The organism is Streptomyces bluensis (assembly GCF_014650715.1).
GTDB lineage: Bacteria > Actinomycetota > Actinomycetes > Streptomycetales > Streptomycetaceae > Streptomyces > Streptomyces bluensis.
This window is the reverse complement of sequence record NZ_BMVM01000009.1, coordinates 284,093-341,763: the sequence shown is the minus strand read 5'-3', so window position 1 is coordinate 341,763 and position 57,671 is coordinate 284,093. Positions and strand designations below refer to the sequence as shown.

Annotated in this window: 42 protein-coding genes and 2 tRNA genes (2 of these 44 running past the window's edge); 27 read left to right on the top strand and 17 right to left on the bottom strand. The window is 71.6% G+C overall.

The features are described 5' to 3' along the window. Nucleotides 1–16,239: the final stretch of a lonely Cys domain-containing protein gene (locus IE262_RS23395; protein WP_229877417.1), read on the top strand. Its footprint begins 20,196 nt before the window's first position; 16,239 of the gene's 36,435 nt are visible here — the last part of the coding sequence; the start codon falls outside the window, past its left edge; the stop codon is at nt 16,237–16,239. A gap of 133 nt (nt 16,240–16,372) precedes the next feature. Beyond that, nucleotides 16,373–17,407, top strand: a complete 1,035-nt coding sequence (locus tag IE262_RS23390) for a type VII secretion system-associated protein (protein WP_189876214.1) — start codon at nt 16,373–16,375, stop codon at nt 17,405–17,407. 112 nt (nt 17,408–17,519) lie between these two features. Here IE262_RS23390 and IE262_RS39580 read toward each other — a convergent pair whose 3' ends face one another. Both IE262_RS39580 and IE262_RS23380 read right to left on the bottom strand, forming a co-directional pair. Then, a complete protein-coding gene (locus IE262_RS39580) occupies nt 17,520–19,064 on the bottom strand; it encodes a ricin-type beta-trefoil lectin domain protein (protein WP_229877412.1) in 1,545 nt (514 codons plus the stop codon). A 149-nt stretch (nt 19,065–19,213) separates the two neighbouring features. Beyond that, entirely contained in the window at nt 19,214–21,502 is a 2,289-nt protein-coding gene (locus IE262_RS23380) for an ATP-binding protein (RefSeq protein ID WP_229877411.1), read from the bottom strand. A 660-nt stretch (nt 21,503–22,162) separates the two neighbouring features. Here IE262_RS23380 and IE262_RS23375 point away from each other — a divergent pair. Then, nucleotides 22,163–22,837: a helix-turn-helix transcriptional regulator gene (locus tag IE262_RS23375; RefSeq protein ID WP_134035418.1), complete on the top strand. Its 675-nt coding sequence runs from the start codon at nt 22,163–22,165 to the stop codon at nt 22,835–22,837. Between the two features lie 73 nt (nt 22,838–22,910). On the opposite strand, the gene IE262_RS23370 is transcribed toward IE262_RS23375, so the two are convergent. Continuing rightward, a tRNA-Cys gene (locus IE262_RS23370) sits at nt 22,911–22,985 on the bottom strand. Nucleotides 22,986–23,176: 191 nt separating this feature from the next. Here IE262_RS23370 and IE262_RS23365 point away from each other — a divergent pair. The 5 genes from IE262_RS23365 (at nt 23,177) to IE262_RS23345 (ending at nt 28,208) form a co-directional block, all read left to right on the top strand. Continuing rightward, nucleotides 23,177–24,649 (top strand): MFS transporter, encoded by a 1,473-nt coding sequence (locus tag IE262_RS23365; RefSeq protein WP_189876212.1) that lies wholly within the window; start codon nt 23,177–23,179, stop codon nt 24,647–24,649. Between the two features lie 52 nt (nt 24,650–24,701). Next, nucleotides 24,702–24,899, top strand: coding sequence for an Arc family DNA-binding protein (locus tag IE262_RS23360; RefSeq protein WP_067445450.1), 198 nt, complete (start codon nt 24,702–24,704; stop codon nt 24,897–24,899). Continuing rightward, complete coding sequence (locus IE262_RS23355; RefSeq protein ID WP_189876210.1) at nt 24,900–25,283, top strand: type II toxin-antitoxin system death-on-curing family toxin; 384 nt, start codon at nt 24,900–24,902, stop codon at nt 25,281–25,283. Nucleotides 25,284–25,430: 147 nt separating this feature from the next. After that, nucleotides 25,431–27,239, top strand: coding sequence for a DEAD/DEAH box helicase (locus IE262_RS23350; protein WP_134035427.1), 1,809 nt, complete (start codon nt 25,431–25,433; stop codon nt 27,237–27,239). A 327-nt stretch (nt 27,240–27,566) separates the two neighbouring features. Next, nucleotides 27,567–28,208: an IclR family transcriptional regulator gene (locus tag IE262_RS23345; protein WP_134035430.1), complete on the top strand. Its 642-nt coding sequence runs from the start codon at nt 27,567–27,569 to the stop codon at nt 28,206–28,208. Between the two features lie 44 nt (nt 28,209–28,252). On the opposite strand, the gene IE262_RS23340 is transcribed toward IE262_RS23345, so the two are convergent. Then, nucleotides 28,253–29,080, bottom strand: coding sequence for an alpha/beta fold hydrolase (locus IE262_RS23340; protein ID WP_189876208.1), 828 nt, complete (start codon nt 29,078–29,080; stop codon nt 28,253–28,255). 147 nt (nt 29,081–29,227) lie between these two features. Between IE262_RS23340 and IE262_RS23335 the strand changes: the two genes are divergently transcribed. Then, entirely contained in the window at nt 29,228–29,665 is a 438-nt protein-coding gene (locus IE262_RS23335; RefSeq protein WP_229877416.1) for a MarR family winged helix-turn-helix transcriptional regulator, read from the top strand. 112 nt (nt 29,666–29,777) lie between these two features. Then, nucleotides 29,778–30,578, top strand: a complete 801-nt coding sequence (locus IE262_RS23330) for a S16 family serine protease (RefSeq protein WP_189876203.1) — start codon at nt 29,778–29,780, stop codon at nt 30,576–30,578. Between the two features lie 70 nt (nt 30,579–30,648). Here IE262_RS23330 and IE262_RS23325 read toward each other — a convergent pair whose 3' ends face one another. Then, nucleotides 30,649–31,122 (bottom strand): Lrp/AsnC family transcriptional regulator, encoded by a 474-nt coding sequence (locus IE262_RS23325; protein WP_189876201.1) that lies wholly within the window; start codon nt 31,120–31,122, stop codon nt 30,649–30,651. A gap of 122 nt (nt 31,123–31,244) precedes the next feature. On the opposite strand from IE262_RS23325, the gene hppD reads away from it, so the two are divergent. Beyond that, complete coding sequence (hppD, locus tag IE262_RS23320; RefSeq protein WP_189876199.1) at nt 31,245–32,390, top strand: 4-hydroxyphenylpyruvate dioxygenase; 1,146 nt, start codon at nt 31,245–31,247, stop codon at nt 32,388–32,390. Nucleotides 32,391–32,450: 60 nt separating this feature from the next. On the opposite strand, the gene IE262_RS23315 is transcribed toward hppD, so the two are convergent. Then, a complete protein-coding gene (locus tag IE262_RS23315; protein WP_229877410.1) occupies nt 32,451–33,929 on the bottom strand; it encodes a tetratricopeptide repeat protein in 1,479 nt (492 codons plus the stop codon). A gap of 93 nt (nt 33,930–34,022) precedes the next feature. Here IE262_RS23315 and IE262_RS23310 point away from each other — a divergent pair, with 93 nt between their 5' ends. From IE262_RS23310 to IE262_RS23300, 3 genes are all read left to right on the top strand, one after another. Continuing rightward, nucleotides 34,023–35,498, top strand: a complete 1,476-nt coding sequence (locus IE262_RS23310) for an FAD-binding oxidoreductase (protein WP_373305106.1) — start codon at nt 34,023–34,025, stop codon at nt 35,496–35,498. A 310-nt stretch (nt 35,499–35,808) separates the two neighbouring features. Next, a complete protein-coding gene (locus tag IE262_RS23305; protein WP_189876197.1) occupies nt 35,809–37,374 on the top strand; it encodes an RDD family protein in 1,566 nt (521 codons plus the stop codon). Nucleotides 37,375–37,496: 122 nt separating this feature from the next. Next, nucleotides 37,497–38,129 carry an RDD family protein gene (locus tag IE262_RS23300; protein ID WP_134035455.1) on the top strand — a complete coding sequence of 211 codons (633 nt, stop codon included), beginning with the start codon at nt 37,497–37,499 and terminating at the stop codon, nt 38,127–38,129. Between the two features lie 33 nt (nt 38,130–38,162). On the opposite strand, the gene IE262_RS23295 is transcribed toward IE262_RS23300, so the two are convergent. Beyond that, a complete protein-coding gene (locus IE262_RS23295; protein WP_229877408.1) occupies nt 38,163–38,432 on the bottom strand; it encodes a hypothetical protein in 270 nt (89 codons plus the stop codon). A gap of 455 nt (nt 38,433–38,887) precedes the next feature. On the opposite strand from IE262_RS23295, the gene IE262_RS23290 reads away from it, so the two are divergent. Together IE262_RS23290 and IE262_RS23285 are read left to right on the top strand one after the other, a co-directional pair. Next, nucleotides 38,888–41,245 (top strand): immune inhibitor A domain-containing protein, encoded by a 2,358-nt coding sequence (locus tag IE262_RS23290; protein ID WP_189876194.1) that lies wholly within the window; start codon nt 38,888–38,890, stop codon nt 41,243–41,245. A gap of 121 nt (nt 41,246–41,366) precedes the next feature. Continuing rightward, nucleotides 41,367–41,717, top strand: a complete 351-nt coding sequence (locus IE262_RS23285; RefSeq protein ID WP_134035461.1) for a hypothetical protein — start codon at nt 41,367–41,369, stop codon at nt 41,715–41,717. A gap of 39 nt (nt 41,718–41,756) precedes the next feature. On the opposite strand, the gene IE262_RS23280 is transcribed toward IE262_RS23285, so the two are convergent. Beyond that, a complete protein-coding gene (locus IE262_RS23280) occupies nt 41,757–42,341 on the bottom strand; it encodes a nicotinamidase (protein ID WP_134035464.1) in 585 nt (194 codons plus the stop codon). Between the two features lie 278 nt (nt 42,342–42,619). After that, nucleotides 42,620–44,008 (bottom strand): nicotinate phosphoribosyltransferase, encoded by a 1,389-nt coding sequence (locus IE262_RS23275; protein WP_373305105.1) that lies wholly within the window; start codon nt 44,006–44,008, stop codon nt 42,620–42,622. A gap of 227 nt (nt 44,009–44,235) precedes the next feature. Here IE262_RS23275 and clpS point away from each other — a divergent pair, with 227 nt between their 5' ends. The 7 genes from clpS (at nt 44,236) to IE262_RS23245 (ending at nt 49,190) form a co-directional block, all read left to right on the top strand. Continuing rightward, complete coding sequence (clpS, locus tag IE262_RS23270; protein ID WP_010986563.1) at nt 44,236–44,553, top strand: ATP-dependent Clp protease adapter ClpS; 318 nt, start codon at nt 44,236–44,238, stop codon at nt 44,551–44,553. An 89-nt stretch (nt 44,554–44,642) separates the two neighbouring features. Beyond that, nucleotides 44,643–45,248, top strand: coding sequence for a DUF2017 domain-containing protein (locus tag IE262_RS23265; protein ID WP_189876192.1), 606 nt, complete (start codon nt 44,643–44,645; stop codon nt 45,246–45,248). A 339-nt stretch (nt 45,249–45,587) separates the two neighbouring features. Continuing rightward, the gene (locus tag IE262_RS23260) at nt 45,588–47,120 is read left to right on the top strand and encodes an alanine/glycine:cation symporter family protein (protein WP_189876190.1); all 1,533 of its coding nucleotides are present in this window, start codon (nt 45,588–45,590) and stop codon (nt 47,118–47,120) included. Between the two features lie 87 nt (nt 47,121–47,207). Further along, entirely contained in the window at nt 47,208–47,630 is a 423-nt protein-coding gene (locus IE262_RS23255; protein ID WP_134035473.1) for a M67 family metallopeptidase, read from the top strand. Nucleotides 47,631–47,718: 88 nt separating this feature from the next. Then, a complete protein-coding gene (locus IE262_RS40570; protein WP_350954403.1) occupies nt 47,719–47,814 on the top strand; it encodes a putative leader peptide in 96 nt (31 codons plus the stop codon). 120 nt (nt 47,815–47,934) lie between these two features. Next, on the top strand, nt 47,935–48,222 hold the full coding sequence (locus tag IE262_RS23250) for a MoaD/ThiS family protein (RefSeq protein ID WP_134035476.1): 288 nt from the start codon (nt 47,935–47,937) through the stop codon (nt 48,220–48,222). A gap of 17 nt (nt 48,223–48,239) precedes the next feature. Next, complete coding sequence (locus IE262_RS23245; RefSeq protein WP_134035479.1) at nt 48,240–49,190, top strand: PLP-dependent cysteine synthase family protein; 951 nt, start codon at nt 48,240–48,242, stop codon at nt 49,188–49,190. Nucleotides 49,191–49,237: 47 nt separating this feature from the next. Here IE262_RS23245 and rdgB read toward each other — a convergent pair whose 3' ends face one another. The 4 genes from rdgB to IE262_RS23225 all read right to left on the bottom strand — a co-directional run bounded on the left by rdgB (nt 49,238) and on the right by IE262_RS23225 (nt 52,237). Beyond that, nucleotides 49,238–49,852 (bottom strand): RdgB/HAM1 family non-canonical purine NTP pyrophosphatase, encoded by a 615-nt coding sequence (gene rdgB, locus IE262_RS23240; RefSeq protein ID WP_134035482.1) that lies wholly within the window; start codon nt 49,850–49,852, stop codon nt 49,238–49,240. Nucleotides 49,853–50,033: 181 nt separating this feature from the next. Further along, a complete protein-coding gene (locus IE262_RS23235; RefSeq protein WP_189876188.1) occupies nt 50,034–50,432 on the bottom strand; it encodes a hypothetical protein in 399 nt (132 codons plus the stop codon). A gap of 129 nt (nt 50,433–50,561) precedes the next feature. Next, entirely contained in the window at nt 50,562–51,299 is a 738-nt protein-coding gene (gene rph / locus IE262_RS23230) for a ribonuclease PH (protein ID WP_134035488.1), read from the bottom strand. A gap of 185 nt (nt 51,300–51,484) precedes the next feature. Next, nucleotides 51,485–52,237, bottom strand: coding sequence for an MBL fold metallo-hydrolase (locus tag IE262_RS23225; protein ID WP_134035492.1), 753 nt, complete (start codon nt 52,235–52,237; stop codon nt 51,485–51,487). A 246-nt stretch (nt 52,238–52,483) separates the two neighbouring features. On the opposite strand from IE262_RS23225, the gene IE262_RS23220 reads away from it, so the two are divergent. Continuing rightward, nucleotides 52,484–52,975: a type II toxin-antitoxin system PemK/MazF family toxin gene (locus tag IE262_RS23220; protein WP_189876186.1), complete on the top strand. Its 492-nt coding sequence runs from the start codon at nt 52,484–52,486 to the stop codon at nt 52,973–52,975. Between the two features lie 189 nt (nt 52,976–53,164). Beyond that, nucleotides 53,165–54,004, top strand: coding sequence for a patatin-like phospholipase family protein (locus IE262_RS23215; RefSeq protein ID WP_134035499.1), 840 nt, complete (start codon nt 53,165–53,167; stop codon nt 54,002–54,004). A 77-nt stretch (nt 54,005–54,081) separates the two neighbouring features. Here IE262_RS23215 and IE262_RS23210 read toward each other — a convergent pair whose 3' ends face one another. The 3 genes from IE262_RS23210 to bcp form a co-directional block, all read right to left on the bottom strand. Continuing rightward, the gene (locus IE262_RS23210) at nt 54,082–55,632 is read right to left on the bottom strand and encodes a N,N-dimethylformamidase beta subunit family domain-containing protein (RefSeq protein ID WP_189876184.1); all 1,551 of its coding nucleotides are present in this window, start codon (nt 55,630–55,632) and stop codon (nt 54,082–54,084) included. A 121-nt stretch (nt 55,633–55,753) separates the two neighbouring features. Then, nucleotides 55,754–55,836: transfer RNA gene (locus tag IE262_RS23205), tRNA-Leu, on the bottom strand. A 145-nt stretch (nt 55,837–55,981) separates the two neighbouring features. Continuing rightward, nucleotides 55,982–56,449, bottom strand: coding sequence for a thioredoxin-dependent thiol peroxidase (bcp, locus tag IE262_RS23200; protein WP_134035505.1), 468 nt, complete (start codon nt 56,447–56,449; stop codon nt 55,982–55,984). A gap of 179 nt (nt 56,450–56,628) precedes the next feature. Here bcp and IE262_RS23195 point away from each other — a divergent pair, with 179 nt between their 5' ends. Together IE262_RS23195 and IE262_RS23190 are read left to right on the top strand one after the other, a co-directional pair. Then, on the top strand, nt 56,629–56,958 hold the full coding sequence (locus IE262_RS23195; RefSeq protein ID WP_189876181.1) for a DUF3618 domain-containing protein: 330 nt from the start codon (nt 56,629–56,631) through the stop codon (nt 56,956–56,958). A gap of 79 nt (nt 56,959–57,037) precedes the next feature. Beyond that, a complete protein-coding gene (locus tag IE262_RS23190; RefSeq protein ID WP_189876179.1) occupies nt 57,038–57,379 on the top strand; it encodes a GroES family chaperonin in 342 nt (113 codons plus the stop codon). Nucleotides 57,380–57,514: 135 nt separating this feature from the next. Here the strand turns inward: IE262_RS23190 and IE262_RS23185 are convergent, their stop codons facing one another. Continuing rightward, nucleotides 57,515–57,671 carry the end of a transglycosylase domain-containing protein gene (locus tag IE262_RS23185; RefSeq protein WP_373305111.1) on the bottom strand. It continues 2,213 nt past the right edge of the window, so only the last 157 of its 2,370 coding nucleotides appear in the window; its start codon lies beyond the right edge, outside the window — the gene reads right to left on this strand; its stop codon occupies nt 57,515–57,517.

The following is a 57,671-nucleotide window of genomic DNA, read 5'->3' as shown; positions in this document are numbered from 1 at the left end:
ACCGGCCGTCCGGTGCTGCACGTGCCCCACCTGCCCCGCCCGGTCCCGGTGGCTCCCGAGGAGCTGCGGGCGCTGCTGTCCCTCGCCCCGCTCGTGCGTGAGAGCGCGGTCACCGTTCCGATGGTCTTCCTGGCCACCGGCCCCGCTCCCCTCGGACCCCGGGCCCCGCAGGCGTTCTCCCAGTCGACCGGGCGGGACAGCCTGCGCGTGCTCACCCTCCCCGACCCGGGCACCGGAGGGCAGGGCACCTGGGAGACGGCGGTGTGGCAGTCGCCCCTCGCGCTCCCCGCGTCGTCGGGAGGTTTCTTCACAGGCCCCGCCCCCACCGCCTCGACGACGGCCACGGACCCGCTGCTGTCCCCGGACACCCTGCCCACGGTGGACCGTACGTGGACGGCGCTGGACGGGACCACGTTCCGCGACAGCGACGTCACCACCCAGCCCCTCAAGTCCCGCGCCCCTGAGCGGTTCGGCCGGACCCATGCCAGGAAGGGCCTGCGGGCGCGTGCGGCGCTGCTGCGGAACCACGGCCACCGGCGCACCCTGCTGCACATGGTGTCCTCGGGCGGCACCGAGGCGGAGAGCGGCGCCGAAGCCACCCCCGCGCACAGCCGCGCGGTCTACGTCCCCCTCGGCCACCCCGGCGGGGTGGAACTGGAGTTGCGTGACGGCCGGACGGTGTGGCTGTCCGCCGAGGACGGCGGACGGTACCTCGGCGGGCTGCCCGAGGTGACCGAACTGCCGCCGGACCACCGGATCAGCCTGGAGGTCCGCCACAGCTCCCCGGCCGACGACCCGAACCGTACGCAGCCGGACCACGATCCGGTGCCCCCGGTGGACGATCCCCTCCAGGACGTGCCCCTCGCCCAGCACATCGCGAACACCAGCCGCCGGGACACCGAGGGCTCCGTGTCCACGGGCGGGCCGACCGAGGACGGCTACGGCTCCGACCTGTACGGCACTCCGGGTGGCGTACCGGGACGCAAGGCGTGGCACCGTCCGGAGCCGCTGCCCGAGGAACTGGACCAGCTGGCCCTGGACGCGGGCCTGAACCCCGCCCTGTACCAGGACCGGGCCGCGTTGCGGGAGGCGACGCTCCGTCTGGTCCGGGCCCTGCGCCAGCGCTTCGGCAACGCCGTCGAGGACGACCGCGGGGTGCCCGGCGGTACGTACGAGCGGGTCCTCCAGGGCATCGGCGCCCTGGAGACCCTGCGCGCGGGCGACCCCGTACTCGGCGCGCTCACCCCGTTCCGCATGGACCTGTGGAGCTTCCTCGCCCGCCGGGCCGCCGGCACCACCTCGGACCAGGACGCCTACCGTCAGGTGCTGGACGCGGCCCGGGAAGGGCTCGCCCGGCGCCCCGGAGCCCGCCTAGGCACCGAGTTCGGCGACCCCGCCCTGGACTACGTCCTCGACGAGTTCACGGCGGACCGAACGGGCGCCGTACGCGACATCCTGGGCCTGGCGGACACGGACCCGGTCAGCCCTCAGCACGTCGCCCGCGCCTTCTGGGCCGCGGCGGCCACCGCCCAGCGGCTGAGCCGGCTCACCCCGGCCGAGCTGGAACGCAAGGGCCGCAAGATCCTGCATCTGTCCGACACCGACCCATGGACCGCGCAGTCGGCGCGGGACCTGGGCCGGCTGGTGGCGCGGGCCCGCGCGGAGGGCCTGGACACCGCCGACGACCATGTGACGGCCGCGTACCACCTCAAGCTCTCCGGCGCCTTCGACCCCGCCACCCACCTGTCCCACCCCTCCCATGTGCGGGGCTACAACTGGAGCGGCACGCCCGCCCCGAACGGCCTGGACGGCGGCCAGGTGCACGCGGTGCGGCGACGGGGCGACGGCAGCACCCGCGTCCTGTCCTTCGCGGCACCGTGGAAGACCACGGGCCGGCCGGCCCGGGTCATCCCGATCTGGACCGACACGGCCGAGGGCGGTGCGCTCCTGCACCTGCCGGGGCTGCGCCGCCCGGTGCGGGTGCCCGACGCGGAACTGCTGGCGCTGCTGGGCCTCGACCCGTACCTGGCCACGCGCAGCCCGAGCCTGCCCGCGCTCTTCGTGATGCCCGGCGCCGAGGGCGCCACGGCACTGGTGCCGCAGCAGTTCTCCGACCGCACCGGCCGGCCGGCCTGGACGTACGACGGCCCGTACGGCGTCACCGAGGTCACCGCGTCCGACCCGCTCCGCCTCACCGTCGACCGCGCCCGGGGAGCGGGCCAGTGGCGCCGGAGCGCCTGGCGGCGGCGGTCCGGGCCGGGCGGCCGCACCACCGGGACCACCAGGACCACCGGGACCACCGGTACCACAGGGACAAAGACGGGCCGCCGGGCCCTCAGGACCGCCTACAGGACGGCCCCCAGGGCCTCCACGGCCCCCACGGCGGCATTGGCCGGCCCGGCGCCGGTTCAGACACCCCAGGCTGATCCCCTGTTCGCTCCCGAGACCCTGCTGAGGATCGCCGACGGCACCCCGCGGGGCCGCAACTGGACGGGCGTGGCCGGGGTCCGGCGGCTCCGGGTCGACCGGGTGGTGGTGTTCGAGGACCGTCCGGGCAAGCCCCGCACGCGGCTGCCGGACCAGTCCGCACCATGGGGCAAGGACGCCTACCTCGTCACCGGCAAGCTCGTCGTCGGCGGCGTCGAGACTCCCGACGGACAGGTGCTGAACTATGTGGAGTACGCCGAGAAGCTCGCCCGGGACCCCGAACTTTCGGCCCTGCCCGACACCTATGACCTGATCCTGGCCATCCCGTACGGCGGCGCCGGGTACCTCATCCTGCTGCGCGTCGTGGCCGACCGCCTCGGGCGCCGCGTCTGGGCGCCCAGCGACATGGGCGGCCTGGAGTACGACGCCGACCTGGACGCCCACGTCCCGGCACTGATCGACACCGACGCCGACGACGTGAACAAGACGGCCGGCGACTGGGTTCCCCTCGACCCGCCCCCGGCGCCCCTGCCCATTCAGGACCGCCCGTGGAAGGCGCGGGACGGGAGGGACTTCCGGGACAGCGACGTCAACACCCGCCCCCTGGTCTTCGACCGCACCTACCGGTTCGGCCGGTTCGCGGTCGACGACACGGTGCGCCCTCGGCTCGAAGACCTGCGGACCTACTTCTTCAAGAACCAGTCGGTACGCCATGTCCCGCTGGCCGGCGGGATCGGGCACTTCGACCTGCAGCCGATCACGCCGCCGAGCCGCGGGATCTATCTCTACGCGGCCCACGGGCTGGCGGGCGTGCTGGGGATGCCCCTGACCGACGGCACGACGGTGTGGCTCGGCGCCGAGGACGGCGGCCGGTACATCGCGGGCCTGCCCGAGGTCATCGAGCTGCCGAAGGACTACAGGATGGTCCTGATGGTCTGCTTCGGCGCCTCGGCGGACGACTTCGGGCGCTTCCAGGCCGTTCATCTGCCGCCGCCCGTCGTGGACGATCCCCTGGAGTCCATGCCGCTCGGCCAGTACGTCGCGAACTTCAGCAGGAGGGAGACGGACGCGTACGAACACTCAAGGTCCCTGAGCCCGACCGCGCTCGGCTACTACGACCCGCCGAGCTGGGCGGCAAAGGGCGTGCAGGGGAAGGTGATCACCTTCGTTCCGGAGCCGACGGACAGCGAGACGGCCCAACTGGCCCGGGACGCGGGGCTGCACAGCGGCGCGGGCCCGGTGTCGTTCTACGACATGTGGCGCACCACCAGGCTGGTGCGGGCGCTGCGGCAGATACTCGGCCACGGCATCGAAGCCGACAAGGGAGTGCAGGGCGGACGGTACGAGCGGGCGCTGAGCGGCCTGGGCGCGCTGGAGCGCCTGCGCGCCAACGACACGGGCATGGGCGGCTTCACACCGTTCCGGAAGGAACTGTGGCAGTCCCTGGCCGCGGGGCTGCCCAAGCAGTCCTGGGACCCGGGCGGTTACCTCCAGGTCCTCGACCTGGCCCGGCAGCAGATCACCCTGGACCCGAAGGCCCAGCTCAGCGCGGTGGTCCCCAGCCAGCCCCTGACGTACGCCCTGAACGAGCTCTCGGCGCAGAACGACCAGCTGGTGCGGGACGTGCTTCAGCTGCCCGCCACCGAGCCGGTGGGCCTGCTGGGGTACGCGAGGACCTTCTGGGCACTGGCCCGCGTCTCCCACCAGATCGGCAACACGCCGCCCGCGGACCTGGAGAGGGTCGGACGGAGCGTCCTCCACCTGGCGCCCGGCACCCCCTGGACGCAGGACCGGCAGAAGGACCTTGTCCTGCTGATCGCGCGGGTCGTCGCCGACGGCATGAACTCCTTTGACCAGAATGTGCTGGGCGCCTACGACCTGATGGCCAAGGGCGCCTTCGACTGGTCCGTGGAACTCCACGACAGCGGGGCCCTGCGCGGCTACGACTGGAGCGGCACCCCGGCGCCCCACGGCGTGGACACCACCCGGATCGGCACGGAGGTCCCGGGGCCGAACGGGCCCGTCGTCCAGTGGCACAAGGCACCCTGGCTGCCCGCGGCCGGCACCGCCACCGGAGGCACCGCCACCGGAGGCACCGGCACTGGCACCGGAGGCACCGGCACTGGCACCGGAGGCACCGGCACCGGCACCGGAGGCGCCACCGCTACGGACGACTACCTGGTGATCGCCACCGATGTCGCCGTGAACGGCGATCCGGTTCTGCACCTGCCCGGCGCGTCCGGGATTCAGGTGCCCCCCGGCCAGCTCCTCGCGTTGGCGGACATGGCCCCGCTGGTGAGGTTCAGTCCCGTCGCCACGAAGGTGGTCTTCGCCACCTCCGGCCTGGGTACCGCCCAGGCGGACTGGCCGCAGAAGTTCAGCAACTGGACCGGCCGGAAGGCCCTGAGCTACACGGGGCCGCTCGAACTGCGGCCGGCCCCGCCCGCACAGAGCGGTCCGAACTCCGGCAGCCCGGCCCAGGGCGGCCCTTCGCAGGGCGGGACGAACCCGTTCAACGCGTCCGGTCCGCTGAGTCTCGTCGCCCGGGTCGAGCCGGCGCACGGTCTGCCGGGCGACTGGATGGAGACGTTCTTCGGCGGCCAGGCCGTCGTCGTACCCACACCTCCACCCGCGCTTCCGGCCCCGGCACCGGCACCGGTACAGCCCTCTGCACCGGCACCGGCACCCACGTACGTCCCGCCGTCCGCCACCCCGGCCTCCGACCCGATGCTGTCCCCGGCGACCCTGATCCGGGACGCCTCCGGCAGGGTGCGGGGCCGCAACTGGTCGGGCGAGCAGGCCGGTTCGCTGACGGCCGACAAGATCCGGGTCTACGACACCTCGGGCGCCGTGCCGGCGCTGGTCTCGGAACGGGACGCGCCCTGGAGCGCCGACGCCTACGTGGTGGGTGCCGACGACGCCGACGACGGCACCGTATGGGCCGACGGGCAGGAGCTGACCTACGAGGAGTTCGCCGAAAAGCTCGCGAGGGACCCGGAGCTGGCGAAGCTGCCGCCCCACGCCGAGATCGTGCTGGCGGTCCCGTACGCGGGCGACCAGTACCTGGAGCTGATGCGGGCGGTGGCCCGGCGGCTCGGGCGCCGCGTCTGGGCGCCCAGCGGCGACGGGCGCCTGCACCACGACGACACCCTGAACGCCCACGTTCCCGCGCTGCTCGACGCCGACCCCGACGACGAGAGCACGCCGGTCGGCGACTGGGTGCCGTTCGACCCGCCGGCCACGGAGGCCCCGTACGAGGACCGTGAGTGGACGGCGCTGGACGGGACGAAGTTCCGCGACAGCGACGTCGACACCCGGCCCATCGTCACCGACCGGCACGAGCGGATCGGCCGTTCGTCGATCGAGGACGACATGCGGGTCCGGGAAGAGCTGCTGCGCTCGTACTTCGACAAGCAGCACCTCGTGCACACGGTGTCCACGAGTGACGGCGAGGACGCGGACGTCACCACCGAGGCCGCCCCGGCGCCGAACCGTGCGGTCTACCTCTACTACGGGCACGGGCTGCCGGGCGGGGTGGCACTGCGCCTGCGCAGCGGGAAGACCGTGTGGCTGAGCGCGGAGGACGGCGGGCGGTACATCGGCGGGCAGCGCGAGGTCAGGGAGCTGCCGCCGGGCCACACGATCGGACTGGAGGTCTGCTACGGGTCGTCGGCCGGCGATCCGCGCAGGAAACAGCAGGACCATGCTCCAGCGCCCGCCGTCGACGACCCGCTGGACGAGGTGTCGCTCGCCCAGCACGTCGCGAACGTCTCCCGGAGGGCCACCAAGGGGTCCTCCGTGAAGAGCGCGCTGAGCCCGGACAGCTTCATCCTCTACGACACGCCCGGCGGGGTGCGGGGACGCAGTGACACCGCCCTGCCGGAGCCGCTGCCCGAGGAACTGGACCGGCTGGCCCGGATCGCGGGCCTGAACCACGGCCTGTACCAGAACCAGGCCGAGGTGCGGAAGGTGACGCTCCGTCTGGCCCGCGCTCTGCGGGAGGCGTTCGGCACCGACGTCGAGAAGGACCGCTGGGTGCCCGGCGGCACCTACGAGCGGGCGCTGACGGGCATCGGCGCCCTGGAAACCATGCGCGCCAACGACCCGGCCCTGCGCTGGCGCACGCCGTTCCGCCTGGACCTGTGGGCCTTCCTGGCGCGCAAGGCCGCGGGCGGCGCCCCGAACGAAGCCGCCTACCTCCAGGTGCTCGACCTCGCCCGGGACGCGGTCGCGCAGCGGCCCGGCGCCGCCCTCAGCGCGGAGATCAACGACAACGCGCTGGGCCACGCCGTGAACCAGTTCGCGGGCGGCGGCAACGCCACCCTGGTGCGCACCACCCTGGGCCTGCCCGCCACCACCCCGGTGGGCCGCCCGGAGATCGCCCGCGCCTTCTGGGCGACGGCCGCCGCCGCCCAGATCCTCGCCGAGCTGTCCCCCGGCGACCGGGAGCGGCTGGGCCGCAGGGTCCTGCACCTGTCGTCCACGGACCCGTGGGACCAGCACAGGGAGCTGGAACTCGCCGACCTGATGGCACAGGCCCGCGCGGCCCGACTGGACATCACCGACGAGCATGTGCTGGCCGCGTTCCACTGGCAGTCGCTCGGCGCGTTCAAGGCGCCCCACCTGCTCAGCGACGGCCAGTTGCTCCAGGGCTACAACTGGAGCGGTGAGCAGGCTCCCCACGGTGTGGACACGGACCGTGTGTACGCGCGGATACGGCAGGGCGGCAAGCTGCTCACCACCGAGACGACCGCGCCCTGGAAGGGCAAGGACAAGAAGCGGCGGACGCTGCTGATCTGGACCGGCTCGGACAGCCAGGGCCGCGTGGTGATGAACCTGCCCGGACGGCCCCCGACGCCGATACCCGACGAGGAACTCCAGGCCCTGCTCGACCTCAGCACGGTCCTGGCCCAGATGCCCCTCACCCTCTCGGTGGCCTTCCTGACCTCCGGTTCCCCCTTCGACGGACGCCGCCTGACCCAGCCCTTCTCCCACCGCACCGGCCGCGACGCCTTCAGCTACAGCGGCCCCCTCGCCCTGGAGGAGGAGTCCCCGGGCGCCCCGCTGCGCATCACCGCCAACCGTGCCAGGAAGCTGGGGATGTGGCGGCGGACCCAGTGGAAGGCCCCGTCGGCCGGGCAGCAGTCCACCACCGCGTCGAACGCCCCCTCGAACCGCCCGCCGAACGCTCCGGCCAACGCCCTGACGGCCACCCGCCTCTCGACGGCGCCCGTCACCGGCCCCGCCCAGCCGGCCCCGGACCCGCTGCTGCACCCGTCGACCCTGGCCACGGATGCCGCCGGTGCGGTGCGCGGGCGCAACCTGTCGAGCGAGGTGGTCGAGCGGCTGCTGCCCGGCAAGATCCGGGTCTACGACACCTCGGACCCCGATCCGAAGCTGGTGTCGGAGCGGGACGCGCCCTGGGACGACAACGCGTACGTGGTCGACGGCGACGCGATACCGGGCGGCGTACGCACCTACGACGGGCAGGAGCTGACCTACGAGGAGTTCGCCGAAAGGCTCGCGAGGGACCCGGAGCTGGCGAAGCTGCCGCCCCACGCCGCGATCGTGCTGGCGGTCCCGTACGCGGGCGCCCAGTACCTGGACCTGATGCGGGCGGTGGCCCGGCGGCTGCGGCGGCGTGTCTGGGCGCCCAGCGGCGACGGGCGTCTGGTGCGCGACGACACCCTGAACGCCCACGTTCCCGCGCTGCTCGACGCCGACCCCGAGGACAAGAGCACGCCGGTCGGCGACTGGGTGCCGTTCGACCCGCCGGCCACGGAGGCCCCGTACGAGGACCGTGAGTGGACGGCGGCGGACGGGACGAGGTTCCGTGACAGCGACGTCGACACCCGGCCCATCGTCAGCGACGGGCACCAGCGGTTCGGCCGTATGTCGATCGGGGACTCCAGGCGTCTGCGGGAACGTCTGCTGCGTTCGTACTTCACCAAGCGGCAGGTCGAGCACTCGGTGGCCACGGCCGAGGGCGATGTGGACCTCAGCAGCGAGACCGTGCCGGCGCCGGCCCCGGCGGTCTACACCTACTACGCCCATGGCATCCCGGGCGGGCTGGCACTGCGCCTGCGCAACGGCAGGGCCGTGGTGCTGAGCGCGGAGGACGGCGCGCGGTACATCGGCGGGCTGCGCGAGGTCAGGGAGCTGCCGAAGGACCACAGGATGAGCCTGGAGGTCTGCTACAGCTCCTCGGCGGGCGACCCGAAGCGCCGGCAGGAGGCCCATGCCGCGCCGCCCCCCGTGGACGATCCTCTGGAGGACGTCCCGCTCGCTCAGCACCTGGCGAACCTCACCCGCCGGGACGTCGAAGGGTCCGTCCTCGCCAACGCGCTGACCGACGACAGCTTCACGCTGATGGACACGCCCGGAGGCCTGCCCGGAGCCAAGGCGTGGCACCGTCCCGAGCCGCTGCCGGAGGAACTGGACCAGCTGGCCCTGGACGCGGGCCTGAACCCCGCCCTGTACCAGGACCGGGCCGAGGTACGGGAGGTGACGCTCCGTCTGGTCCGCGCCCTGCGGAAGGCGTTCGGCACCGGTGTCGAGGACGACCGTGGGGTGCCCGGCGGCAGGTACGAGCGGGTCCTCAAGGGCATCGGCGCCCTGGAGACCCTGCGGGCGGGCGACCCGGCCCTGCGCCGGCTCACCCCGTTCCGCATGGACCTGTGGACCATCCTGGCCCAGGACTCCCCCGGCACACCTCCGGACGACGCGGCCTATCTGAGGGTGCTGGACGTGGCCGAGGCGCAGCTGGCCCAGCAACCCGGTGCCCACCTCAGCACGGTTGCGGGTGACGCCGGTCTCGACTACGCCCTGAACACGTTCGCCGGGGACCACCTCTTCCTGGTGCGCACCATGCTGGACCTGCGGGACACGGACCCGGTGAGCCCTCGGGACGTCGCCCGCGTCTTCTGGGCGACGGTCGCCGCCGCCCAGGTGTCGGCCGAGCTCTCACCGGCCGAGATGGAGCTCGTGGGCCGAGGAGCCCTCCATCTGCCCTCCACCGCCCCGTGGAACGACCAGATGGAACTGATCCTGGGCACCTTGATGATCAAGGCTCACGCGGCGGGGCTGGACATCACCGACGGGTATGCCCTGGCCGCCTTCCACTGGAAGACCCTCGGCGCCTTCGATCCGCCCAGCCGGCTCACCGACGGTCACGAGTTCCAGGGCTACAACTGGAGCGGCGAGCCGGCTCCCCACGGTGTGGACACCGACCACGTGTACGCGCGGGTACCCGGCGGGAACGGGACCGCCGTCACGTCGTCACCGGCGCCCTGGAAAGACACGAACAAGCCGCAGGGCACCAACACGGCGAACGTCAGGGACAAGCGGCCCTGGGTGATCTGGACCGACACCGACGACCAGGGCCACGTGGTGATGCACGTGCCCGGCTGGCCCCCTACGGCGATACCCGACGGGGAACTGCGGGCACTGCTCGACCTCAGTCCGCACCTGACCCAGGGCTCCGTCTTCCGTCCCCTGATCTTCCCGATGTCCGGATTCGGGACCGGAGGGCACCCGCGTACGCAGCTGTTCTCCACCTACACCGGCCGGAGGGCATGGAGTTACAACGGCCCCGTCGAGATGGAGGAGCACTCCCCGAACGCCCCGCTGCGCATCACCGCCGACCGGACCCAGCAGCAGGGGAGGTGGCGCCTGACGAGGTGGCTGCCTCGGGCCACCCCGCAGCAGCCCGCCCAGGCTCCCGCTCCCTCCCAGGCTCCCGCTCCGACCACGGCGCACCTCACCACGTCCGCCGCCGGCTCCCCCCAGCCTGCCGTGGACACGCTGCTCACGCCCGAGACCCTGATGCGGGACGCCTCCGGCGCGGTGCGGGGCCGCAACTGGTCGAGCGAGCCGGTCCGGCGGATCCTGCCCGGCAGGATCCGCGTCCAGGACTCGGCTGCGCGGCCGACGACTCTGGACGAACAGGACGCGCCCTGGGGCGACGCCTATGTGGTGGACGCCGACCTCGCCCGGGACGGCCGGGTACGGACCCGCGACGGGGAGGAACTCACCTACGAGGAGTTCGCCGAGAAGCTGGCGAGCGACCCGGAGCTGGCGGCACTGCCCCCGAGCACCGCGGTGGTCCTGGCGATCCCGTACGCCGCCACCCAGTACCTGGACCTGATGCGGGCCGTCGGCCGCCGGCTCGGGCGCCCCGTCTGGGCCCCCAGCGGCGACGGGCGCCTGCACTACGACGACACCCTGGACGCCCACGTTCCCGTGCTCGTCGACCACGGCGACCGGCGCATCGGCGACTGGGTGCCCTTCGACCCGGCCACCGTCAACCCGGCCGCCGCCGACACCCCGTACGAGGACCGGGAGTGGACGGCGGTGGACGGGACGACGTTCCGCGACAGCGACGTCGACACCTGGCCACTGATCTCCCGCGGCCATGAACGGTTCGGCCGGATGTCCCTTCCGCGCGAGGACAGGCGGAAGGCGGAGCCGAAGATGCGCACCCGCCCCGAGGCGCGGTTCCTCGCCCATCTGGTCCGGGCCGGCGGCTCCTTCCGTCCGGTCGGCTATGAGCCGGTCAACCCGTCCAACGCGGTCTACGTCTTCGCCGGCCACGGCAGGCCCGGTGGGCTGGCGCTCGCCCTGCGCGACGGACGGACGGTGTGGCTGAGCGCCGAGGACGGCGCACGGTATGTCGGCGGGCTCCCTGAAGTGAGGGAGCTGCCCGACGGCTACGGCATCGAGGCGGAGGTGTGCTGGAGCGCGTCGGTCGGTGATCCGCGGCGCCCCTCCACCTTGAACGAATCCGCGCCCGTGGCCGACGATCCGCTGGAGGACGTTCCGTTCGGACAGCATCTCGCCAATGTCAGCCGGCGCTCGACCACCGCCGTCACCCGGCCTTCGGGAGTCGACAACGGGGTCCTGACACAGATGAGCACCCCCGGTGGCGAGCGCGGACGCAGGGTCACCTACCTCCCCGAGCCGCTGGACAGCGAACTGGACACGCTGGCGGTGACGGCAGGGCTGCACGACGGCAACGGACCGGCGTCACCGGAGGTACGGAAGACCACACTGAAACTGGTGCGCGCGCTGCGGTCCGTGTTCGGCAACGAGATCGAGGCCGACCGCGGCGTGAAGGGCGGCCGCTACGAGCGCGTCCTGGCGGGGATCGGCGCGCTGGAGTCCAGGCGCGCGAACGACCCGGCGCTGCGCGCGATCACACCGTTCCGCCTGGGCATGTGGACCTTCCTCGCCCGCCAGCGGACCGGCGGCGCCACCGACCCGCCCCTGGGCGCCTACCTGGCCGTACTCGACCACGCCCGCGCCCACCGCGACGAGCCCGTGCTCCGCCCGGACGCCCCGCTGCCGGCCCTCCAGTTCGCCGTCGGCCAGATGGCGGCACCGAACAGCGATGCCACGGTCAGGTCCGTACTGGACCTGGACGCCTCCGCGCCGGTGGGCGAGCGGCAGCGCGGCAAGGCCTTCTGGGCGTACGCCGGTGCCGCCTGGTGGCTCGGCCAGAAGTCCCCGTCGGACCGGGAACGGCTCGGCCGCAAGGTGCTGCACCTGGGCCCCACCGCCCCGTGGACCCTGCAACACACCACAGATCTGTGGCTGCTGGTGGCGCGGGGCATGGCGACCGGTGCCGGTGTCGGCGACGCCGTGCTCGGCGCCCTGCACCTGAAGCAGGGCGGCGCCTTCGACCCGTCCACGGAACTGCCCAGCGGGCAGGGCGTGGTGGGCTACAACTGGGGTGGCAAGCCCGCCCCGCACGGGGTGAACTGGTCGGCCGTGCACAGGGTGCGGCAGGGGCAGCGACCGCAGTCGTTCGTACCGTCCTGGGCGGGCGCCGGACGCGCGGTACCGGCCCTGGTGTGGACGGACAGCGACCCGTCCGGCGGCCATGTGCTGCACCTGCCCCGCCTCGGCGCGGTTCCCGTCCCCGACGACGAACTCCTGGCGCTGCTGGCCATGGCACCCCACCTGACCAAGGACGCCACCTTCCCCGTGCTCTTCCTCGGATCGGGCACGGCCGCCCCCGGTCGGCAGCTGACGCAGAAGTACTCCGACCTCAGCGGTCGGCAGAGCTGGGGCTACGAAGGCAGGCTTCAGGTGGCCGAGATCCACCCTGACCGGCCCCTGCAGATCCTCACCCTGCCCGACGGAACCACACAGGGCGCCGGACCGTGGGTCGAGACCGCCTGGCGGGCCCCGGCCACCCCCGGCCTCATCGCCCCGCCCGCCGCCCCCTCCAAGCCCACCGACGTACCGGATGCCGCCGCGCCGACCGTGTTCGGCCCCGACACCCCCGGCCCCGCCGCCCTCCAGGGCCCGCAGTGGCCGGACCCGCTGCTGGCACCGCAGACCCTGATGCGGGACGCCACCGGCGCCGTACGAGGCCGCAACTGGACGGGCCTGCCGATCGGCACACTGCTGGCCGACCGGGCGGTGGTGTACGAGGTCCCGCCGAAAGCGCCCCGCAAGCGGGTGCGGGACGCGAACGCGCCCTGGGGCACGAACGCGTACCTGATCGGGGCGAAGCACACCGGAGACCGGGTGCGGACCCACGACGGACAGGAGCTGACGTACGAGGAGTTCGCCGACAAGCTCGCGAACGACCCGGAACTGTCCCGGCTGCCCAAGGACGCCCCGGTGGTCCTGGCCCTGTCCTACGCGGGCGCCCAGTACCTGGACCTGCTGCGGGTCGTGGCCGCACGGCTCGGCCGCACCGTGTGGGCGCCCAGCGACGAGGGCGGCCTGGTGTACGACAGCGACCTGGACGCGTATGTACCGGCACTGGTCGACAGCGATCCCGGCAACCCCGAGAAAACCGCCGGTGACTGGATCCCGTTCGCCCCGCCGACCGTCAACGCGCCCGCCTTCGACCGCGAGTGGACGGCGCTCGACGGAAGGAAGTTCCGCGACAGCGACGTCGACACCCGGGCCCTGGTCTCCGAGACCCATGAGCGCTTCGGCCGGATGTCGGCCGACGGAGCTCGCGATCGCCTGCGCCATCTGCGGACGTATCTCACCAAGCAGAAACTGGAGCACTGGGTCCAGACGGCCGACGGATACCACCAGCGCTCCTCGGCGGCGAAACCCCCGACCAGCGCCGTGTACGTCTACGCGGCCCATGGGCTGCCGGGCGTCCTGGTGCTGCACCTGCGCGACGGCAGTACGGTGAAGCTGTCCGCCGAGGACGGCGCGGAGTACATCGCCGGACTGCGCGAGGTGGCCGAACTGCCGCCCGGCTACGGCATGGAGCTGGAAGTCTGTTTCGGCGCCACGGCGGCCGACCGGCAGGGCCACGCGGCCAATCTGCCGCCGCGCCTCGTCAACGACCCGCTGGAGTTCGTGTCGCTCAGCCAGGCCGTCGCGACGCGAACCAGGCGGAACGTGACCGGCTCCTCCCTGGTGGCCGCGCTGGACGAGACCGGCTACCTGCTGTACGACCTGCCGAGCGGAATGCAGGGGAAGACCGTCACGCACCATCCCGAGCCTGTGGGCCCCGAGCTGGACGAGCTGGCCAGGATGGCCGAACTGCACCAGGGCCCCGGCCCCGCGCCGGCCGCGGAGCGCATCACCGCGCTGCGCATGGCGCGGGCGCTGCGGAACGTGTTCGGCACGAACATCGAGAAGGACCGCGGTGTGCCGGGCGGCAGGTACGAGTGGGCCATGAAGGGCATGGGCGCGGTGGAGCGGCTGCGCCGCAACGACCCGGACATGCTCCGGTTCACGCCGCTCCGGATGGAGCTGTGGCGCGGTCTCGTCAAGGACAACGGCGGCAACCTGCAGTCCGTCAACGACCACTGGCAGGCGCTGGCGAGGGCGCAGCAGCTGACAGCCCAGCAGCCGGACGCCAAGTTCAGCGAGGTGAGCAAGGATCCGCACCTGCGCTACGCCCTGGACAGGTTCAGGAGCCAGGGTGACGACCTGGCGCGGCGCGTCCTGAACCTCGGCTCCTCCCAGCCGGTACGCACCAAGGAGTTCGGGCGGGCCCTGTGGGCGCTGGCGCGTGCCCATGAATGGGTCGCCTCGATGTCGGGCGCGGACCTGGAGACACACGGCCGCAAGGTCCTCCACATGGCTGCGGGCGACCCGTGGAACGAGGCGACGGAGTGGGAGTTCACCCTGCTGATCGCGCAGGTGGTCTACGAGGGGCTGCCCGGGATCACCCCCGAACTGCTGGCCGCTTGGCATCTTCGGACGAAGGGCGCCTTCGAACCGGCCGTCGAGCTTCGGCACGGCGGAAAGGCCGAGGGCTACAACTGGAGCGGCACACCGGCGCCGCACGGGGTGGACATCTCGCAACTCGGCATGGAACAGCCGGGACCGTCCGGGCCGGTCGTCCGGTGGGTCCGGCCGCCCTGGCTGATCGACCAGGGCACCGGCGAGCACACACTGATCGCCACCGACACCGGTCCGAACGGCGAGCCGGTCCTGCATCTGCCCCGACTGTCGGGGGTCCAGGTGACGCCCGCCGAGCTGTTGGCGCTGGTGAACCTCGCTCCCCTGGTGTTCTACAGCAAGCTCAAGACGCCCGTGACGTTCCTGAGTTCGGGCCTGGGCGCCGGGTCGGCGAACACGCCGCAGCGTTACTCCAACCACACCGGCCGGAACAGCCTCAGCTACACCGGCCCCCTCACGCTGGTCCCGGCCTCAGCGTTCCCGTCCGCCACGACCCCGGCGGCCCCCTCCGGTCCGCTGCGGATCGTCGCCCGGCTCGACCCGGCCACCGGGCAGCCGGGGAACTGGATGCAGACGGGCTGGCGCAGGCCGGCGACCCTCGTATCCCTGTCCTCGAACGTGCCCGCGCCCGCGTCCCAGCCGCCGGCGGGCTCGGCTGCGCCGTCGGCGCCGGGGGCTCCGGCGACGTTCACGGCGGAAGCTTTCGGTCCTGCGGCGCTCGACGCCGAGCCGCCGTACGACGTCGTGTCACGACGCATCACCGACCTCACGGATGTCACCGACGTCACCGATGTCCCTGACAGCGTGAGTGAGGCGGACGTCACGGATGTCACGGACGACACGGATGTCGCCGATCTCGCCGATCTCGCTGATCTCGCCGATCTGACCGATCTCGCGGACGTCAAGGATGTCGTGGACGGTGCGGACGGTGCGGGCCCGGTGGACCCCGTGGACCCCGCGGGCGCCACCGGACCCGAGCGCACCGCAGAGCCGGAGGGCTATCTGCGGACCGGAGCGGACACCGCGGCACTCGACGGCACGGCCTTCACGCTGCACGAGGCGCCGACGGACGGCGATCCCCTCGCCGACCCCCTCGCCGACGCCCTCCTGACCGCCGCCCGCGACGCGAACCCGGGAGCGCTGGACGGCTCGGGCGCCGACACCTCCGAGGCCTTCCGCGTCTGGCTGGCGCAGCAGGTCACCGACGACGGCGTCGGCGAGGAGGCGCTGCCCCCGCTGGACCGCAACCGGAGTGTCCCGCAGGCCCTGCTGGAGGCGATCGGTGTGCGGTTGAGCGCCGTGCAGCAGATGCAGGCGACCTTGCTCGGCGGTGAACTGCCGATTCTGGAAGCCGAGCTGACACCCGCTCAGCGCCTGCGGCTGCTGCTGCGGGACCCCTCGTACGGGCTCCAGGGCGACACGGCGCCGGGCGCCGTGCTGCTGGCGACCGCCGCGCGCGTCCTCGGCTTCGAGGTGGCCGTGGTGGCGCCGGACGGACAGGTGACCCGCTACGGCCTGCCCGGGGGCGTCGCCGCCACCGCGCCCGTCCCGCTCGTCCTCCTCGTCCTCGACGGGGACCGTTACGTCGTCGGCCTGCCGCCCCGGCCCGTCGGCTCGGCCGACCTGACCCCACCTGCCCTGACCTGACCCGCCCTGACCCGCACCGGCCCGCACCGGCCCGACTCGAACTGCCCGACCGCCCGACAGACTGCCCGAACGCACCGCCCGCCCGTCCCCCCGGCGGTTTCCCGCACACGACAGAACGATGGAGTATGGCCCCATGAGTACGAGTTCCCCCGGAAGCACGGGCGACGAGCCCGAAGACACCACCGGCGCCGAGCGCGAGCAGCCCGAGGGCCGGGCCGACGGTGCGGGCACCGCGGGCACTGCGGGCACTGCGGGCGCGGAAGGCCGCGATGTGCAGGGCGGCCCGAACGCGGTCCTCAGGGGCGAGCCGGGATTCAGGGAGCCCCCCGAGGACTACATCGCGGCGGCCAGGGTCGCCCCCAACCACTGGCTGTCCATCATCGACCGGCACTGGCACGGCGCCGAGGGCGAGCCCCCGCCCTCCTGGGCGTCGCTCGGCCGCTGGCGCAGCGACGAGAACGGCGAGATCGTCGAGTGGGAGGAGAACAGCGAGTACCGGCCCTCGCCCGACGCCTACGGCTGGGCCCGCCCCGTCAGCCCGGCGGACGCCGCCGTGCAGCTCGTCGCCACCGGCTACGGCTCCGAGGAACTGTTCGCCCTGGTGCTCGCGGACGCCGAGGTGGCCGTGTGCGTCGAGGACGGCGGTGAACTCGCCGTCACCGACGCGCCCGACGGCACCCGCGCGGTTCCCGTCTTCTCCCACTCGCCGGAGCTGGAAGATGACAAGCTTCCCGCCCACGAGATCATGACCATGCCCGACCTGCTCGACCGGCTGCCCGACGGCCGCGAGGTGCTGTTCCTCAGCTCCTCCGCCCCGGTGGCACAGCTCGTCGCGCCGAGCGCGCTGCGGGCGGGCATCGCCGATCTGGAGCGGTACGAGGCGGAGGCCGCCGAGGAGTGGCCCGAGCCGGACCCGTCCGCCGAGTGGCCCGCACCCCAGCCGCCGGCCGGCGGTCTCCCGCCCCTCACCAGGGATCTGCCGGACATCTCGTCGATCGAGGAACCGCCGGGCCCGATAGCGGCTGCGGAGCGCCCGGTGACCGAGACCGCGGGGGACGCACCGCGGAAGCGGACGGGGAGAGAGACGACGAGCGGCAAGCCGTCGCAGCAGGAAGGTTCCGGGTCCGCGTCCGAGTCCGGGCCCGGCGCGGACGACGAAGGCGCCTGACACGGACGGGGCGGCCCCCTGGCGCAGTGCGGGGGGCCGCCCCGTCGGCGTCTGACGGGAGCGCGGGCGGCCACGTCATGTGGCCGCGTCCGCGCGGGCGTTCACGGGGGACTCACTTGCGCGTGAAGATCCACTCGTGGTTGTTCTGGTTCTCCGGCGTGCAGTGCCAGATGATCAGGTTGCGGTTCTCGCTGTCCGTCTCGTACGAGTCCAGGCACATGTTGTTGCTGGCGAAGTTGCGAATCCAGTACTTGCCGTCGGACTGCCGGTCCAGCCACCAGAGCTGGTTGTCGGCCTTCGTGCCGTTGCACGGGAACTCCGTCACCTTGGTGGCGGGTCCGGCGCCCCCGTAGCCAGGCAGGTCGAAGCACATGCGGTCCATGACGTTACGGATCTGGAAGAGCGGGGCCCCACCCGGACCCGCGCTCTCGTACCGCTTCTCCAGGTCCCAGAGCTGGTTGTCGTCCGTGTTGCTGTTGCACGTCGACTGATGGACCGGTCCGTCGGGGGGCCCGCTGCTGAAGCCGGGGATATCGGCGCAGGTCCCGTTGGTGTTGTTCTTGATCAACACCCGGGTCAGAACCGAGGGCAGGTTGCTGGCGGCCTTCTTGCGCGCGGTCGAGGTCTTCTTCTCGGTCGCCGGGCTGGGCGCCGCCGCGGACGCGGGGGGCGCCGCCGGTGCCTTGGCGGGCTCCTTCGCCTCCTTCTCCTTCTTCTCCTCGCTCTTCGTCTTCGTGGGCGAGGGAGACTCGGGTATGAACGCGCCGGCCTTGCCGTCGTTCTCGTCGTCCAGCACGGTGTCGGCCGAACTCGACGCGGCCGCGTTCTTCTTGGCGCCCTCGTCGTCGTCCGAGCCGATCGCCATGATCAGCAGGGGTACGGCGATCAGCACCGCCCCGGCCATGGCGGCCCCGGCCAGCGCGGGCTTCTTGGGCCGGCCCGGAGCACCGTTGTCTCCTTCGGGGCCCTTCCGGTCGCCGTTCGCCGCGGTGGCCGCGGCGGCGGTGACGCCCCTGCGCACGCCCGGAGCGGCGACGGTCGCCGCGACCGCGGTCGCTCCGGCCCCGGCGCTCTGTTGCCCGGTGGCGGGCTTCTCCGCGGACTGCTCGTCGCCGGAGGCGGCGGTGCGGCCCCGGAAGAGGCCGCGGCCGAGGCGGGGTGAGACGGGGCGTGCGCCGGGGGTCGTGCCGACGGTGTCCGGCTGCCCATCGGATGCCGATGCCGATGCCGATGCCGATGCCGATGCCGACGCCGGCGTCTGGCCGGCGGACGGCGCCTCGGTGGCATCCGGCTGCGCGGTGGCCGCTGAGCCGCTCGCCTGCGGCGTGCCGGCGGGCGTACCCGCCGCCACCGCCGCGGCTGCTCCGGCGGCCTTCGAACCACCGTCGGCCGCCGCCTTCTTGGCGGTACCCGCCGCCTTGCCGCCGGGCTTGCCGGGGCCCTTGGCACCGGCACCGGAATCGTCGGCGGAATCGTCGGCGGGTGTCCCGCCGGTGAGGTGTTCCTCGACGCTCGCCGCGCTGAGGCTGGTGCCGGGCGCACTGCCGGAGGCGCCCGGGGTGCGGCGCGGCGGGGGCGACGTGGACTTCTCCGGGGCGTCCCCCGGGGACGGGCCGTCCGGCGTCTTCGCGCCGTCGGCCCGGTGCTGGTCTGTCATCGGTTTCTCCTCCTGGCCACCGGCACGGGTCCGGTGGCGGTGGACGGGGGAATGGGCGGGGGCGGACAGGAGAGCGGGGGAGCCGCTCAGCCCGACAGCCGGCGCGCGGGTCCGGCTCCACAGCGCCTGCGCGACGCTCGGCGCCCTCGCTAGGGTTCCGGGCGGTCCGCGTGCTCCGGCTGCTCGGGTACGCGTTCGGGAACCGCCGCCGGAGCCAGGGGGCCCGCCGCCCGTAGGTGCCGGGCCAGCCGGGCGGGCTCGGCGCCGGGCCGGCCGCTCAACTCGCGGGCGAGCGCGGCATGCAGCAGCTGCCGTGCGGACGGGGTGAGTGTACTCAGCACGACCTCGCGCGCCAGTTCGGGGAACCGGTAGCCCCCCGCGCAGTGCTCGCCCGAGTCGGCCTCCCAGACCAGTACGCGGGCGGTGACCGCCGCGTCGAGCTGGGGCAGCAACAGGTCCGCCGACGTGCCCTGGACATCGGCGAGCAGCCCGATGTCCAGCCAGGCCCTGTCGGTACCGACAACCGCCTGCGTACCGGCAGTCGCGTGGGCATCGGCTTCGGCAACGGTGGCGGCACCGGCACCGGCACCGGCACCGGTACCGGCAACCGCGTCGGCGGAGGCGTAGGCGACCGTCGTACGGACCGGCGCGTCGAGTTCGGCCAGCCGGGCGCGCAGCACGCTGCTGACCGCCGCCGGCACCCGCGCCGCCGGGCCGAGGCGTTGGTGCGCCGGGAGTTTGAGCAGTTCGCCGAGGAAGAAGGGATTGCCTTCCGCACGCCGGTGCAGCGCCGCCGCGTCCTTGAGCGGGACGGGCTCGCCCAAGGCGGCGAGCAGTTCGGTCACATCGGTGACGGACAGCGGTTCCAGATGCAGCCGGGTGGCACCGAGGCGGGCCAGCTCGGCGAGGAGCCCGCTGGTCGCCGGATCGTCGGCGTCGCGCGTGGCGCAGACGACGGCGACCGGCGCCTCCCGCAGCAGGGTCGCGAGCTGGCTCAGCAGACGGTGGAAGTCCGACGGCACCCAGTGCAGGTCGTCGATGAGGCACAGGAGGGGGCGTTCGGTGTGGAGGAGGGCCCGTACGACCTCAGCGGACGCGCCCTCCCGGCCGAGCGGCTCCTCATCGGGCCCATTCCCCCGGGCCGGGTGGGACCGGGCGCCGGCCCGCTGCGGCCGTAGCGCGTCGAGGAGTTGGGTGGTGGGGTGGAGCAGGGAGACGCCGTCGCTCTCGCTCAGCGCCTGCCCTCCGCTGGCGCGGACGACGGTGAAACCGCCGGCCACGGCCTGGCCGGCCAGCTCCTCCAGCAGCCGGGTCTTGCCCGAGCCCGGCTCCCCGGCGAGCACGGCCCACTGGGCGCGTCCGGCCGCCGCCGCGCGCAGCAGCGCGGTGAGCCGCCCGGTCTCCTCGGACCTGCCCACCAGCGGCACGGCACCGGACCCGGTACTGGGCGACGGAGCGGGGCCGGATGACGGAGCGATGCCGGATAACGGAGCGGGGCCAGAGGACGGAGTGGCGTCGGGGGAGGGCGGCAGGTGCTGGGCGGCCGGGTCGTGCCCCGGCGAGGCGTCAAGCCCCGGAGCCGGGCGGTCCTCTGTCGGCGCGGCCCCCACCCCGGGCGCATCCCCCGGCACGGTGGTGGCGCGCGGGGGCCGTGGCTCGCCCAGGATCCCGGTGTCGTGCCGCAGGATCGCGGTGTGCAGTTCGCGCATACGGGGACTGGGGTCGAGGCCCAGTTCCTCGGCGAGCATCGTGCGGAACCGCTCGTACGCCTGAAGCGCCTCCACGGAGCGTCCCACCCCGTACAGGGCCTGCATCAGCAGGGCCCATGACGCCTCACGCAGCGGCGCGGTGAGGGTCAGACCCTCGGCGGCCCCGATCGCGCCCTCCAGATCGCCCTGTCTGATGAGGAGCGTGGACCGGAGTTCCTCGGCGTCCTGGCGGGCGGTGTTGAGCCGGGCTGCTTCCTGTACGGCGAAGGCGTGTTCGGCGGCGTCGCCGAGGGCGCCGCCGCGCCACAGGCCCAGAGCCTCGTCGACGGCATCCCGGGCCGGGCCGAGCTGCCCGCGGCCCAGCAGGTTCCGGGCCTGGGACACCAATTCCTCGAAGCGGGCCGTGTCCCGGGCCGCGCGGGGCACCTTCAGGGCGTAACCGCCCTGCTCGCTGACCAGGACGGTGGACTGCCCGCGTCCGGGGCGGACGGGATCGAGCACCGAACGCAGTCTGCTGATGTGGGCGCGGAGCGAGGAGACGGCACCGCTCGGCGGGGCGTCCGGCCACAGGTCCCGGCACAGCCGCCCCACGGACACGGGCCGACCGTCCTCGATGAGCAGTCTGGTGAGCAGGACGCGGCGCTGCCTCGGGCCCAGAGCCAGCGACGTGCCGTCGCGTATGACTTCCACCGGGCCCAGCAGGCCGTACCACGTGAGCTGGTCGTGCACGGCGCTCCTTCCCTGTCGGCACACCATAGTTCGTCCCACTGTCCGGGCCGCACGGAGCGTCGAAGAGCGCCGACCGGGCGGCGAGCAGTCACCTGAGTCGACATACAAGAGGCGTGTCTCCGGTGGGCGGTTCATCGCGGCGCCGCGGGTGACGGTCCCGGACGAACGGACAGACGGACGGACAGTCGGAGAGCCGACCGGTGATCCAGACAACCGGACCAAGACGCTACTGAGGCTTTCGACCGCTCCTCCAGGGACCCCCGGGCAGATTTCCTTGCCCCTGGGGGCAGTCGGGTCGATGCCTGCGCAGTGGCCGAGCCCTCACCGCCCGTATCCGACGTGCCCAACCTGGCCGTCCGAGCGATTTCCGAGCAGTTCCCCGAGCGCATTAACGGGCACCCGTCGCGTGGTTTTCGGGTGTTTTCCGTGACCGAATTCTGCCCGTTCTACGCGAGTAACCGCCCGCGATACCGAATGAGTAAAGAGAATATTTCGAAAACGCGCCTATCAAGCCGGGCTGCCGTACGATCGCAGTTTGACGGTCTCTGATCAGCCTCACGCTCGGCCAGAGGAAGAACATTGCAGGTCACTTTCCCCCACGGTCACACCCACACGCCCATATCTTCCGCATATGCCGCACCCTCCGCGGCACACACATCGGTGCCGCCGGCGCACAGCTCTCCGCATCCGGCGACACCCGCGGAATCCGAGAAGAGGATTTCCGTCGCGGTCCACGCACGGGATCCGCTCTCCCGGGAAGGCGCGCTCAGCCAACTGCGGCACCGCCACGCGATCCAACTCATCGACGGGACCGAGGCACAGGCCGGAGACGTGGCCGTACTGATCACCGAAACCCTCGACGAGTCCGCGCACACCTGCCTGCGTCAACTCGTCCGCGCCCAAGGACTGCGGGTCGTCCTGGTCGTGAACACGATGCGCGAGTCCGAACTGCTCGACGTCATCACCTACGGCGTCGGCGCCATCGTCTGGCGGCACGAGGCGACCGCGAGCCAACTGCTCCAAGCGGTGCGCGCGGCCTCCCGCGGTCACGGCGCTCTGCCCTCCGAACTGATCGGCCGACTGATCAACGAGGTCAGAACACTGCGTCAGGGCGCCACCGGCCACCCGGGCGCCTCCGAACGGGACCTGACGCAGCGGGAGATCGATGTCCTGCGGCTGATCGCCGACGGATGGGACACCGGCGAGATCGCCGCCAAGCTGGCGTATTCGGAACGCACCGTGAAGAACATCATCCACGGCCTGACGTCCCGACGGGAACTGCGCAACCGCGCACACGCGGTGGCACACGCCCTGCGGGAGGGCTACATATCCTGAGCCCGGCGCACCCCGCGCGAGCCACCGGAGGGCAACCGGCGCCGCGACTACGCGCCGCTCCCTAGGGCTGTTTTGGAGGCCGTGGCGGGAATCGAACCCACGTAACTCGCTTTGCAGGCGAGTCCCTGAACCACTCGGGCACACGGCCATGTCGGGACAAAGTGCGCGTTCCGAACTCGGTGCATCGACCGTAGGCCGTGCAGGTTCGCGTGCTCAAGGGCATGGGACGGGCTGCAATGGGACTGCCATACGCCGTTCACAGTCGTACGACCAAGGTCCCAGGCAGTCGCCGACTTCGGACAGGGGCCGATGTCGGCGATGCCCCTTACGCTGGCGACCATGACCAGCCTGGAACCGAGGGACACGGACGTCGGCGACACCACACCCTCGCTCTCGAAAGCCGACGGCGCCGACGGCGCCGGCGTGCTGCGCAGGCCCTACCGTGCCCTCAGTATTGGCATCGTCTCCGTCGTGCTGCTGATCGCCTTCGAGGCGATGGCCGTGGGGACGGCGATGCCGGTGGCGGCGCGGGAGCTGGACGGGGTCTCGGTGTACGCGTTCGCGTTCTCGGGGTACTTCACGACGAGCCTGTTCGGCATGGTGCTCGCCGGACAGTGGTCGGACCGGAGCGGCCCCCTGGGATCGCTGACCACGGGCATCGCCGCCTTCGCGGCCGGACTGCTGCTGTCCGGGACGGCGGCGACGATGTGGCTGTTCATCCTCGGCCGGGCCGTGCAGGGACTCGGTGGCGGGCTGGTGATCGTCGCGCTGTACGTGGTCGTGGGGCGGGCCTACCCGGAGCGGCTGCGGCCGGCGATCATGGCGGCGTTCGCGGCGAGCTGGGTGCTGCCGTCCGTGGTGGGCCCGCTGGCCGCGGGTGCCGTGACCGAACACCTCGGCTGGCGCTGGGTGTTCGTCGGTATCCCGGTGCTGGTCGTGTTCCCGCTGGCGCTCGCGCTTCCGCAGATACGGCGGCTGGCGGCCGGTCCGGCGAAGGGGACCGAACGGGCGCCGTTCGACCGCCGCCGCATCCGTCTGGCCTTCGGGATCTCGCTCGGCGCGGGCCTGCTGCAATACGCGGCGCAGGCTGTGTCGGATCAGGATGCGCGGTGGCTGGCGGCGATACCCGCCGTGGCGGGCGTCGCGCTGCTGGTCCCGGCCGTGCTCGGGCTGTTGCCGCGCGGCACGTACCGGGCGGCGCGCGGGCTGCCGTCCGTGGTGCTGTTGCGCGGGGTCGCGGCCGGGTCGTTCGTCTCCGCCGAGTCCTTCGTGCCGTTGATGCTGGTCACCCAGCGAGGGCTGTCGCCGACGCTCGCCGGTTTCTCGCTGGCGGCGGGCGGGGCCACGTGGGCGCTGGGGTCGTGGGTGCAGTCGCGGCCGCGCCTGGAGCCGTACCGGGAACGGCTGATGACGGCCGGCATGCTCCTGACCGCCGCTTCGATCGCGGCCGCGCCGAGCGTGCTGATCGAGACGGTGCCGGTGTGGAGCGTGGCGGTGGCCTGGGCGTTCGGCTGCTTCGGCATGGGGCTCGTGATCTCCTCCACCAGCGTCCTGCTGCTCCAGCTCTCCGCCCCCGAGGAGGCCGGCGCCAACTCGGCCTCTCTCCAGATCTCCGACGGTCTCTCCAACGTCGTCCTCCTCGCCGCGGGCGGCGCCGCCTTCGCGGCCCTGGGCGGCGGCACGGTCACCCACACCGCCACGGAGGCCTCCGGGGCGGCTTCGCATCCGGCGGCGTTCGCGGCGGTGTTCCTGCCGATGGCGGCGGTGGCGTTGCTCGGGGCTTGGGCGACGACTCGGGTGCGGGCTGCGTGATGGGCGAGTGGTACCACAGTGGCCCCATGGCCGGTACCATAATGGTATGGCTATGAACCTTCGTCTGCGTGACGACCAGCAGGAAGCGCTCAAGCTGCGCGCCGAGGAGGAGGGGCGCAGCATGCACGCCATCGTGCTTCAGGCGATCGACCGGTATCTGGAGCAGGAGGCGGACCGAACCACGGTTCGTCGCCTGGGGGCCAAGTACGCGGCGGGACACGCCGACCTGCTGCGGCGGCTGGGGGAGTAGGTGAAGTACCTCACGGTCCAGGAGGCCCTGGACCTGGCGGAGTTGGCCTGCGGGGGGCAGGAAGTCGCCGTGCGCGATCTGGGTCTGCTCAGCTCGGCCGTTCACCGTCCCCAGTCCCAGATGTTCGGCGTCGAGGCGTACACGGGCCTCTTCGAGAAGGCTGCGGCACTGCTTCAGTCGCTTGCCGCGAACCATCCTCTGGTGGACGGCAACAAGCGCATGGCCTGGATGTGCACGGTTGTGTTTCTCGACTTCAACGGCACCGAGATGCTCGAAGTCGACCAGGAGGAGGCGTACAAGCTCGTCATGGAGGTAGCGGGTGGCGACCTTGAGGATGTAGGGCTGATCGCTCGGCGCTTGAGGGTGTTGCACGAGGCGATGTGAGCTGAGTCCCATCCGCCGCAGACCCGGCGCGGTCCCCGCGTTCACCCGACCGGGCCACCGATAAGGTGGCCCGGTCGTCATTCGTGGCCCAGTCACACCATCAACCACACGGATGCAGCCGAGCCGCCCTACCCACCAACGGAGACCGTGAGTACCACCGCCGCCAGCACCAGCTCCGCCTCGCACTCGCATCACCTCTCGCCCGCGTTCCCCGGTCGTGCCCCGTGGGGCACCGCCAGCAAGCTGCGTGCCTGGCAGCAGGGGGCGATGGAGAAGTACGTCCAGGAGCAGCCACGTGACTTCCTGGCCGTGGCCACCCCGGGCGCCGGGAAGACGACCTTCGCACTGACGCTCGCCTCCTGGCTGCTGCACCACCACGTCGTGCAGCAGGTGACCGTGGTCGCGCCCACCGAGCACCTGAAGAAGCAGTGGGCGGAGGCGGCGGCGCGGATCGGCATCAAGCTGGACCCCGAGTACAGCGCGGGACCGCTCGGCAAGGAGTACGACGGGGTCGCGGTCACGTACGCCGGTGTCGGGGTGCGGCCCATGCTGCACCGCAACCGTGTCGAGCAGCGCAAGACCCTCGTCATCCTCGACGAGATTCACCACGCGGGTGACAGCAAGTCCTGGGGCGAGGCCTGTCTGGAGGCGTTCGAGCCCGCGACGCGGCGGCTCGCGCTCACCGGTACGCCCTTCCGGTCCGACACGAACCCCATCCCCTTCGTCACGTACGAGGAAGGGAACGACGGAATCCGGCGGTCCGCCGCCGACTACACGTACGGATACGGCAACGCGCTCGCCGATCACGTCGTCCGGCCCGTCATCTTCCTCTCCTACAGCGGCAACATGCGGTGGCGGACGAAGGCGGGGGACGAGATCGCCGCCCGGCTCGGTGAGCCCATGACCAAGGACGCCGTCAGCCAGGCCTGGCGCACCGCCCTCGACCCGCGCGGTGAGTGGATGCCCAGCGTGCTGCGCGCCGCCGACCAGCGGCTGACCGAGGTCCGCAAGGCCATCCCGGACGCCGGCGCCCTCGTCATCGCCACCGACCAGGACTCGGCGCGCGCGTACGCCAAGCTCATCAGGGAGATCACCGGTCACTCGGCGACCCTCGTCCTCTCCGACGACGCCGGAGCATCGGACCGTATCGACGAGTTCAGCAACAACACCGACCGGTGGATGGTCGCCGTCCGCATGGTGTCCGAGGGCGTCGACGTGCCCCGGCTCGCCGTCGGCGTGTACGCCACCACCATCTCCACCCCGCTGTTCTTCGCCCAGGCCGTCGGCCGTTTCGTACGGTCCCGGAGGCGTGGCGAGACCGCCTCCGTGTTCCTGCCGACGGTTCCCGACCTGCTCTCCTTCGCCAACGAGATGGAGGTCGAGCGCGACCACGTCCTCGACAAGCCGAAGAAGGGGGGCGAGGAGGACCCGTACGCCGAGGAGGAGAAGCTCCTCCAGGAGGCCGAGAAGCAGCAGGACGAGGACACCGGCGAGCAGGACATGCTGCCCTTCGAGGCGCTGGAGTCCGACGCCGTGTTCGACCGGGTGACGTACAACGGCGCCGACTTCGGCATGCAGGCCCACCCGGGCAGCGAGGAAGAACAGGACTACCTGGGCATTCCGGGCCTGTTGGAGCCTGACCAGGTGGAGCTCCTCCTCCAGAAGCGGCAGGCCCGGCAGATCGCCCACAGCCGCAAGAAGCCCGACGCGGAGGCCGACCTCCTGGAACTGCCGGCCGACCGGCGGCCCGTCGTCACCCACAAGGAACTGCTGGAACTGCGCAAGCAGCTCAACAGCTTGGTCGGCGCGTACTCCCACCAGAGCGGCAAGCCGCACGGCGTGATCCACACCGAGGTGCGCCGGGTGTGCGGCGGCCCGCCGAGCGCGGAGGCCACGGCGGGGCAGCTGCGCCAGCGGATCGCCAAGGTGCAGGAGTGGGCCACGCGCATGCGCTGAGCGGGAATGCGTGGTGCGCGCGCCGGTGCGGGGGCTGTGTGCGCCGGGCGGCGCGCGCCGTCGTATTCCGGGGCAAAGCGGAGTGGTCCGTACCGGTGAGTGACCGGATTCTGGACGGAGGCTTCCGCTCAGCGAACCGGCTCGCTACTGTCCCCACACGCATACGCCCCGTGGCAGTGCCGCCGCGGAGCGCAGCCGTGAAGCGACTCCACCCGGAGCATCTCCGGGTCCAGCCGACCGGCGGCCACTGAAGCGCGTCGCCGACGGGACCGGCGACGCACCCGCCGCGGAAGGGGCCGCCGCCCTCACCACGAAGGAGTGGGCGTCGTGACCGCGGAGACCTCCCAGACGCTCGACCGGGGACTGCGTGTCCTCAAGCTGCTCGCCGACACGGACCACGGGCTGACCGTCACCGAGCTCTCGCACAAGCTGGGCGTGAACCGGACCGTTGTGTACCGGTTGCTCGCCACGCTGGAGCAGCACGCCCTTGTACGCCGTGACCTGGGAGGCCGGGCCCGTGTCGGCCTCGGCGTGCTCCGTCTGGGCCGCCAGGTGCATCCTCTGGTCCGTGAGGCCGCCCTGCCCGCGCTGCGCTCGCTCGCGGAGGACATCGGCGCCACGGCCCATCTGACCCTCGTCGACGGTGCGGAGGCGCTGGCCGTCGCGGTCGTCGAGCCGACGTGGACGGACTACCACGTGGCGTACCGGGCCGGGTTCCGGCATCCCCTGGACCGGGGTGCCGCGGGGCGCGCCATCCTCGCGGCCCGGCAACAGCCGGTCGACGGGCCCGGGTACACCCTCACGCACGGAGAGCTGGAGGCCGGCGCGAGCGGCGCCGCGGCACCGCTACTGGGGGTGACCGGCGTCGAGGGCAGCGTGGGCGTCGTGATGCTCGCGGACGCGGTGCCGGAGCGCGTGGGCCCGCGGGTCCTCGACGCCGCACGGGAAGTCGCCGAGGCGCTGCGCTGAGCTGAGCCGATCGCGGCGGCACGGTGTCAACCAGGTCAACCAGGTCAACCAGAGATGTCGCCGAGCCACTCCAGCAGGATCTTGGTGAAGGTGTCCGGCCGTTCCATGGGGACGTAGTGGGCGGCGTCCTCGATCGCCGTCGTGCGGCTGTCGCCCGCGACGATGCCGACGAGGCGGTCGGCCATGGCGATCAGGTCGGATGCGTCGAGGGCGCCGTTGACGGCCAGCACGGGGACCGTGATGTCCGCGGCGCGGGCCCAGGTGTCGGTCACGGGGACGGACCAGTCGGGTTCGTCGGCCGTGTGCTTGGTGATGGTCCCGCGCAGCATCTCCCGTACGCGTCGTACGACATCGGGGTCGACCTCGTCGAGCGTGCGGTGCGGGCCGGCCACGGCTGACAGGGAGGCGTCGACCCAGCCCTCGATGTCACCGGCTTCCAGGGCGGCCTGACGGCGGGCCACGAAGTCCATGGTCCAGGGGTCCCGGTACTCGGGCTCGCTGGTTCCCGCGCCGCTGACGGCGAGTGCGCGCACGAGGCCCGGGTGCTCCAGCGCGGTGTCGACCGCGATGGCCGCACCCATCGACATCCCCGCCAGGACGGCGGGGCCCACGTCCAGATGGCGCAGGAGCGCGGCGAGGTCGTCCGTGAACCGGAAGGGCCGGCTCGCGTTGTCGGACGCGCCGTGGCCCCGTGCGTCCGGTGCGATCACCCGGTGGCCGACCGCGAGGAGCGGTACGACGTCGTCCCACATGCGGTGGTCGGTGAAGCCGCCGTGCAGCAGCACGACGGGGGCGCCCGGGCCGCCGGTGTCGCGGTAGGCGAGAAGGCCGTCGTCGGACGGGAACGTGAACATCTGCGAGGCATCAGTCATGACAACCAAGGTGTCATGTTGCCCCATGGTTTGGCAACCAAGGTGTCATTCTGGTTTCGTGGGTCCGTGAGCAAGAGCAAGGGCAAGACCACGAGCAAGGGCGATGACGAACCGGCCCCCCTCCCGCCCGACGAACTGGCCTCCCGCATGTACGAGGTGTTCGCCGTCCTGGGCCCGCTGTACCGGCGGGTGAGCCGCAGGGTGGAGCTGAACGAGCCGGTCGAAGGGCTGTCCATCGGCGTCCGTGCCGTACTGGACCTCCTGCGCGCCCACGGGCCGATGACCGTCCCGCGGATGGCCCGCGCGCAGGAGCTCAGCCGCCAGTTCGTGCAGCGGATGGTCAACGACGCGGCGGCCGGCGGACTGGTCGAGGCCATCCCCAACCCCGCCCACCAGCGGTCCTCGCTCATCCGCCTGACCGACGCCGGCCGCACGGTCATCGAGACGGTCATCGCCCGCGAGAGCGAGCTGCTGAAACGGGTGGGCGGCGACCTGACCGACGCGGACGTGGACACCTGCGTACGCGTGCTGACACGGATGCTCGAAGTGTTCGAGCACGCGGACGCCCAGGCGGACGTGAACTGACAGGACCCAGGATCCAGGACCGACCCAAGACCCAAGACCCAGGACCCAGGGCCCAGCGCTCAGGGGCCGCCCGCCAACTGGCCGGATGCCACCGTCGCGTTAGATTGATTCCGTGCTCTCACGCCTCTCCAGCCTGTCGCGCCCCAAGGCCGTCGCCCTCAGCGCCCTGCCCGTCGTGGCCCTGCTCGCCACGGCGGCGTTCGCGCCGCTGCCCTTCTCCGTGGCGCAACCCGGCATGACGGCGAACGTCCTCGGCTCGAACAAGGGCGCGCCGGTGATCACCATCACCGGTGCGACGCCCCGCGAGACGCGCGGACAGCTGCGGATGACGACGATCGAGGCGACGGGCCCGGACGCCCGCGTCGGGCTCGCCGACGTCGTCGACGGCTGGTTCCGTACGGACCAGGCCGTGATGCCGCGTGACGCGGTCTACCCGAGCGGCGGCAACGTCAAGGAGATCGAGCGGCGCAACGAGGCGGAGATGAAGAGGTCCCAGGACGCGGCGACCCAGGCGGCGCTCGGCTACCTGGGCAAGGCCGGCGACGACATCAAGGTCACCCTGAAGCTGTCCGACGTCGGCGGCCCCAGCGCCGGCCTCCTGTTCTCCCTCGGCGTCATCGACAAACTCAACGGCGACGGCAGCGGCGGCGACCTCACGGGGGGCCGCGTCATCGCCGGTACGGGGACGATCGACGCCGCCGGCGAGGTCGGCCCGGTCGGCGGGGTGGCCCTCAAGACCCAGGCAGCCCACCGCGACGGCGCCACGGTCTTCCTGGTCCCGAAGGCCGAGTGCTCCGACGCGAAGTCCGAACTCCCCAAGGGCCTGCGCCTGATCCCGGTGACCACATTGAAGGGCGCCGTGAACTCCCTGATGGCCCTGGAAAAGGACAAGGGCTCGGTCCCGAGCTGCTAGGCCCTGTCGTCAAACTCCCGCATGCCCCGCGACGCTCGACTTCGGCGCGGCGGTCAGGCGGAGCTACCCCCTACCCCCGCTCCTCCGCCGCCTGTTCCACCAGGGGAATCACCCGTAGTGGGACCGGGTTTTCCATGACGATGGCTGTGGAGGCGCGGACGATGCCGTCGAAGCCGACGACGCGGTCGATCACCCGTTGGAGGTCCGCGTTCGAGCGGGCCACGAGGCGGCAGAGCATGTCGCCGTTGCCGGTCGTCGTGTGGAGTTCCAGTACCTCCGGCACGGTCGACAGGTGCGCCCGTACGTCCGGGCCCTGGCCCTGCCGGATCTGCAGCGTCGCGAACGCCGTCACCGGGTACCCGAGGGCGGCCGGGTCCACCTGCGGGCCGAACCCGCGGATGACGCCGTCCGACTGGAGCCGGTCGAGCCGGGCCTGCACCGTCCCGCGCGCCACCCCGAGCCGCCGGGACATCTCCAGCACGCCGATCCGCGGCTCCCGGGCCAGCAGCGCGATGATCCGCCCATCCAGTTGATCGATCGCCATGAGGACCTCCCCGGTAGTCACCCTGTACAGGGAACCCGCCATCGCGGGCCTTCCGCTGAGCAGATTGTCCAGCGAATCGGTGAACTGTTGCGCACCTTGCCGCAGCGAGAGACTCTGCGCCTATGACGCAGACCACACACCACGCTCCCGACACCGCACGGCAGGCCGACCCCTTCCCGGTCAAGGGAATGGACGCGGTCGTGTTCGCCGTGGGCAACGCCAAGCAGGCTGCCCACTACTACTCCACCGCTTTCGGCATGCGGCTGGTGGCCTACTCCGGACCGGAGAACGGCAGCCGCGAGACCGCGAGCTACGTCCTGGAGAACGGCTCCGCCCGCTTCGTCTTCACCTCGGTCATCAAGGCCGCCACCACCTGGGGCCACTTCCTCGCCGAGCACGTGGCCGAGCACGGCGACGGCGTCGTCGACCTCGCCATCGAGGTCCCGGACGTGCGCCGGGCGTACGCCTACGCGATCGAGCACGGCGCCCGCTCCGTCGCCGAGCCGTACGAACAGAAGGACGAGCACGGCACGGTCGTCCTCGCCGCGATCGCCACGTACGGCTCCACCCGGCACACCCTCGTCGAGCGCACCGGTTACGACGGCCCCTACCTCCCCGGCTTCGTGGCCGCCGCCCCGATCGTCGAGCCGCCCGCCCACCGCACCTTCCAGGCCATCGACCACTGCGTCGGCAACGTCGAACTCGGCCGCATGAACGAGTGGGTCGGCTTCTACAACAAGGTCATGGGCTTCACGAACATGAAGGAGTTCGTGGGCGACGACATCGCCACCGAGTACAGCGCCCTGATGTCGAAGGTCGTCGCCGACGGCACACTCAAGGTCAAGTTCCCGATCAACGAGCCCGCCGTCGCCAAGAAGAAGTCCCAGATCGACGAGTACCTGGAGTTCTACGGCGGCGCCGGCGTCCAGCACATCGCGCTCAACACCAACGACATCGTCCAGACGGTACGGACCATGCGCGCGGCCGGTGTGCAGTTCCTCGACACCCCGGACTCGTACTACGACACCCTCGGCGAGTGGGTCGGCGACACCCGCGTGCCCGTGGAGACCCTGCGCGAGCTGAAGATCCTCGCCGACCGGGACGAGGACGGCTACCTCCTCCAGATCTTCACCAAGCCCGTTCAGGACCGTCCGACCGTCTTCTTCGAGATCATCGAACGGCACGGTTCGATGGGATTCGGCAAGGGCAACTTCAAGGCGCTGTTCGAGGCGATCGAGAGGGAGCAGGCCAAGCGGGGCAATCTGTAGCCCCGGTGGCCCCGGTGGCCCCGGTAGCCGCCGGTAGCCCCGGCGGCCACCCTCCCCGGTCTACGCCGATGCCCCTTCCGAGCGGCCCTCCGGCTGCCCGAGTTCCGCCGGACCCTCGTCCGACGGCTCTCCCAGCTCCCCCAGCGCCTCCCTCGCCACGGGCCCGTACAGCAGGGAGAAGTACGGGTTGAGGCGCAGGGCCTCGGCCAGGTGACGGCGGGCCGGACCGGGCCGCTCCAGGGCGTACTCGATCTCGCCCCGGTGGTAGGCGTACAGCGCGCTGCGGACCTCCCCACCGTGGGCCCTGTCGGTCGCCCGCGTCGCGAACGAGAGCGCCTCCTCGTCCTCGCCGGCCCGGTGCAGGGCCCAGCCCAGCGCGTCCGCCGCCCGCAGGCTCGGCTGCCGCTCCCACTCGTCCCGCAGCAGGCGGACCGCCCTGTCAGGGTCACCGTGGTCCGCCTCGAACAGGCCGAGGAAGAGGGAATGGTTCACCCCGGCCTTCGCGTCCGCGCGTACCGTCTCGCGCAGCACGCGGTACTGGGCCCGTGCCTCGCCCTGACGCCCGAGGGACTCGTACAGCTCGCCCAGCTCCAGGGCGTACTGGGGCGACCTCGCCCTTGACAGCGCCGACCGGTAGGCCCGTACCGCCTCCTCCGTGCGGCCCAGCGCGGCCAGCGCGCGGGCCCGCCCGGCCACGGCGGCGTGGTCGTCGGGGTCGGCGCGCAGGGCGGCCGTGGCGTAGCGCAGGGACTCCTTGAGGTCGCCGCGCTGCCAGGCCAGTTCGGCCGCCCGCACGAGGTACGCGGCCCGCTCGGTGGGACCCTCGGCGCGGGCGGCCGCGTCCGAGAGCGCCGCGGCCGCGTCCTCGCGCCGGCCCTGGTCCCAGTACACCTGCGCCGCACGCGCCGTCACCGCGGGCGCCGTCACCGCGGACCGGGACCGCAGGGCGAGCAGCTGGTCCAGGGTCCGGCGGGCGGCCTGGTAGTCGCCGACACCGTCGTACGCGTCGATCAGCAGCGGGTACGCCGTCCAGCGCCCGGGCGCCACCCGTACGGCCTGCTCGCCCCACTGCCGGGCCGCCGGGAAGTCGTGTCGCGCGGCCGCCAGCGCGGCCAGCCCGTCGTACGCCTCCGCGTTCCGGCTCGGTCGGACCTTCAGCGAGGTGCGCAGCGCCCGCTCGGCCCTCGGGAAGTCCGCGGCCACCCCGGTACGGCGCCCCCGCTCCACATACGCCGTGCCCAGCACGGCCCACGCCCGCCCGTCCTCCGGATACTTCCGCAGCCGCCGCTCGCGGTCACCGATCAGCGCCGCCAGATCCGGCATCGCCGCGGGCACCCCGGCCGCGACGGCCGCCCGGGCCCGCGCCTTGGGTGCCGGCGCGGGCGCCACCGGCTGCTGCTGGTGCTGCTCGCCGTCCGGCAGCAGCACCAGCACACCGGCGAGTACGGCACCACCGGCCATCGTCCAGCCCAGTGCGCGCCGCATCATCCGGTCGGCCGCCCCGAACCGCCGCTGTTCGCTCTCCATGCCGCTCTTCATGCCGCTCACTGTGCGTCAATAGGAAGACCACAACGCGGCACCCGAAAGGCCCTCGCCGACGGGTTCACACCGATGGCGGTCCGGTGCGACGCTGTGATCATGAGCCGTAGCGAAGCCCCGCCCCCGGAAGGCACAGCAGTGACCGGCAACCTCCACGACCGACCCCACGACCGACTCCAGGACGGACTTCCGGACCGCCCCCTCGACCGCCTCCAGGACCGGCTCCTCGCCGGACTGCCGGCCGAGGCGGTCCTCACCGACCCGGACGTCACGGCCTCGTACGCGAACGACATGGCGAGCTTCTGCGAGGCCGGCGTCCCGGCCGTCGTCGTGCTGCCACGCACCGTCGAGCAGGTCCAGCACGTCATGCGCACCGCCACCGAGCTGCGCGTCCCGGTCGTCCCGCAGGGCGCCCGCACCGGCCTGTCGGGCGGGGCCAACGCCGCCGACGACTGCATCGTGCTGTCCCTGACGAAGATGGACCGCATCCTGGAGATCAACCCGGTCGACCGCATCGCCGTCGTCGAACCGGGGGTCATCAACGCCACGCTCTCCCGCGCGGTGAACGAACACGGCCTCTACTACCCGCCGGACCCCTCCAGCTGGGAGATGTGCACCATCGGCGGCAACATCGGCACGGCCTCCGGCGGCCTGTGCTGCGTGAAGTACGGGGTGACGGCCGAGTACGTGCTCGGTCTCGACGTCGTGCTCGCCGACGGGAGGCTGATGTCCACCGGCCGCCGCACGGCGAAGGGCGTCGCCGGGTACGACCTCACGCGCCTGTTCGTCGGCTCGGAGGGCTCGCTCGGCATCGTCGTCCGCGCGATCCTGGCCCTGAGGCCGCAGCCGCCCCAGCAACTGGTGCTGGCGGCGGAGTTCGCCTCCGCCTCCGCCGCCTGCGACGCCGTCTGCCGGATCATGGAGGGCGGGCATGTGCCGTCCCTCCTCGAACTGATGGACCGTACGACGGTCAAGGCCGTCAACGACCTGGCGCACATGGGCCTCCCGGAGAGCACCGAGGCCCTCCTCCTCGCCGCGTTCGACACCCCCGACCCCGCCGCCGACCTCGCCGCGGTCGGCGCCCTGTGCGAGGCCGCGGGCGCCACCCAGGTCGTCCCGGCGGACGACGCCGCCGAGTCCGAACTCCTGCTCCAGGCACGCCGGTTGTCACTCACCGCGCTCGAAGCGGTGAAGGGCACCACGATGATCGACGACGTGTGCGTGCCCCGCTCCAAGCTGGGCGAGTTCCTCGACGGCGTCGCGAAGATCGCGGACGATGTCGACCTCACGATCGGTGTCGTCGCTCACGCGGGCGACGGCAACACGCACCCGACGGTGTGCTTCGACGCCAACGACGAGGACGAGTCGCGTCGGGCGCGTGAGTCGTTCGACCAGATCATGGCACTCGGCCTTGATCTCGGCGGCACGATCACGGGCGAGCACGGTGTGGGGCTGCTGAAGAAGGAATGGCTCGCTCGCGAGCTCGGGCCGGTGTCGCTGGAGATGCAGCGCGGTATCAAACAGGTCTTTGACCCATTGGGCATCCTCAACCCCGGCAAGGTTTTCTGAGGGCAGACGGCAGACGGCAGACGCCAGACGGCCAGCGCCCGAGGAGCCTTCCCGGGCGCTTCCCTTACAGCCGGTGCCACGGCGGTCGGCCCGCATAGAGGTGCGTGAGGACGGCGCCGGTTTCCGACGGGCCCCTTCGGGTCCCCTTCAGCCATGGTCATGGACAGCGGGAGCCGCGCCGTCGCCCCCGTCGCGTAGCAGAACCGTGCTCGAAAGGAGTGGGTCCGGCGGGAGGGGCGGTGGTGGTTGCGCCGGTCTGGTAGATGTTGATTCCCCCAACCAACCCCCGAGCAGATACGGGACGACGGACATGAGCGCCCCAACCCCGGCCCCCGGTGACGACAGGCCCCGCGAAGGGTATTACCCGGACCCATCCATTCCTGGATATGTCCGTTACTGGAACGGTGCCTCCTGGGTACCGGGGACGAGCCGTCCGGCGCCCACCGACGGCGAACCGCTGGCGCCGCCCGGCGCGGCGGCCCCCGCCACCCCGGACTCCGTCGAGGAGACGGGCCCGCACTTCTTCGACGAGGACCCGGAACCCACCGCGCCCCCGGAACCCGCGCCGCCCGCCGAGCCGGCCGCGCCCGCCGAGGAGCCGCAGCAGCCGTCTCCGGCCGAGGCCCAGCACGGCAACAGGCCCGAGCCCGCGTCCGCGTGGGGCGCCGACCGGTCCCGGCAGTCCGGCTTCGGCCACGACCAGAACCGCGTCTCCTGGGGTTCGCCGCGCGCGACGGACCCGCGGGCGGCGGGCGACCAGGCGCGCACCGCGAGCACGGACGGCACGGCGGCGATCCCGCCGGCGGACGAGGAGTCCCCCCAGGGCACGGTGGTCTTCCGCCGCCCGAACGCGGACGCGCGCCCCACGGCGTCCGGCGGCGCGGAGCCCGCGGAGGCCGAGGGCACCATGAAGTTCCGGTCACCCCTCGCGCACACGGACGCTCAGGCCGCCGCGCAGCAGGCACTGGGCCTGAACCCCCAGGCGGCGCCCGAAGGGCTGTCAGGTGCGCAGCAGAGGCCGCAGCAGGCCCCGCAACAGGGCCCGCAGACCGCGGCCGCCGCGGCCGCCGCGGCCACCCCGGCGCCCCCGGCCCAGGGCCGGCCGGGCAGCCCCCATCAGCCGCCCGCCGCCCATCAGCCGCCCGCCGCCCATCAGCCGCCCGCTCCGGCCCCGGCGCAGCCCGGCGGTTCCTTCTCGCAACAGCCCCCGTCCGCCGTGCCCCCGCAGTCCACCGGCCCCGCCGCGACCCCCCTCAGCCCGGGGGCCGGTGGCGGACAGCCCTCCTGGGCGCAGCAGGTGCACCAGTTGGCGGGTGCGGACGGGGAGCAGCGCGTCGCGCCGTGGAAGCCGGTCAACGAGGACCCGTTCCAGGCGGCTGCCCGAGCTCAGGCCGCGGCCCGCCCTGCGGGGCTCGGCAAGCGGCTGGCCGCCCGGCTGCTGGACACGCTCGTCGTCCTCGCCGTCACCGGCGCGGCAGCCGTGCCGCTCGGCACGCAGGCCGTCGACCACATCAACGGGAAGATCGACGAGGCCAAGCTGTCCGGCGAGACGGTCACGGTCTGGCTGCTCGACGGCACGACCTCCGTCTACCTGGGCATCATCCTCGGCGTGCTGCTCGTCTTCGGCGTCCTCTACGAGGCGCTGCCCACCGCCAAGTGGGGCCGTACCCTCGGCAAGAAGCTGCTCGGCCTGGAGGTCCGCGACATCGAGGGCCACGAGCCGCCGACCTTCGGACTGGCGGTGCGCCGCTGGCTCGTCTACAGCGTTCCGGGTCTGCTCGGCATCGGCGTCGTCGGCGTCCTGTGGTGCGTGTTCGACCGCCCCTGGCACCAGTGCTGGCACGACAAGGCGGCTCACACGTTCGTGGCCGGATAGTACGGGCACAGACGCGCGGGCGCGCGGGCGCAGACGCACAGGCGCGCGGACGTACGGAATTTCCTACTCCGGACGGCCCCGTGCCGGATGCGGAGCCGGAGGGTTCGCGGTCGACTCGGGCCATGAGCACCGAACCGCCGCCCCCCGGCTCCGGTCCGTCCCCGGATCAGTCCCCGGACGACCAGTCCAGGAAGGAGCCACCGCCTCCTTCGGGGTCGCCGTACGACTCCCCGTACGGTCATGAGCCCCCGCCCCACGCGGGCGATCCGTACGGCGGCGGCCCGTACAGCACCGACCCGCTCGCGGGAATGCCCCCGCTCGCCGGCAGCGGCAAGCGCGTGCTCGCCCGCGTCATCGACATGGTGATCGTGGGCATCGTGGTGGTGCTGCTGGGGTGGGCGTTCGGGCTCATCCAGTACACGACGTCCGCGGAGCGCATCGAGTACGCCAAGTCCCTGGGGCAGGAGGTGATCGCCGCCGTCCTCTACATCGCGTACGACACCTACTTCACGACCAGGAACGGCCAGACCCCGGGCAAGCAGCTGATGAAGCTGCGGACGGCCGACCTCTCCGACGGCTCCACGCCCACCGCGCAGACCTCGCTGCTGCGGGCGGCCGTCCTGTGGATCCCGTTCGCGTTCTGCTGTGCCTGCGTCTGGACCGTCATCGCGGGCGGCTGGAGCTTCTTCGACAGGCCCTACAAGCAGGGACTCCACGACAAGGCGGCCAAGACGGTGGTGGTCAGCACCGTGTGACCGCCGGGCCTCCGGGTCTCAAGGGGGCAGGACCTACCGCGGGGCCGGAACGCGCTCCTGCGCGGCGGACGCCGTCGGAACCCGGTGCTCGTCCTGCTCGTCCGCGGACGCCGTGGCGGCGGCCGGTGTCTTCTTCGGCAACGGCACGGTCATCGCGACGAGCAGCCCGAGCGCGAGTGCCGAGACGGCGATCACGGTGATCGCCAGGCCCGAACTCGTCTGGGACAGCAGCAGCATGGCGAGGGTGGACAAGATCACGGTGCAGGAGCCGTAGGCGAGCTGTGCGGTCGTCGGACGAGGCATGTCAATCGTGTCCTCGGGTGGGGTCTCCCCGTGCCTCTCACATTGGGGGAGTACGCGGATACGAATCAAAGGTGCGGTGACGGTATCGACTTGGCATTCCGCCGATTCCGGGCGTTCCTCCAGTCGACTCTAATCGCCAGGGTGCCCGAGTGGAACGGCGGGTAAGCGTCGCCTGATCGGCGGTGCCGGTGCACGGGGGGCGCACGGAGTCATGGTGTCCGCCAAGTGGACACACCTGCGCGCCGGGTGAGGGGTTCCCCCTGGGATGCGGCATCACGTCCGGATAACGAACGGACACTCCATATAGTGCACTTGACCTGCCCAAGTCAAGATCTGTTTTTTGTTCCGGAACTCCGGTCGAATGGCGGCACTTGACTACACGCGTATACCGCGCGCGGACCCTCCAGGATCATGGACCCTCCTCCGCGCGAGTCGGGCGCGGGGGAGGACCTCAAGTGACCAGTAGAACCTGGACGTTCAGAGCGGCGGCGATCGGTGTCGCGTTCGCCGCGGCGGCCGCGACGTTCTCGACGTTCGCGGTGGCACAGGCCGCCGACGAGGGCGCGTCCACGGCTGCGGCCGTGGACCGTCGCGACCCGGCGGACCGCGCCAAGCAGGAGCACGACCTCGAAGGCCCGCTGAGCAAGACGCAGGAAGCCCAGCGCGAAGAAGCCCTGAAGCAGGTCATATCCGGCGACGCCACGGTCAAGAACCGTGACGGATCGCAGGTCGTGCAGCTGGAGAGCAACAAGGGCGACAGCAAGTACGTCGAGCTCGGCCGCGAGAAGACCGACAAGATCTTCACGATCCTCGTCGAGTTCGGCGACGAGATAGACAGCCGCTACGGCGGCACCCCGGGCCCGCTGCACAACCAGATAGCCGAGCCCGACCGCACCAAGGACAACAGCACGGCCTGGCAGGCGGACTACAACCAGGAGCACTTCCAGGAGCTGTACTTCGGCACCGGTGACAACACCGAGTCGGTGAAGAAGTACTACGAGAAGCAGTCCTCGGGCCGCTACTCGGTCGACGGCGAGGTGTCCGACTGGGTCAAGGTCCCCTTCAACGAGGCCCGTTACGGCAACAACGCCTGCGGCCAGACCACCTGCGCCAGCGTGTGGAACGTGGTCAGCGACGGCGTCAAGGCCTGGGTCGCCGACCAGAAGGCGTCCGGCAAGTCCGACGCCGACATCAAGGCGGACCTGGCCCAGTACGACCAGTGGGACCGCTACGACTTCGACGGCGACGGCGACTTCAACGAGCCCGACGGCTACGTCGACCACTTCCAGATCGTGCACGCCGGTGAGGACGAGTCGGCCGGCGGCGGCGCGCAGGGCACGGACGCGATCTGGGCCCACCGCTGGTACGCGTTCGGCACGGACGCGGGTGCCACCGGCCCCGAGGGCAACAAGCTCGGCGGCGCCCAGGTCGGCGACACCGGCATCTGGGTCGGCGACTACACCATCCAGCCGGAGAACGGCGGACTCGGAGTCTTCGCCCACGAGTACGGCCACGACCTCGGTCTGCCGGACCTCTACGACACCAACGGCGGCGAGAACTCCACCGGGTTCTGGACGCTGATGTCGTCCGGCTCCTGGCTCGGCACCGGCAAGAACGAGATCGGCGACCTGCCGGGCGACATGACCGCCTGGGACAAGCTGCAGCTCGGCTGGCTGGACTACGACACGGCGAAGGCCGCGACGAGTTCGCAGCACAAGCTGGGTGTCGCCGAGTACAACACCCAGAACAAGCAGGCCCTCGTGGTCGAGCTGCCCAAGAAGACGGTCACCACCGAGATCGTGGAGCCCGCGCAGGGCGCGACGCAGTGGTGGAGCGGCAGCGGCGACGACCTCTCCAACACGCTGACCCGTTCCGTGGACCTCACGGGCAAGTCCTCGGCCTCCCTGACGCTCGACGGCTGGTGGGACATCGAGGCGGGCTACGACTACCTCTACACCGAGGTCTCGACCGACGGCGGCGCCAACTGGACGGCCGTCGACGGCACGGCGGACGGCGCGCCCATCAGCCGTGACGGCAGCGACAAGCCGGCGCTGGACGGCACGTCGGAGACGTACAAGAAGCTGGCGTACTCCCTCGACGCGTACGCGGGCAAGAAGATCGACCTGCGTTTCCGCTACGCCACCGACGGCGGCGTGGCCCAGAAGGGCTTCGCGGCGGACTCCATCTCCGTGACCGCGGACGGCTCGGCCGTCTTCTCGGACGACGCGGAGAGCGCGGACGCGGCCTGGACCGCCAAGGGCTTCTCGCGCATCGGAGCGTCCATCACGGACGACTACGCGCAGTACTACATCGCCGAGAACCGCCAGTACGTGTCGTACGACAAGACGTTGAAGGTCGGCCCGTACAACTTCGGCTTCTCGACGACGCGTCCGGACTGGGTGGAGCACTACCCGTACCAGAACGGCCTGTTGATCTGGAAGTGGGACACCTCGCAGGCGGACAACAACACCAGCGTGCACCCCGGTACCGGTCTGGTTCTTCCGGTCGACGCCCACCCGCAGGCCCTGAGGTGGTCGGACGGCACGCTGATGCGCAACCGGATCCAGGCGTACGACTCGACGTTCACCCTGTCCCGCACGGACGGGATCACGCTGCACAAGGCGGGCGTCGCGACGAAGATCGCCTCGAAGAAGGGTGTGTCGACGTTCGACGACCGCGCCAACACGTACTACGACGAGTCGAACCCCACGGGTGGTGTGAAGATCACTGACACCAACACCAAGATCAAGATCGTCAATGAGGCCTGGGATGGCTCGACGGTCACGCTCCAGGTGGGCCCCGCGGTGAAGTAATCCGCATCTCCGCAGGTCAGAGACGTATCGGCCGCGACCCCTTGGCGGGTCGCGGCCGATCGTGTTTAGGTGCGTGCTGTGACTCTCTTATTGACACTGACGTGCACGGGGGTGTGATCGCATGGCCGCAGGAGGTTTCTGCAAGCTGCCGAACGGCACGGTGGTGGTGGCACTGAACCTGCCCACACCCACCTCTCCGGTCGCCCACCCCGATGCCGCCCCGGTCCGCATCCTGGTCCACGCGGCGAACCGCGCCCGCGCTCTCACCCGGCTGAGGAACCTCGGCATGCGAGCGGTGTACCTCCGGGGGAACGCGGCGCCCCCGACACCGGACGAGATCACGGCGGTACTGCACCACCCGGACGGCCTGATATGGCGCACGGACAGCGAGGCCGCCACCCCGCCGGAGCTGTGGCGCCCGATCAGGTCCTTGCTTCGGCGGCCCGCACCTTCCAGCCCCTCCGGCGTGTGAGGAGCGGGGGCCCGGGGGCTCGGGGCGGAGCCCCCTGGGTCAGACCACGGGCTTGCCCGAGAGTTCCACGCCCGCCTCACGCATCTCGTCCAGGGCCTTCTCCGTCGTCTCCTCGGAGACACCCGCCGTGAGGTCGAGAAGGACCTGCGTACGGAAGCCCTCCCGCGCGGAGTCCAGGGCGGTCGCCTTCACACAGTGGTCCGTGGCGATGCCCACCACGTCCACCTCCTCGATCCCGCGGGCGCGAAGCCAGTCGGCAAGGCCGGCGCCGTTCTCGTCGACGCCCTCGAATCCGCTGTACGCGGCGGCGTACGCGCCCTTGTCGAAGACCGCGTCGATCGCTCCGGAGGCGACCGCGGGGGCGAAGTTCGGGTGGAAGCCGACACCCTCCGTACCCGCCACACAGTGGGCCGGCCAGGAGTGGACATAGTCGGGGTTGTCGGCGAAGTGGCCGCCGGGGGCGATGTGGTGGTCGCGGGTCGCCACGACGTGGCGGTACCCGGCGGGGGCCTGCCCGATCAGCTCCGTGATCGCGGCGGCCACATCGGCACCCCCGGCCACCGCGAGACTGCCCCCCTCGCAGAAGTCGTTCTGCACATCTACGACGATCAAGGCGCGGCGCATGGTCGGTGTCCTTCGACTGTGGGATCGGTGGTCGGGGGTGCGGGCAGGGCCTGCGAATCATGGAACACGCGTGGTGCGTCACGTGTCACGCATCGCGATGAAAGACCGAGCCTAGAGACTTCGGGTACGGGGCGGGAGGGGGCACAGGACGGCGGATTCGCGCGCAGGGCGCGCTGCCGGTGCATGCCCGCACGGCTCGCGTTCATGCACGGTCGCACGGGGGCGCGCGATCGTCGTGGGCGCCGGGGCAGTGCGTCACGCGGTCCGTCACCGGCCCGTCACGCGGTCCTTGACACGTATTCCGTCGGAATGACCGCCTCCCCCCGCGAGAGCTGTGTCGCCGAGAGGGGCAGGTTCGCGAGGGCGGACACATGCCGGTCCCGTACGACGTCCAGAGGCTCACGGGCGACGACCTCGCCGCCCCTGACCAGCTCCACCTGGAGGAGCCGGTCCTTCAGTTCCTCCGGCACGGACCCGGTGCCGACCACCTCGGCCTCCGCCGTGCCGTGCTCGTCCCGTCGCCGTGCCGCCCACTTCCGGCCACCGGCGGACGTCTTGCCGCCGGACGACTTCTTCGCCACGGGGACGAGCGGAGCCCCGGGCTCCGCGGACCTGGCGCGGGCGACGAGCTTGTAGACCATCGAGCACGTCGGATGACCGGAACCCGTCACCAGCTGGGTGCCCACGCCGTACGCGTCCACGGGCGCCGCCGCCAGCGAGGCGATCGCGTACTCGTCGAGGTCCGAGGTCACGATGATCTTCGTCCGGGTCGCCCCCAGCTCGTCCAGCTGCTGCCGGACCCGGTGCGCGACCAGGAGCAGGTCGCCGGAGTCGATACGGACGGCACCCAGCTCCGGCCCGGCGACGTCCACCGCCGCACGGACCGCCTCGGTGACGTCGTACGTGTCCACGAGAAGAGTGGTACCCCGTCCGAGCGAGTTCACCTGCGCCCGGAAGGCGTCCCGCTCGCGGTCGTGGAGCAGGGTGAAGGCGTGGGCGGAGGTGCCCACGGTCGGGATGTTGTAGCGGAAGCCCGCCGCCAGGTCGGACGTGGAGGTGAAACCGCCCACGTACGCGGCCCTGGACGCGGCCACCGCCGCCAGCTCGTGGGTGCGCCGGGCGCCCATCTCGATCAGCGGGCGGTCCCCGGCGGCGGAGGACATACGGGACGCGGCCGCCGCGATCGCCGAGTCGTGGTTGAGGATGGAGAGGATCACGGTCTCCAGCAGCACGCATTCCGCGAAGGAACCCTCCACGCGGAGGACGGGCGAGCCCGGGAAGTACACCTCACCCTCCGGATAGCCCCAGATGTCCCCGCTGAAGCGGTACGAGGCGAGCCAGTCGAGGGTCGGCCCGCCCACGATCCCGCCCTCACGCAGGAAGCCCAGCACATCCGCGTCGAACCGGAAGTTCTCCACCGCGTCCAGCACACGCCCCGTGCCCGCCACGACGCCGTACCGCCGCCCCTCGGGCAGCCGCCGCGTGAAGACCTCGAACACCGAGCGCCGTCCCGCGGTGCCCGCCGCGAGCGCGGCCTCCAGCATCGTCAGCTCGTACTGGTCCGTGAAGAGCGCCGTCGAGGGCACGCCCACGCGCCGCCCAGCCCCGTTGTGCGGAAGCGCCGCGCGCCCTTCGTCTTCCGGAAGCCCCAGCTCCGCTATGCCCACCAGAGTTCTCCTCGCCTGCGTCGGCGGGGATGGCGCCCCGCCCGATTCCTGGGGGATGCCCCCCTGTCCTTGCCGGGCGCGGCCCGTCGCGCCACGGCGATCGGACATGCGGGCATGGTGCCCCCCGGTCAAGGATCCATACGGCTTCGAGGGCGATCGTACTCGGAAATCGTCAGACTGACGATTTCGGGGGTCCGTTTGTGCGGGTGCCCCCCTGTGGTGGCAGCATGGGCCGTGTGACGGCTCCCGCACCCCTAGAGATCGAAAAGACCGAGTCGGCGGAGGAGGTTTTCGCCGTCCCCGAGCCCGACGTTCCGTGGGTGACGATCGTCCACAACGACCCGGTCAACCTCATGAGCTATGTGACGTATGTCTTCCAGACGTACTTCGGCTACTCGAAGGACAAGGCCACCAAGCTCATGCTGGACGTGCATCACAAGGGCCGTGCGGTGGTCTCCAGCGGAACGCGCGAGGAGATGGAACGCGACGTACAGGCCATGCACGGATACGGTCTGTGGGCCACCCTCCAGCAGGACCGCAAGTAGCACAGCCCGAAGCGGCGCCCCCCGTGCGGTGCCCCGCGGGGGACACGAACAGCACACCTCAAGCCGGCCGGAAGCAGCGAACCCACTCCATGCCAGGAACCTTCGAACCGACCTCCGGCGGCGGCGCGGCCGTCGCGCTCGACGAGGTCGAGATCTCCATCATCCGCTCGCTGGCCGTCCAGCTCCTGGAGCTGATCGGTCCCGGCCCCGCTGAGGAGACCCCCGGCGACCCGCTCGCCGAACTGTTCACCAACGGGCCGAGTGAGCCCCCCAAGGACCCGGTGCTCCAGCGCCTCTTCCCCGACGCCTACGGCGGACCCGGCGGCGAGGCGGTCCCGCCCGAGGAGGCCGAGGAGCAGCGCCAGTACTCCTCGGAGTTCCGCCGCTTCACCGAGAACGACCTGCGCGCCGGCAAACGCGAGAACGCCCTCGCCGTGATCCGCTCCCTGGACCGGCTGACCACCGCGGGTGACGGCGGTGCCGTACTGGAACTCGCCCCCGAGGACTCCCGCCAGTGGCTCGGCTGCCTCAACGACCTGCGCCTGGCGATCGGCTCCCGCCTCGACGTCACGGAGGAGGAGGACACCGACCTTCTCTACCGCCTGCCGGACGAGGACCCACGCAAGCCGATGGTGATGGCGTACCTCTGGCTGGGCGGCCTCCAGGAGACGCTCGTCCAGACCCTGATGCCCTGATCCGGTTGCACTGACCGCGCTTTCCCTCCTCGCGGCGGTCATCAAACGGTCTCTTTGTGGTCATGCGGTGTCCGCTCAGGGGACGCTCAAATCCGCATAACGATCGGGTCACCAGCCCTGGGGTTTTGGGCCGGAAGTACCTTGTGGCGTGAGACGCGTCACTCTAGGGCGCGTAAACGGCGTGGTAAGAACTGGCAACTCCATTTCGGCACCACCCCTCGCCGCAATGGCCGTCATGACTGCAAGCCGGTCGCAACGGACAACGGCGTTGCTTCACCACCGCACCCATCACCGGTGCGTCACGCCAGCCAGCCCCCCCCACGCCCCTGAGGTAGCTTGATGTCGCTTGACAGCATCTCCACATCCATTGACGACGCCGTCGGTGGTTTCTTCGAACCGGTCGCCACCAAGGTTTCCGAAGTCGTCTTCTACGCCGTGCCCGTCGGCGACACCGAACTTCCGATCATCGTCGCCTGGCTCGTGGTCGCCGGCCTGGTCTTCACCACGTGGTTCGGGCTGCTGCAGGTACGCAAGTTCAAGCTCGCCTTCGACGTCGTACGCGGCAAGTACGACGAGGAGGGCGCGGCCGGTGAGGTCAACCACTTCCAGGCACTCACCGCCGCCGTCTCCGGCACCGTCGGCCTCGGGAACATCGCCGGTGTCGCCGTCGCCGTCTCCATCGGCGGCCCCGGAGCCACCTTCTGGATGATCCTCTGCGGTCTGCTCGGTATGGCCACCAAGTTCGTCGAGGTCACCCTCGGTGTGAAGTACCGCGAGGAGCACGAGGACGGCACCGTCTCCGGCGGTCCGATGCACTACCTGCCCAAGGGCCTCGCCGAGCGCTTCGGCAAGGGCGGCAAGAGGGCCGGCTCGGTCCTGGCGGCCCTGGCCTCCGTCATGATCCTCTTCTTCGGCCTGTTCGGTGGAAACCTGCTCCAGGTCAACCAGAGCTACGCACAGATCGCCTCGACCGTCGGCGGCGAGGACGGCTTCATGTCCTCCTCGGCCGGTGCGCTCCTGTTCGGCGTCGTGATCTCCGCCCTGGTCGGTCTCGTGCTGCTCGGCGGTATCCGCTCCATCGCCTCCGTCACCAGCCGGCTGGTCCCGGCGATGGCCGCCATCTACATCGTGGCCTGCCTGGTCGTCATCGGCGTGAACGTCACGGCGGTGCCCGACGCGTTCCAGACCATCGTCAAGGGCGCCTTCGAGGCCGAGGGCGTCGCCGGCGGTGTGATCGGCGCGCTGATCGTCGGCTTCCAGCGCGCGGCCTTCTCCAACGAGGCCGGTCTGGGTTCCGCCCCGATCGCCCACTCCGCGGTCAAGACGCGCCACCCCGCGAGCGAGGGCCTGGTCGCCCTGCTGGAGCCGTTCATCGACACGGTCGTCATCTGCACCATGACCGCGCTGACGATCGTCATCGCCAACCCGGCCAGCTGGGCCGAGGCACGCGAGGGCGAGAGCATCGGCGGCGTCACCATCACCTCCGACGCCTTCGCGACCGTCCTGCCCTGGTTCCCCCACCTGCTGACCGTCGCGGTGCTGCTGTTCGCCTTCTCCACCGTCCTGACCTGGGGCTACTACGGCCTGAAGGCGTGGTCGTACCTCTTCGGCAAGAGCAGGACGAGCGAGATCACCTTCAAGGCCGTCTGGAGCGTGTTCGTCATCGCGGGCTCGCTGCTCTCCCTCGACTCGCTTATCAGCCTGGCCGACTCGGCGCTCTTCGCTCTGTCGGTCTTCAACATCATCGGCCTCTACCTGCTGGCCCCCGTCGTCAAGCGGGAGCTCGACTCCTTCCTCAACTTCGTGCGCGCCCGCAAGGCCGGTACGGCGCAGGACGAGGCCGGCAAGGAGACCGCCGAGGCGCTCAGCTGAGCTGCTGAGTTCCCACCCTGCTCAGCATGTGGGCAGCCCCGTACCACTCCTCGGTACGGGGCTGCCCTTCTGCTTATCCTGACCGACATGCTGACCATCACCCAGGACCTCGTCGACCGGATCGTCGCGCACGCGCGCAAGGACCACCCCGACGAGGCGTGCGGCGTCGTCGCGGGCCCGGCGGGCTCGGACCGCCCCGAGCGCTTCATCCCGATGCTCAACGCGGCCATGTCGCCCACCTTCTACGAGTTCGACTCGGGCGATCTGCTGAGGCTCTACCGCGAGATGGACGACCGCGACGAGGAACCGGTCGTCATCTACCACTCCCACACGGCGACCGAGGCCTACCCGTCCCGCACGGACATCTCGTACGCGAACGAGCCGGGCGCCCACTACGTCCTCGTCTCCACCGCGGACACGGACGGGCTCGGTGACTTCCAGTTCCGCTCGTACCGGATCGTGGAAGGCGAGGTCACGGAGGAGGAGGTCAAGGTGGTGGAGTCGTACTGATCACGCCGATCTCAACCACCGGGCGACAACTGTCCGTATCACGAGATCACACTCTGGGCCCCCAGCCGGGAATCGATACGATGAACCCATGGTTTTCCACGACGTGAGCGACAAGACGCCGGGCGCACTGCTCGTGGCGCGGCTGCACGTCGACCTGTGCAGGCTTGCCAGCGCCATCTGTTGACGCCGGCCCCCGCAGCCGTACGGCTCCACCGATCCACGTACGACACGCACATCGAGCTGCCGTGCGCCCACCGGCGCACCGGCCCACCGACCTCACTTCTTCCGACAGGAGCCCGCAACCATGGCCATCGAGGTCCGCATCCCCACCATCCTCCGCCAGTACACCGACGGTCAGAAGGCGGTGGAGGGCACCGGGGACACCCTCGCCGAGCTCTTCGCCGACCTCGAAACCCGGCACGCCGGCATCCGGGCCCGTCTCATCGACGCGGACGCCGGCGGCGAGCTGCGCCGCTTCGTCAACGTGTACCTGAACGACGAGGACGTCCGCTTCCTCGACGGCGTCAACAGCAAGGTCGCCGACGGCGACAACGTGACGATCCTGCCGGCCGTGGCCGGCGGCATGGCCTGATCGGCCGCTGGTTCCCCATGCGTTACGACTCCCCGTTGGCCGCGGTGGGCAACACCCCTCTGGTGCGCCTGCCGCGGCTCTCGCCGTCCGCCGACGTCAGCATCTGGGCCAAGCTGGAGGACCGGAACCCGACGGGTTCGGTCAAGGACCGCCCGGCCCTCCACATGATCGAACGGGCGGAGAAGAACGGCCGTCTCACGCCCGGCTGCACGATCCTGGAGCCGACCTCCGGCAACACGGGCATCTCCCTGGCCATGGCGGCGAAGCTCAAGGGCTACCGCATGGTGTGCGTAATGCCCGAGAACACCTCGCAGGAGCGCCGTGACCTGCTGGGCATGTGGGGCGCCGAGATCATCTCGTCGCCGGCCGCGGGTGGCTCCAACACCGCGGTCCGGGTGGCCAAGGAACTGGCCGCCGAGCACCCGGACTGGGTGATGCTGTACCAGTACGGCAACCCGGACAACGCCGGGGCGCACTACGCGACGACGGGTCCGGAGATCCTCTCGGACCTCCCCTCCATCACCCACTTCGTGGCGGGTCTGGGCACGACGGGCACCCTCATGGGCGTCGGCCGCTACCTGCGCGAGAACAAGCCGGACGTGAAGATCGTCGCCGCGGAGCCGCGGTACGACGACCTGGTGTACGGGCTGCGGAACCTCGACGAGGGCTTCGTTCCCGAGCTGTACGACGCGTCCGTCCTCACCACCCGCTTCTCCGTCGGCTCCGCCGACGCGGTCACCCGCACCCGCGAACTGCTGCAACAGGAGGGCATCTTCGCGGGCGTCTCCACGGGGGCCGCCCTCCACGCGGCGATCGGCGTCGCCAGGAAGGCCCTGAAGGCCGGCGAACCGGCGGATGTCGTCTTCGTCGTCGCCGACGGCGGCTGGAAGTACCTGTCGACGGGCGTCTACACGGCGGCGACGACGGAGGAAGCGATCGAGCGGGTACAGGGGCAACTCTGGGCGTAAGCGGCGGGGAGGGGGCGTGACCGCGGTTTTCCTCGCCCCCCTCGTCCTCAAACGCCGGACGGGCCGAGCAGTTCCCGCACCACCGGCACCAGCGCCCGGAACGCCTTCCCCCGGTGGCTGATCGCGTTCTTCTCCTCGGGGGTCAGCTCCGCGCACGTCCGGCTCTCCCCCTCCGGCTGGAGGATCGGGTCGTAGCCGAAGCCGTTCGTGCCGGCCGGGGCGTGGCGCAGTGTGCCCCTCAACTGCCCCTCCACCACGCGCTCGGTGCCGTCCGGCAGCGCGAGGGCCGCCGCGCACGCGAAGTGGGCGCCGCGGTGTTCGTCGGTGATGTCGGCGAGCTGGGCCAGCAGCAGGTCCAGGTTGGCCCGGTCGTCGCCGTGCCGGCCCGACCAGCGGGCCGAGAAGATGCCGGGGGCACCGTTCAGGACGTCCACGCACAGGCCCGAGTCGTCGGCGACCGCGGGAAGGCCCGTCGCCTGTGCCAGGGCGTGGGCCTTGAGCAGCGCGTTCTCCGCGAAGGTGACGCCGGTCTCCTTGACGTCGGGCACATCGGGGTAGGCGTCCGCACCGACGAGTTCGTGAGCGAGCGCCGCGTCGGCGAGGATCGCCCGCAACTCGGTGATCTTTCCGGCGTTACGGGTGGCGAGGATCAGACGGGTCATGGCCACACAGTAACGAGGGGGTTCGGGGGCGCCCCGAAAGGGGGGCGCCCCCGAAGGGGCGCGGGGCTGTGTTGCCTATGCGGCTCCGCCGCGTGGGCGCGACCAGCCACAACGAACCCGCAGCCGCCCAGCACCAGGAACCCGGCAGACGAGACGCGCCCCCCCCCCACAGCCGGCGCAGCTACGGGGTGCAGACCTTCGTCAGCTCACCCGCCGCATCCGTCACCGGACTGATGTCCGGGGTCTCGTCGCCGTTCTTGATCGCGTCGCGCACGTTGGTGACGGCCTTCTCAAGGTCGTCGACGGCCTTGTTGACGTCGGCGTTGTCGGTCTTGTCGCCGATCTCACCGAGGTTCTTCTCGATGGAGTTGAGCGACTCGTCGATCTGGGTCGGGTCGTCGGACGCGCTCTCGACCGCCTGCTGGAGGTCGGTGACGCTGTCGGCGATGGCGTCGGCGGTCTGGACGCAGTCCAGGGCCTTGTTGACGGCGTCGCACCCCGTGGCAAGACCGGTCGTCAGCGCGACCGCCGCTACGGCGGTGGCGATGGTCGTACGACGTCGGCGGCGGCTCGCGGCCATGGAACTGTCCTCCGGTGCGGTTCGGGAATGGCCGGGCGTACCGCGGTGTGCCGTACGCCCGTACCGGTAGGGACGCGGGGAGACCGCACCGTGGTTGCTCACGGCACGGACCGTTTCTTGGTGCGCCCTTTACCTTTCCAGGACCGTATCAAGCGCCTTGCGCTGCAGTGCCGCCAGCTCCGTACAGCCGGACACCGCCAGGTCGAGCAGCGCGTTCAGCTCCTCGCGCGCGAACGGCTCGGCCTCCGCGGTGCCCTGGACCTCGACGAAACGGCCGTCGCCGGTGCAGACGACGTTCATGTCGGTCTCCGCCTTCACGTCCTCCTCGTAACAGAGGTCGAGGAGCGGGACGCCGCCGACGATGCCCACGGAGACCGCCGAGACCGTGCCCGTGAGCGGCTGCCGCCCGGCCTTGATCAGCTTCTTGCGCTGCGCCCACGCCACCGCGTCGGCCAGCGCGACGTACGCGCCCGTGATGGCCGCCGTGCGCGTGCCGCCGTCGGCCTGGAGGACGTCGCAGTCGAGGACGATGGTGTTCTCGCCGAGCGCCTTGTAGTCGATGACCGCGCGGAGCGAGCGGCCGATGAGGCGGGAGATCTCGTGCGTACGGCCGCCGATCTTGCCCCTGACGGACTCGCGGTCGCCGCGGGTGTTGGTGGAGCGGGGCAGCATCGCGTACTCCGCGGTGACCCAGCCCTCGCCGCTGCCCTTGCGCCAGCGTGGGACGCCCTCCGTGACGGAGGCGGTGCAGAGGACTCGCGTGTCGCCGAAGGAGACGAGGACGGAGCCCTCGGCGTGCTTGCTCCAGCCGCGTTCGATGGTGACCGGGCGGAGCTGTTCGGGCGTACGGCCGTCGATTCGAGACATGACGACGAGCCTAGCCGCACGTACGGAAGGGCCCTCCCACCCGGGAGGAAGGGCGGGGGGAAAGAGAGGCCCCCCGGGACCAGGACAGGTGGTTCCGGGGGGCTTCGGCATCAGCGTACGCGGTCTCGGATCGCCGCGTGAGCCGATCCCGTACGAAGGAGCGGGGCGGCGCCTCGTACCCGCGCTCAGACCTCGTACGACACCCTGGGCGCCGCCAGTTCCACCGGGCCCTTGAACACCGCGCGGGCGTCCGCCAGGTTGACCTGGGGGTCCGTCCACGGCGGGATGTGGGTGAGGACGAGGCGGCGGGCTCCGGCGCGGGCGGCCGTCTCGCCTGCCTCGCGGCCGTTGAGGTGGAGGTCCGGGATGTTCTCCTTGCCGTGGGTGAACGCGGCCTCGCACAGGAACAGGTCGGCGTCGCGGGCGAGTTCCTCCAGCGCGTCACTGACGCCGGTGTCACCGGAGTACGTCAGCGCGCGGCCGCCGTGCTCGACGCGGATGCCGTAGGCCTCCACGGGGTGGGCGACCCGCTCGGTGTGCACGGTGAAGGGGCCGATCTCGAACGTGCCCGGCTTGACCGTGTGGAAGTCGAAGACCTCGCTCATGGAGGAGGCGGACGGGGTGTCGGCGTACGCGGTGGTCAGACGGTGCTCCGTACCCTCCGGTCCGTAGACGGGGATCGGGTCGCAGCGGCCGCCGTCGTGGCGGTAGTAGCGCGCCACGAAGTACGCGCACATGTCGATGCAGTGGTCGGCGTGCAGATGGCTGAGGAAGATCGCGTCGAGGTCGTAGAGACCGCAGTGGCGCTGCAACTCGCCCAGGGCGCCGTTGCCCATGTCGAGGAGCAGCCGGAAGCCGTCGGCCTCTACGAGGTAGCTCGAACAGGCCGATTCCGCGGACGGGAACGACCCCGAGCAGCCGACGACGGTGAGCTTCATAGAGCTGGAACCTCCGCGCTGGCAGATGGTTGACGAAGGGAACGGGGGGTCGGATCGGGGGTCGTGCGGTGCGTCGAGCGTAAGGCGCAAAAGGGCCGGTCGCTCCTCTGGCAGGGGCTGTTGTGGGCGAACTCACCTGTGCTGTCACCGGTTCGGCTGGAAGTGGGGCGTGCGCGGCTCGGGGTGGGACGGGGCGGTGTGTGACAGGGCGGGCGCGGGGTGGAGTGCGCCGGTACCGTCGTGTGTATGGACACGTCGTGGTGGCTGGCGCTGGTGGCCGTGGTGCTGCTCGCGCTGGTCGCGACGCTCGTGGATGGGTGGGGGCGGCGTGGGCATGGGGGGCGGCGAACCTCGGATCGGTCGCATTCGCCGTCGCGGTCTCAGTCGTCGCCGCAGTCGCAGCCGCTGTCACAGCCGCAGTCCCGGCCCGGGCCGGCCGAGGTCTGGTGGGTGAGGGTGCCGCAGGATGACGGGCCGGCGGGTGCGGGGGATCGGCCGTGTCTGGTGCTGGCGGTGCGGGGGGAGCGTGTGGTGGTCGTCAAGATCACCACGAGGTATCGGGACGAGGAGCGGGCCGGGGTGATTCCGCTGCCGCCGGGCGTGGTGGGTGATGCGCGGGGGCGGGCCGGCTTCCTGGAGACGGGCGAGTTGCGTGAGGTGCCGGTGGGGGACTTCCGGCGTCGGGCGGGTGTGGTGGATCCGCTGGTGTGGGAACAGGTGCGGGATCTGCCGGGTTGATCCTGGGTTGTGTCGCTCTGCCCCTTTGTTCGTGCCCTGATCCTGACTGTCTGTGCCCCGGCCCCCGGGCTGTCTGTGCCCGGCCAGGGCTTCCCGTATCGCGCATGGAAACGTGGACCACTCCCCGCTTTCATGCTAGCGTCGGCGCCGTAAACCGGGGACCAGTCCCCGCTAGTGAGAGGCGGAGGCGTGGCGGATACGGCGCTGGTGTTGGGCGGGGGCGGGCTGACCGCGTACGCGTGGCAGGTCGGCATGCTGGCGGGGCTGGCCGAGGCCGGGCTCGACCTCGGCGGTGCCGACGTGTTCGCGGGCACGTCGGCCGGCGCACTGCTGGCGGTGGAACTGGCCGCCGGGGCGGCGCCGGCTGACCTGTACGGGGAACAGGTCAGCCGGACGCGGGCCATGCTGGAGGTGGACTTCACCCTCACCATGACCGTCAAGTACCTGTGGGCCGCGCTCGGTACGCGCGACCCGGAGGCCATGGTCAAGCGGCTGGGCAGGCTCGCGCTGGCCGTGCGCGACGTGTCGGAGTCGGACGTCTTCGACGCCATCGGCCCCCAACTGCCGGTTCAGCAGTGGCCGGAGAGGCCGGTGCGGCTGTTCGCGGTGGACGCGCTCACCGGCGAGCCGACCGGATTCGGCGCCGACAGCGGGATCGACCTGGTGCGGGCGATGTCGGCCACCTGCGCGCTGCCACCGCTGTTCCCGCCGATCACGATCGGCGAGGGGCGCTGGATGGACGGGGGCGTGCGCTCCACGGTCAACGCCGACCTGGTGGACGACTGCCGCCGGGTCGTCGTACTGGCCCCGATACCCAAGGGACCGGGGGCCAGCCCGAGCACCTCCGACCAGGTGGCCTCCCTGGAGGCGGGAGGCGCCCGGGCCGCTCTGCTGGTTCCGGACCGAGCGGCCCGCCGCGCGTTCGGCCGCAACCCCCTGGACGCGTCCCGCATCCCCGGCGCGGCCCGGGAGGGACGGCGGCAGGCGGCCGAGCACGCCGAACAGGTCCGCGCGGTCTGGCACGGCTGAACCGCGCCAACCGGGCCAACTGCCCCAACCGGGCCTCTACTCGCCCTCGCCCTCGCCCGTCGACCGGGCCCGTCGGGTCACCACAGGTCGCGATGGAGCCAGATCGCGTTGTTCGGATACGGGTCGTACCGGGCGAGGTTGTCCCGCGCACTGTGGCGGCGGCCCGCCGGGCCCTGGGCGAAGGCCCGCAGCAGGTTCGCGGTGACCCGCCGGGTCAAGCGCGCCGAGGACGGGGGGATGCCGTGGGCGCCGTCGCCCTTCAACGACTCGACCCAGCGCATGGTGCCCGTGTTGAACACACCGGCTCCGCTCTCCGCCGTGTAGTACGCGGAGTCCTGGTAGCTGCGCACCCCGCGGCACTCCAGCGGGGAGTGGGCGATGATCTCCATCGGGCGGGGCGTGTGGGCGTCGCCGGTCACCCGGTCGTACTCGGTGCCGACCAGGTTCGGGATACGGGTGGCGCGGGTCGCGCCCGTCCCGGCGAACAGCCAGTGGCCGGGCTCGGTGACCGTGTAGACCGCACTGGTCCCGTTGCTCTCGTACAGGGTGCCGGTCAGGGAGTTCTCGGGAACGGCCTCCGGGGGCTCGCGCCAGTCGGTGGTGACCGCGGCGTCGTCCCTGCCGTACCACGGGTCCCGCTTCCAGTCCGTCTTGTAGCAGACCACCAGCCGCCGGTCACCGTGGGCGGTGCGTTCCATGCGGATACGGCGGAAGCAGGCGTTGGCACCGAGGAAGGCCACATTGGTACCCCGGTCACGGGCGGCGGTGACACGCTGCCGCATGGCCGGCGTCCAGTACTCGTCATGCCCGAGCGAGATGACCGCGCGGGCGCCGGCCAGCAGGCCGGGATCGGCGTCCAGGTCCATGTTCGTGGTGTAGGCCAGCGGCAGCCCCAGGCTCTCCGCGAGCGCGATGGCGGGCTGCTCGTACACCAGGAACAGCCGCGCCCCGTTGTGGTCGTACGGGCGGTCGCAGCTCACCGCCAGCGAGCGGCCGTCGTAGTCGCCCTTGCCGTCCGGCCCCTGGTACAGGCTGCGGCCGCCCCAGGCGTTGTACGCCTGCCAGGTCGTCACCGCGTTCACCAGCACCACCCGCCCCGCCGCGGACCGGGACCGCACCGTGACGGGCACGTACCGCTGGTCGCCCGAGTCGGAGGTCAGGCGTATCAGGTACGCCCCTTCCGGCCACCCCCCGGTGGATATCCGGGCACTCGGCCGCCAGGCCACCGCCGACACCGTACGGGTGGCATCCGAAGCGTCCGGCACCTGCTGCCTCTGTCCCGGCAGATCCCCGGACGTCCACACCCTGCGGGCCTGCGCACCTCCGTACCAGCCCATCCGGAACGCCTCGGCGCGGAACGTCCGCCCGGTGGTGGACACGAACAGCCGGAACGTCTCCCCGGGCAGCACGCTGACACGATCCGCGTATCCCTCGATCGCCCGATCGTCCCCGCGGCGCCGCAGCCCCCAGTCCTGATGGCCGCGCAGGGAGTTCTCGTCCCGAACCGCCTCACGGCTGCCGGACGGGGTGGAAGGGGAACCACCTGCCGTACACCCGGCAATGACGGCTCCCGCACCTACACCCGCCGCCGACCCGAGGAAGTGTCGCCGATCCCAGTGCGTGTTCACATGGCAACGCTAGGCACGCCCTGGGGTGGGGGTCGCGCCGAACTGGTCCGACCGGCTGACACGTCGGCCGACCGCCTCGCCGGTCGGTCGCCTCGACGGTCGCGAACGTGGACGCATCAAGTGCGGCCGGTGGGATTCGAACCCACACGGGCTCTCGCCCAAGGGCTCCTAAGGCCCTCGCGTATGCCATTTCGCCACGGCCGCGCAGCGACATGCTACCGGTCGTGTGGTGCCCGCCCATGCTTACCTCCGACGGCCTCCAGAGCACCAGGTGCTCGTGGTGGCGTGGCAGTTGCGCGGTGGGACCGCGCGGCGGCGGTGCCCGCCGCGCCGCGGGAACGACGTGCCCTCAGACCCCCAGATCCTTGATGATCTTCGCCACGTGGCCGGTGGCCCGCACGTTGTACAGGGCCCGTTCGACCTTGCCCTCCTCGTCCACGACGATCGTGGAGCGGATGACGCCCATGTACGTCTTCCCGTAGTTCTTCTTCTCGCCGAAGGCACCGTAGGCGTCGAGGGCCTTCTTGTCCGGGTCGGCCAGCAGCGTGACCTTGAGGTTTTCCTTCTCGCGGAACTTCGCCAGCTTCTCCGGCTGGTCGGGGGAGATGCCGATCACGTCGTAGCCCGCGCCCGCGAGGAGCTCCAGGTTGTCCGTGAAGTCGCAGGCCTGCTTCGTGCAGCCGGGGGTCAGGGCGGCCGGGTAGAAGTAGACGATGACCTTGCGGCCCTTGTGGTCGGCCAGCGACACCTCCTTGCCGTCGGCGTCCGGCAGGGTGAAGGCGGGGGCGGTGTCCCCGGGCTGGAGTCGCTCGCTCATGGGACTGGTCTCCTCGTACGCAGGTCGGGTAGCAGATACACAGGTAGCGGATCTGGTGTCGAACCCGAGCGTAATAGGGGGTCCTGACACTGCCGCGCCCTGCCGAGCTGACAGACTGTCCGTGAGAGGCCCGCGGGCTTGAGCCCCGCTGGTGGATGCGGCGACACGGAGGCAGCGCGGTGGCGGACACCTCGGACACCAGAACCCCGGCGCAGATCGAGGCGGACATCAGACGCCGCCGCGAGACGCTGGCCGAGACGCTCGACGAGATCGGCGTCCGGGTGCACCCGAAAACCATCGTCGGCGATGCCAAGGCCAAGGTCGTCTCGAACATCGACCACACGCTCGGTCGGGCCTATGTCGGCGTCAACCGCGTGGTCACCGACGTCAAGGGGCAGCTGGTGGGCGAGAACGGCGCGCCCCGGCTCGAACGCATCGTGCCGGTCGTCCTCGTCGTGGTCGGAGTCGTCGGGCTGCTCGCCCTCGGTACCCGGCGCCGCAGGGGCTGATTGCCGAGTGCGGCCGCTACGACGGTCCCTACGACGGCCCCCTGCGTACGATTCGCGCGAAGGCAGGTAGGTTCGGGGTGTGAGCGAGAAGACCCACCACGACAAGTTGCCCATCCGGATGCTGCACGACCGTGTGCTCGTGCGGCAGGACACCGCCGAGGGCGAGCGGCGCTCCGGCGGGGGCATCCTGATTCCGGCGACGGCGGCTGTCGGCCGGCGCCTGGCCTGGGCCGAGGTCGTCGCGGTCGGACAGAACGTACGGACCGTGGAGCCCGGCGACCGTGTGCTGTACGACCCCGAGGACCGCGCCGAGGTCGAGGTGCGGGGCATCGCGTACGTGCTGATGCGCGAGCGGGACCTGCACGCCGTGGCGGCCGACCGGTTCGAGGGCTCCGAGGACTCGACGGGGCTGTATCTGTGAGGATGTGCCTCTGGGGGTGTGCCTCCGGGGGCATGTCTCTGAGGGCCGGTTCTCCCACGTGCGGAACGTGACGGAACGTACGGAGAAGGGGCTGGTGACCGTGGTCGCCAGCCCCTTCCGTGTGTCCCGGACGCGCTAGAAGCTCAGGGCGGGGCCCGTGCCCCCGGCGTCGCCGGTGCCGGTGCCGGGGTCGCCTCCTCCGCCGCCGTCGCCCGTGCCTCCGCTGTCGCCCGTGCCGCCGGTCGGGGTGCCGCCGCCCGGGCCACCCGTGGGCGGGGCGCCGGTGGCGCCT

Bases quoted from the DNA above. Each gene is read 5' to 3' on its own strand.
- IE262_RS23390 (WP_189876214.1), top strand. From the start codon at position 16,373: ATGAGTACGAGTTCCCCCGGAAGCACGGGCGACGAGCCCGAAGACACC.
- IE262_RS39580 (WP_229877412.1), bottom strand. From the start codon at position 19,064: ATGACAGACCAGCACCGGGCCGACGGCGCGAAGACGCCGGACGGCCCG.
- IE262_RS23365 (WP_189876212.1), top strand. From the start codon at position 23,177: ATGACCAGCCTGGAACCGAGGGACACGGACGTCGGCGACACCACACCC.
- IE262_RS23360 (WP_067445450.1), top strand. From the start codon at position 24,702: ATGAACCTTCGTCTGCGTGACGACCAGCAGGAAGCGCTCAAGCTGCGC.
- IE262_RS23340 (WP_189876208.1), bottom strand. From the start codon at position 29,080: ATGACTGATGCCTCGCAGATGTTCACGTTCCCGTCCGACGACGGCCTT.
- IE262_RS23335 (WP_229877416.1), top strand. From the start codon at position 29,228: ATGTACGAGGTGTTCGCCGTCCTGGGCCCGCTGTACCGGCGGGTGAGC.
- IE262_RS23325 (WP_189876201.1), bottom strand. From the start codon at position 31,122: ATGGCGATCGATCAACTGGATGGGCGGATCATCGCGCTGCTGGCCCGG.
- hppD (WP_189876199.1), top strand. From the start codon at position 31,245: ATGACGCAGACCACACACCACGCTCCCGACACCGCACGGCAGGCCGAC.
- IE262_RS23315 (WP_229877410.1), bottom strand. From the start codon at position 33,929: ATGAAGAGCGGCATGGAGAGCGAACAGCGGCGGTTCGGGGCGGCCGAC.
- IE262_RS23305 (WP_189876197.1), top strand. From the start codon at position 35,809: ATGAGCGCCCCAACCCCGGCCCCCGGTGACGACAGGCCCCGCGAAGGG.
- IE262_RS23300 (WP_134035455.1), top strand. From the start codon at position 37,497: ATGAGCACCGAACCGCCGCCCCCCGGCTCCGGTCCGTCCCCGGATCAG.
- IE262_RS23295 (WP_229877408.1), bottom strand. From the start codon at position 38,432: ATGCCTCGTCCGACGACCGCACAGCTCGCCTACGGCTCCTGCACCGTG.
- IE262_RS23285 (WP_134035461.1), top strand. From the start codon at position 41,367: ATGGCCGCAGGAGGTTTCTGCAAGCTGCCGAACGGCACGGTGGTGGTG.
- IE262_RS23280 (WP_134035464.1), bottom strand. From the start codon at position 42,341: ATGCGCCGCGCCTTGATCGTCGTAGATGTGCAGAACGACTTCTGCGAG.
- clpS (WP_010986563.1), top strand. From the start codon at position 44,236: ATGGGCCGTGTGACGGCTCCCGCACCCCTAGAGATCGAAAAGACCGAG.
- IE262_RS23265 (WP_189876192.1), top strand. From the start codon at position 44,643: ATGCCAGGAACCTTCGAACCGACCTCCGGCGGCGGCGCGGCCGTCGCG.
- IE262_RS23260 (WP_189876190.1), top strand. From the start codon at position 45,588: ATGTCGCTTGACAGCATCTCCACATCCATTGACGACGCCGTCGGTGGT.
- IE262_RS23255 (WP_134035473.1), top strand. From the start codon at position 47,208: ATGCTGACCATCACCCAGGACCTCGTCGACCGGATCGTCGCGCACGCG.
- IE262_RS40570 (WP_350954403.1), top strand. From the start codon at position 47,719: ATGGTTTTCCACGACGTGAGCGACAAGACGCCGGGCGCACTGCTCGTG.
- IE262_RS23250 (WP_134035476.1), top strand. From the start codon at position 47,935: ATGGCCATCGAGGTCCGCATCCCCACCATCCTCCGCCAGTACACCGAC.
- IE262_RS23245 (WP_134035479.1), top strand. From the start codon at position 48,240: ATGCGTTACGACTCCCCGTTGGCCGCGGTGGGCAACACCCCTCTGGTG.
- rdgB (WP_134035482.1), bottom strand. From the start codon at position 49,852: ATGACCCGTCTGATCCTCGCCACCCGTAACGCCGGAAAGATCACCGAG.
- IE262_RS23235 (WP_189876188.1), bottom strand. From the start codon at position 50,432: ATGGCCGCGAGCCGCCGCCGACGTCGTACGACCATCGCCACCGCCGTA.
- rph (WP_134035488.1), bottom strand. From the start codon at position 51,299: ATGTCTCGAATCGACGGCCGTACGCCCGAACAGCTCCGCCCGGTCACC.
- IE262_RS23225 (WP_134035492.1), bottom strand. From the start codon at position 52,237: ATGAAGCTCACCGTCGTCGGCTGCTCGGGGTCGTTCCCGTCCGCGGAA.
- IE262_RS23220 (WP_189876186.1), top strand. From the start codon at position 52,484: ATGGACACGTCGTGGTGGCTGGCGCTGGTGGCCGTGGTGCTGCTCGCG.
- bcp (WP_134035505.1), bottom strand. From the start codon at position 56,449: ATGAGCGAGCGACTCCAGCCCGGGGACACCGCCCCCGCCTTCACCCTG.